The sequence below is a fragment of the Rhizobium fabae genome (assembly GCF_003985135.1).
In the GTDB taxonomy this organism is placed as follows: domain Bacteria; phylum Pseudomonadota; class Alphaproteobacteria; order Rhizobiales; family Rhizobiaceae; genus Rhizobium; species Rhizobium pisi.
Window position 1 is genome coordinate 1 of record NZ_ML133655.1, and the last position, 55705, is coordinate 55705.

The following is a 55705-nucleotide window of genomic DNA, read 5'->3' on the forward strand; positions in this document are numbered from 1 at the left end:
TCCATGAGTTCGCGAAAACCCAAGTAAGGTAGGCCAAACAGCGCAAGGCGTGACTGTCCCAAGATCATCTGCATCTCAGAAATCCGTTCTCTCAATGCTGGGCGCGGCCTCTTTCATGCCACCTCCTCCTGAAAAAGAATGCCGTTATCGGCCGCCGCGATCGAGCACGACGCAATAGCGCGCCGGCGCGTTGCCTGGATTGTGGAAGACGTGGCCCTCGCCGACCGGCATGAAGAGGCAATCGCCCGGGCGCAGCCGGTAGACGGCCTCGCCCGCCGTCATCTCCAGCTCGCCGTCGAACAGCCAGACATGCTGCGTCATGCCGTGGGATGCGGCATGCGGGGGAAAACTGACGCGGGCGCCAGGGGGGAATTCGACCTCGACAATATCGACATCGGAGGCGGTGCCGGGAGCCGAAACCGAGCGCCTGAGATAACCGGTCTCCGGATCACGCCAGACCTGTTGCTCCTGTCGGCGGGCAAGTGGCGAGGCCTGATGCCCCTCCTCCGCGAAGAAGGCCGACAGCGACAGGCCAAGCGCGGCACAGATCCTTGCCAGCAGCGAGGCGGTCGGGCTCGCTTCCGCCCGCTCGATGCGCGAGATCATCGCGCGGCTGACGCCGGAGGCCTCGGCAAGCTCATCCAGCGTCAGGGTCTTTTCCAGCCGCAGCTTGCGGATGCGGATGCCGATCGCCTGTTCGAGTTCCTGTTCCATCTTCCGATCCATAATTCTACTATAAGAGAAATACATTGTCTGATGATGGAATCAAGCCTCGATACGACCGGTATCCTACCTTGCTTTCACCGCGATGCCGTCGCTATATGGCGGCGCACTTCTGGGAGAAGAGGATGGACGGCAAGATGCAGAATACGGACGTGACGGGAAGCTTCACAGCTGCCGCCTGGGACCGGATCGCGCCAATCATGGCCGAGATCGAGCGACTGCCGCTGCTGGAACGGCTTTCGGACGGCACGCTGCCGCCAGAGGTTTTCCGGCACTACATCCTGCAGGATGCGCTCTACCTGAAGCATTACGCCCGATGCCTCGCCATCGTTGCGGCCAAAGCGCCCGACAATGCGCAGGTTCTGCGCTTCCTCGGTTCGGCGCAGAAGGCCATCACCGTGGAGCAGGGCCTGCATGCCGGCTTCCTCACTCAGTTCGGCATCACGTCGGCGGATGTCACGGCTGCAGAGCCCTCGCCTGCCGGCTTCGCCTATACCAACTTCCTGCTGGCCACCGCCTATCACAGCTCCTACGCGGTGGCACTTTCCTCCATCCTCCCCTGCTTCTGGATCTACTGGCACGTCGGCGAAGCGATCAAGAACCGACCTGCTACCGAGGGCAACGCGTTCCAGGCCTGGATCAACACCTATGGCGATCCGCAGTTCGCAGCCGGAGCCCGCGAAGTGATCGCGCTGACCGACATCGCCGCCCGCGCCGCATCGCCGACGGAACGCGCTCAAATGACAGATGCCTTCGTGCGCGCCTCGCAGTATGAATGGATGTTCTGGGATTCGGCCTGGCGGCTGGAGACATGGCCGGTCTGACACGCGTCCGATAAGCTGCAAATAGCGTAAACGGCGGGATAATTACCGCTTTGCGGCAAGGGGCGGCGCTGCTATATGGCGCGCATGAGCACCAATTCGACCACTCCGCTTTCCCATATCCGCAACTTTTCGATCGTGGCCCACATCGACCACGGCAAATCGACGCTGGCCGACCGCCTGATCCAGACAACGGGCGGCCTTGCCGAGCGCGAAATGTCCGAGCAGGTGCTCGACAATATGGATATCGAGCGCGAGCGCGGCATCACCATCAAGGCGCAGACCGTGCGCCTGCATTACCAGGCGAACAATGGCGAGAAATACATTCTCAACCTGATCGACACGCCCGGTCACGTCGACTTCGCCTATGAAGTCTCGCGCTCGCTGTCGGCCTGCGAGGGCTCGCTGCTCGTCGTCGACGCCAGCCAGGGCGTGGAAGCGCAGACACTCGCCAACGTCTACCAGGCGATCGACAACAACCACGAGATCGTCACCGTCCTCAACAAGATCGACCTGCCAGCCGCAGAACCCGACCGCATCAAGGAACAGATCGAGGAAGTGATCGGCATCGACGCTTCGGAGTCCGTGCTGATTTCGGCCAAGACCGGCCTCGGCATTCCCGACGTGCTGGAGGCGATCGTCCACAAGCTGCCGGCGCCGAAGAGCCCGGGCGGCGAGAAAGCGCCGCTGAAGGCGCTGCTCGTCGACAGCTGGTACGACACCTATCTCGGCGTCATGGTTCTCGTGCGCATCATCGACGGCGTGCTGACCAAGGGCCAGACGATCCGGATGATGGGCACGGATGCCAAATACCAGGTCGAGCGCGTCGGCGTGCTGACGCCGAAGATGGTCACCGTCGACAGCCTCGGCCCCGGCGAGATCGGCTTCATCACCGCCTCGATCAAGGAAGTGGCCGATACACGCGTCGGCGACACGATCACCGAGGACAAGCGGCCGACGGCGCAAGCGCTGCCGGGCTTCAAGCCGGCGCAGCCCGTGGTATTCTGCGGTCTCTTCCCGGTCGATGCCGCCGATTTCGAGGATCTGCGCGCCGCCATGGGCAAGCTTCGCCTCAACGACGCCTCGTTCTCCTTCGAAATGGAATCATCGGCGGCACTCGGCTTCGGCTTCCGCTGCGGCTTCCTCGGCCTGCTGCATCTCGAAATCATCCAGGAACGTCTGGAGCGCGAGTTCGACCTCGACCTCATCGCCACCGCACCCTCCGTCGTCTACAAGATGTACATGACCGACGGCACGGAGCGCGAGCTGCACAACCCGGCCGACATGCCCGATGTCGTCAAGATCTCCGAAATCCACGAGCCGTGGATTCGCGCGACGATCCTGACGCCCGACGATTATCTCGGCGGCATCCTGAAGCTCTGCCAGGACCGCCGCGGCATCCAGATCGAGCTCACCTATGTCGGCACGCGCGCGATGCTGACTTACGACCTGCCGCTCAACGAAGTCGTGTTCGATTTCTACGACCGGCTGAAGTCGATCTCGAAGGGCTATGCCTCCTTCGACTACACGCTCACCGACCACCGCGAGGGCAACCTCGTGAAGATGTCGATCCTCGTCAACGGCGAGCCGGTTGACGCGTTGTCGATGATGGTTCACCGGACGGCCGCCGAAAAGCGCGGCCGCGACATGTGCGAAAAGCTCAAGGAGCTGATCCCGAAGCATATGTTCAAGATCCCGATCCAGGCAGCGATCGGCGGCAACGTCATCGCCCGCGAGACGATCTCGGCGCTGCGCAAGGACGTGACCGCGAAATGCTACGGCGGCGACGCCACCCGCAAGCGCAAGCTGCTCGACAAGCAGAAGGCCGGCAAGAAGCGCATGCGCCAGTTCGGCAAGGTGGAGATTCCGCAGGAAGCGTTTATTGCGGCATTGAAGATGGGCGACGAATAACGCTTCTCAATAGCATCTTATGCGCATACGATCTGCGCATAAGATTGCGGAGATCGTTATGGCTCAGCGGCCAAGAAAAGCAGCGAACCTGTCTCTGGATGAAGGTCTCGTGTCCCAGGCACGCGAGCTCCAGATCAATATATCCCGAGCGGCGGAAGATGGAATCGCAAAGGCCATAAAGGCGGAGCGCGAGCGGCTGTGGCGTATCGAGAACGCTGAGGCTATCCGGCTGGAAAACGAATATGTTGAAAAGCACGGCTTGCCGTTCGCCAAGTACCGTCAGTTTTGATGGCGCGCTTTCACGCCTATCGACTTAAGAGCGGAAATCTCCTGGCCATCGATCTTCAAGCCAATCTACTGGACGACCTGCCTTCGCGAATCATGGTTCCGCTGCATCCGGTGCAAGAACTGAGCTGGTCGATCTCACGGCTGAACCCACGCTTTCCCATAGAGGGGGAAACCTATGTCATGGCCACTCAGCGCATGGCGTCGGTCCCGGCCGCTGAAATCGGAGGCGTCGTCGCGGATCTTACCGCCGACAGTGACCGCATCGTCGCTGCCGTCGATTTTCTCTTCCAGGGCTTCTGAACGTTCACCCCCTGCCCATATATTCCTTCACCAGCCCCTCATACGCGTCCATCGCGGGCAGCGCCTCGTAGCTGTGCACCGCGCCGGTCTCGGCGAAGGACAGCTTCTCTCTCGTCCATGTTTCGATGAAGGGCGTGAACCAGCTGGGGTCGTCGAGCATGGTCGTGCGCAGATTGACGAACCAGTCCATGCCTTCCGGCCGGGTGAACATCCAGCTCATGCAATAGGGGCAGAAATAGTGCCTGGTCAGGCCGTGCAGGCCGCCGATCACCGGCTCGCCTTTCGTCACTTCGAAGCCTTCGCTGGGGATGGCGGCGCTCAGCGAATAGGCGCTCCCGGTCATTTTCTGGCACCCCGTGCAATGGCAGGCCATGGTCAGCAGCGGCGGGGCGCTGATCTTCAACCGCACCCGGCCGCAACGGCAACCGCCTTCCATCGGTAAATTCGGCTCGCTCATGATTTTCCTCCCGTTTCGCCTTCTCATCTAGCGGAGCTTTCGTCGCTGTCGAGATGGCAAGGCCACAAGTGAGGCCCTGCCAAGCGCCGTCAGGCGACGGCCTCGCGGCGGGAACCGTCACGGCCGTGCAAGCCCGTCGCCATCACGAGTGCGCCAAGCGCAGCGGCGAGAAGCGGTACCAGAAGTGCGACGCGCAGGGATTCCAGCCGGGCTTCGGGAGAGACTGCGTCACCCAGCATATAGGCGCCAATGGCGCTGACGCCGGAAAGGCCGAGCGCGGCTCCGAACTGGATCGCCGTATTGACCAGTCCGCTGGCAAGCCCGTGCTCGTCCTCGGCAATACCGTCGGTCGCGACGATGGTCAGCGGGCCGTAGCCGAGGGCAAAGGCCAGGCCGAGCAGCAGCATCGACGGGAACATGGCGGCATAAGTCCAGTCGAAGCCCATGCGCAAGAACAGGCCATAGCAGGCAAGCGCCAGCAGGAAGCCTGCGAGGATGACGCGGACATTGCCGAAGCGGTCGACGAGCCGCGGCGTCAGGATCGGCGCGACCACTGCATCAATGCCGATCGCCATCAGCGCCAGGCTCGTCTGCATCGGCGTCCAGCCGAGCAGTTCCTGCAGATAAAGCGAGGCGATGAACTGGAAGCCGAAAAACGAGCCGGCAAACAGCAGGGCGCCGAGATTGGCGCGAATCAAGGCGCCCGAGCGCAGGATGCCGAGCCGCACCAGCGGGGCGGACGAGGCGCGCTCGATCAGGATGAAGGCAAGCCAGAGCACGGCACTTGCCGCAAAGACGGCGATCGTCCATTCTGTGCCCTCGCCCGGATGCTCGAGACGGGTGACGCCAAAGGCGGCCAGCAGCATGGCGCCGGTCAGCGCGATTGCGCCTGATATATCGAACTTTCCGTGGACGGTTCCCGCATTCCTGTCTGTGATGAGCCGAGGGCCGACGGCAAGCAGGATTGCTGCCAGCACCACCGGCGCGAAGAACACCCAGCGCCAGTCGATGGCGGCAAGGAGGCCACCGGCGACGAGGCCGAGCGAGAAGCCGGCCGAGGCCATCGAGGCATAGATCATCACCGCCCGGTTGCGCTGCGGTCCTTCGGGGAAATTGGCGGTGATGAGTGCCAGGCCGGCCGGCGTCATGAAGGCGGAAGCGGCACCCGTGACGAAGCGGGCGAGAAGCAGCATCCAGCCCTCGCTCGCGAAACCGCCGAGGCCGGAGAAGGCGAGGAAGACGGCAAGCGCCGTCAGGAAGACCCGCTTCTTGCCGAAAATATCGGCGGCGCGGCCGCCAAGCAGCATGAAGCCGGCATAACCCAGCACATAGACGCTGACGACGGCGCTGAGCGTCGTTGTCGACAGGCCGAGATCGGCCCTGATCGCCGGCAGCGCGATGTTGAGCATGGCGACATCGATACCTTCGAGGAAGATTGCGCCGCAGAGCACGATCAGCGCCCCGGCTGCGCGGGCGCTCATGCGCCCTTCAACTGCTTTGGTTGGGGAAGATGATGTGGACATGGAATCCGTTCCTTCGGTTGACACGCTGAAACAACGGGCTGAGGCATGGAAGTTACTTTTCATGCCTCAGTTCCCTCTTGTAACCGAAGCCTAGTTAGGACATGATCCGGTGCCATGGAAGAAGGCACTTCAAACTCACCGAGTGACATTTGCAGCACCGGCAAGGACGATAGCGTCCTGCCAGGCAAGGACTATGACGTCCTGCAATGGGATGCGCGCGAGGAGTGCGAGGTCCGGCAGATCCTCGACCGGATTGCCGACAAGTGGTCGCTGCTCGTCATCGCGCTGCTCGAGAAACGCACACTTCGCTTCACGGAATTGAAGAGGAATATCGACGGCATCAGCCAGCGCATGCTGACGACGACGCTCAGACACCTGGAACGCGACGGCATCATCGAGCGTACCGTCTATCCCGTCGTGCCGCCGAAGGTCGACTATGCTCTGACACCGCTCGGCTGCACGCTGCACGAAACGATTCGTTCGCTGGTGCTGTGGACCGAACAGAACCAGGCGGACATCATCGCCGCGCGACAGCGCTACGACGCGCGAGGCGGCAGCAATAATCCGTAGCCGACGAACGAATGCCGCCGCTGACCGACCCAATCAGACAATTCCGGATGACGATTATCGGATGCGGGCCGGGTTGCCGACGACGGTTGCGCCGGCCGGCACATCCTTTGTCACTACGGCGCCGGCACCGACGATCGCGCCCTGCCCGACCGTGACGCCACCGAGGATGATCGCGCCGCCGCCGATCCAGACGTCGCTGCCGATGACAACAGGCCGAGCGATCTCGATGCCGGTACTACGAAGCGCCGGATCTTTGTGATGCTCGGCGCAATAGATCTGCACGCCGGGGCCGAACATGCTGCGATCGCCGATCGTTACCCGACCGGAATCGAGAATGGTGCAGCCGGCATTGAAATAGACGCGCTCGCCGAGAACGATGTTCATGCCATAGGAGCAGTGAAACGGCGCCTCAATGAAGATATCGGAGGCTGCCTGCGCAAAGAGCGCCCTCAGGGCGGGCGCTGCGGCGCCGCGCTCATCCGGCGGCAGCGTATTATGCGCGTGGACCGCCAGACGCGCTTGTTGACGCAGGCGATCGAGTTCGTTGTCGAGGCAGCAATACCATTCACCCGCCGCCATCTTCTCGCGTTCGCTTGCCGGCATCTGATCGCCTCTCACGCGGAAGCCTGAGACAGCAGCCGAACCTCTTCCGGTTCGATGAGGCTCACCCAGGCGCGGGCAATGGCAAGGCCCGCGGCATCGGCAGCACCCGCATATCTTGCCGCCAATTCGGCATGGTTCTCCAGCCAGCCGGGCGCAATGCGCGCGATCGTCTCAGGGAATTCGGCCTTCCATTTTTCGACGACCGCTGCATTAGCCTCGAAATGGAATTGGGTGGCGTAGACGGCGCGGCCGATGCGAAACGCCTGGTTTTCAGCGACGGGGCTGGTGGCGAGACGCACCGCGCCTTCGGGCAAGGAAAACGTGTCGGCATGCCATTCGAAGATAGTGAACTCGCCGCCAAGCGCCGACAGCAGCGGATCGGCCTTGCCCTCGGCGGTGACGCCGATCCCATGCCAGCCGAATTCGCGGGCAACGCCCAGCAGATTGTCGGCGCCATAGGCGCGGGCAAGGATCTGGCTGCCGAGGCAGATGCCGAGCACGGCCTTGCCGGCATCGCCGAAACCGCGCGCCAGCCGTGCGAGGTCCAGTAGATAGGGATGGGAGTCGTCATCCAGCGCACTCTGCTCACCGCCGAGAACGACGAGCGCATCATGGCCGGATATATCCTTCGGCAGGATGCCGTCCTGCCACACCCGGAACCACTCGATCTCCGCTCCTGCCTCGTCGAGTGCCGTGGCAAGCGCACCGAGGCCCGTATTCCTCATGTTTTCGATGACTGCGACGCGCATGAGCTTTCCCTGGTGTGGCCGACGAGGGGAAGAGACCATGCCGAAGGGCGGCGCGCAAGACGCCTGTGCGCGATTGCGTGAGCGCGCCACAGAGCTTAAATCAACGTGACGAAAGGAAATCGCCATGACAGAAAAAGCCCGCGTCTCGATCCTCTACTGCACCCAGTGCAACTGGCTTCTGCGCGCCGCCTGGATGGCGCAGGAGCTGCTGCACACCTTTTCCGACAGCCTCGGCGAAGTGGCGCTGATCCCCGGCACCGGCGGCAATTTCGAGATCCGCGTCAACGGCGATCTCATCTGGGAGCGCAAGCGCGACGGCGGCTTTCCCGGGCCGAAGGAGCTGAAGCAGCGGGTCCGCGACATCGTCGAACCTGGCCGCGATCTCGGCCACGTTGACCGCGCCTCGCTCGAAAGCTAACCGCGCCTCAGCGATAGGGCGAGCGGCAGACCCTGTAGACACCCTCATAGGTGAGGAAGTGATCCGTCCTCGGATTGTAAGAGCGGTATTCGTTGGTGCACCAGGCGATATGCTTGTTCGGATCCTTCGGCTGCACAGGGCGCACCGGCGGCGGATCATAGGTGAGCTGCGGCGGCCCGGCAGCCCCCGGCAGGTAATAGGTCGGCCCCGCACCCCTCGGCCGATAATTCGGCTGGACATAGGCGGGGCGATGCCATTGCTGCGGCCCGAAACCGAAGCAGCCGCGAAAATCGCAGAGCGTCGACCCGGTATTGACCGGCCCAAGCCCCGGTTTACCCAGCTTCAGCGAATCGGCTCCCGCCACGGCAGGCGCCAGAACAGCCAGAAGACCGGCGAGCAGAAGCGTGCGGGGAGCGAACATGATGCATTCCTTTCAGTATTTCCTTTATATAGGGCGTACTGAGCGAAGCGCTATGCCCGCCCTTCGGCCCTCCGCGCATGTGATCGGCTGCTTTTTCGCTAACTGTCAGGAAAACTTCAAAAACCCAGTTGACAGTCAGGGGCCGCCCCCTTACATCGCTCTCCGTCGCCCAGATGGCGGAATTGGTAGACGCGCCAGCTTCAGGTGCTGGTACCCGAAAGGGTGTGGAGGTTCGAGTCCTCTTCTGGGCACCATTCCATTCTTGATCGCTACCAAGATCAAGGAGTTAAGTCTTTTCAATCAGGTTGCGCGGTTGGCACTTTGTAAGAAGGCCTGACGACGCGCTTTGCCTAGATGCGTGGTCCCAGGCCGCCGATGGCGGAAGCCAAATCAGCGCAGGACACCCCGGACCATCGGCCGGCGCATGATGGTCTGGTTCAATGGCCTGTCACGCAGCCATGTGCGGTGTCGTCTTCCCGCTGTCGGAGATCACTGACAAAACCGCAATGCCGGCTTCTCTGGCAGCGCTGAGAAGCAATTCCCTGAGTTCGTCGATCCCGGCCTGCCCCATGATGGCATCGGCGCAAGCCTTGACGGCTGCGACGTACTCCTCTCCATCTTCAGACGGCCAGTCCGTCATCAGAACTTCGGCAGCGTCTCGGAGCGTCCTGACGATTCTATGCTTTCGCCGTTCGCCGAGAAAGAAAACGAGAGGCGCAAAATCCGCCGATGTGTTCCATTGCATGGCATTTTCTCCCCAAGGATTAGAATATTAGTAACAATGCAAGAAGAATGCCAGAGGGAGGCGGGAGGCGTTTTGTCGCCCGATAGAACCGCTCTTTATGAACGGCCTCGGCAACAGCTGCATGACTGATGCGGAAGCGGTTCCATTGTTTCGCGTGGCCCCGCGGAAACGCGGCTGCCGCTTCCGACCCGCCCGCAAGCCTCGCACAAGAACGAAATCGGATACCGGGACAAGGATGACCATACGGCCGTTTTGCCTGTGGAGAGCCCCGCATACCGGACGGCCTCGCCGGGCGCCGGCCGAAAGCCATAACTGTTCTAAACACTCTGGAGTGCGCTTGGGATGAAAGTCGTAATTCTCGCCGGTGGTCTGGGTTCGCGCCTTGCCGAGGAGACCACGGTGCGCCCCAAGCCGCTGGTCGAAATCGGTGAAAAGCCAATCCTCTGGCACATCATGAACATCTATGCCCATCATGGCCTCAGTGATTTCATCATCTGCGCCGGCTACAAGGGCTATATGCTGAAGGAATATTTCGTAAACCTCTTCCTTCATCACAGCGACATCACAGTCGATCTCGCCACCAACACGGTCGAATATCACAAAGGCTCGAAGCCCAGCTGGCGCGTGACCGTGGTCGATACCGGCATGAGCTCCATGACAGGCGGCCGTCTCCGACGCATCCGCGACCATCTGAACCCGGACGAACCCTTCTGCATGACTTACGGCGACGGCGTTGCCGATATCGACATCTCCGAAGAGATTGCATTCCATCGCAGCCACGGACTGAAGGCGACGATGTGTGCGGTGACGCCTCCGGGCCGATTCGGCGCGACGAACATCGAGAACGACGTCGTGACCGCCTTCATCGAAAAGCCGAAAGACAATGGCCAACGCATCAATGGCGGCTTCTTCGTGCTCCACCCTTCGGTGATCGACCTCATAGAAGGTGACGACACGATCTGGGAAGCCGGCCCGATGCAGTGGCTGACAGCCAATAAGCAGCTGGCAGCATTCCGTCATAACGGCTTCTGGCAGCCCATGGATACGCTCCGCGAGCGCCACCAGCTCGAAGAACTCTGGAGTTCAGGAAAGGCGCCGTGGAAGATATGGGCCTGACGGACTTCTGGAATGGCCGGCGCGTATTCCTGACGGGACACACGGGGTTCAAGGGATCCTGGCTTTCATTGTGGCTGGAAAAGCTCGGCGCTGAGGTGACTGCTGTCTCGCTCGAGCCCGAAACCAATCCCTCGCTCTATGCGCGGCTTGCGCCCTGGAACAGGCAGGGCCATCACATCGCCGACATCCGCGATGCGGTCGCATTCAGACAGCATTTCATCGATTTCAAGCCTGAAATCGTCATCCACATGGCAGCACAGGCGCTGGTTCGGCGCTCCTACGAAAACCCGACCGAAACCTTCGCGACCAATGTGATGGGAACGGCGAACGTGCTCGATGCGGTGCGGGAAACATCGTCGGTCAAGACGGTTCTCGTCGTCACCTCCGACAAGGTTTATGCCAATAACGGCAGCGGCGTTCCGTTCGTCGAAACGGATACACTGGGCGGCAAGGATCCCTACTCCAACTCCAAGGCGTGCACCGAACTCGTCGTCCAGAGCTATCGTGACAGCTTCTTCAAGGCGCGCGCTATCAGGCTTGCAACGGTACGTGCCGGCAATGTCATTGGCGGCGGCGACTGGTCGAAAGATCGGCTGATCCCAGACTTCATCCGCGCCTTCGAAAGCGGCCAGCCGATCCTGCTGCGCTATCCCGAAGCGATCCGCCCTTGGCAGCATGTGCTGGAGCCGCTCGGCGGCTATCTCGCCTTCGCCGAAGCGCTAACGCTTCCCGGTGACGAGGACCTGCCCGAGGCTCTCAATTTCGGCCCCGATCCGCAGAGCTTCGCGACGGTTTCCGAGCTTGCCGAAGCGCTCGGCCTTGCTCATGGTGTGAACAACGTCTGGAAGCGGGCGCCGGGAGAACATCTGCCTGAAGCGCCTGCCCTTACCTTGAGTTCCGCTCTGGCGCTCTCCGCCATCGGCTGGCGTCCGCGCCTCAGCCTGCAGCAGACAATCGACTGGACAGCCGCCTGGTACAAGGCCAACCGAGAAGGCGCCGACATGCGCGCCTTCTCGCTCGGCCAGATCGCGGCCTATGAGGAAACAGTATCATGACAGCGCATAATTGCCGGTTCTGCAACGCTCCGCTGAAGCATCGTTTTGTCGACCTGGGCTCGATGCCGCTCGCCAATGCCTATCTGACGGAGGAGCAGCTCAAGCAGCCCGAGCCATCTTATCCGCTGCGCGCCTTCGTCTGCTCGGAATGCTGGCTGGTGCAGGCCGATGCCTTTGTTCCGCCGGAGGATATCTTCAGTCACTATGCCTATTTCTCCTCCTACAGCGATGGCTGGGTGGAGCATGCCCGCCAGTTTACCCTCATGGCCCGGAAGCGCTTCGGCCTCGATGAGGCATCGCAGGTGATCGAGGTGGCAAGCAATGACGGTTACCTCCTTAAGCATTTCGTCGAGGCCGGCGTACCGGTGCTCGGCATAGAGCCGGCTGAGAACGTCGCAGAAGTCGCGCGGCAAATCGGCGTTCCCACGGAAGCGCGCTTCTTCGGCAGGGAAACGGCGGCCGATCTCGTCTCCCGCGGCCTTGCCGCCGACGTTGCCATCGGCAACAACGTGCTGGCACATGTTCCTACTATTAATGATTTCGTCGGCGGTCTTTCGGCCGTGCTGAAGCGCGACGGCGTGGTCAGCGTCGAATTTCCGCATCTGCTGCGGCTGATGGAAAACATCCAGTTCGACACCGTCTATCACGAGCATTTCTATTATTTATCGCTGCTGGCAGTCGAGAAGGTCTTTGCGGCACACGGCCTCAAAGTGTTCGACGTTGAAGAATTGCCAACACATGGCGGCAGCCTGCGTGTGCTCGCCTGCCGGACAACCTCTACCGCACATGCGACCTGCCCAGGCGTTGCCAAGGTGCGCGCCGACGAAGCGGCCGCCGACTTCGAAAAGGTCGAGACCTACGAGGCCTTCCAGAACCGTGTGGCGCCGATCAAGGATGGGCTGCTTGCCTTCCTCAATGAAGCCAAGCGCAACGGCAAGACGGTTGCAGCCTATGGGGCGGCCGCCAAGGGCAATACGCTCCTGAATTTCTGCGGCATAGGCACCGACCTCATCGACTATGTCGTCGACCGCAATCCGCACAAGCAGGGGCATTACCTGCCGGGCAGCAAGCTGCCGATCTATGCGCCGGAGAAGATGGACGAGACGCAGCCGGATTATGTGCTCATCCTGCCCTGGAACATCAAGAACGAGGTCGTTGCGGCCAACAGCAGGGTCGGCGCCTGGGGCGGACGCTTCGCCGTCGCCGTGCCGGAACTGACGGTGATCGGATGAAATTTATTCCGACCGCGGTTTCGGGCGCCTTTGTCGTGGAAATCGACGCGCGCTCCGACAACCGTGGAATGTTCGCCCGAACCTTCGACGCGCAGAGCTTCGCGGCGCAGGGTCTGATACCGGTCTACCCGCAGTGTAATATCTCGCAAAACCACAGGCGCGGGACGTTGCGCGGTATGCATTACCAGGCCGAGCCACGACCGGAGGTGAAGATCGTGCGTGCTACGCGCGGCAAGGTCTTCGACGTGGCGCTCGATCTGAGGCCGGATTCGCCGAGCTATCTCAAATGGGCATCAGTGGAACTCGATGCGGCCCGTCACAATGCCTTCTACATACCTGTCGGATGTGCCCACGGCTTCCTGACGCTCGAGGACGACTGCGAGCTCTTCTATCAGATGTCGCAAGCCTACGTACCGGAACTTGCCCGCGGTGTCCGCTGGGATGATCCCGCCTTTTCCATCGCCTGGCCGTTTACGCCGAGCGTCATCAGCGAGCGCGACGCCGCGCTTGAGAGCTACAGCCAGGAGACAAGTCTTTGAGCGGCATCAAACTCAGCATCTGCATCCCAACCTATAATCGCGAAGCCTACTTGCGAAACGCGCTCGAGCACTGCGAGAAATACAATTTCACCTTTCCCTACGAGATCGTCATTTCGGACAACGCTTCGACTGACAACACGACCCAGCTCGTTGAGGAATTCACCGCCAAAGGACTGCCGATCCACTATCATCGCCGCGCTGTCAACGGTGGCTCAGGGCCGAATCTCGCCTGCGCCTTCCATCATGCGGTCGGTGAATATTCGATCTACCTTGCCGACGACGATTTTCTGGTCCCGAGCGGCGTCGAGGCGGCGATGGCCTACCTGGACGCCAACCCCGAAGTCGCCGCTTGTCACGCGCCTTGGTATTTCTACGACGAGATCGAAGACCGCGACCTCTATCAGTTCTATAAGATCGATGAGAACGTCAAGTTCGAGCAGCGTAATTTCGCGGCGGTATTCCAGTTCATTTGCGAACGCCATATCTTCCCGGAGATCGGCATCTATCGCGCCTCGGCACTGCGGTCCTCCTGGGTCCCGCGCGATTTCTGCTTCTGGGCCTTCTCCTACCTCGCGCATTTCCTCGACCAGGGCGCCGTCGCCTTCCTGAAACAGCCGTTCTATCGCTCGGTCGCCGTCTCCAAGATTGCGCCGAACCGCCAGCAGGCCGGCAATGACGACGTCATGACCTCCTGGGACAAATATCGCGGCGGCCTCGAGTATTTCCTCTATATCGGCTCCAAGCGCGGCAATCTTGCCACGACCCGCGAAGCCCGCATCGTCTTCGAGGATCTCTGTAAGGTCTTCACGCTCAACCGCATGGCGGTCGCATTCCGTTTCTGGGCGCAAAGGAAGGATTTCATCAAGGCCTACGAGCTTTATACCCGCCTGGCGATCGGCGGCATGCCCGACCATCCCGAGGTCATCCATATCCGCAATTCGCTGCCGCTGATGGTGGCGATCCAGACTCTTGCCTATCAGGTCAGCGCAACCGAGGGCATCAGTCGCCTGATGCTCAGCGGCGTCGCTGACCGACGCTCAATCGAGGAAATGCTGCGCGATCTCGGCCTGCCGGCGGAGGTCGATGTAATCGAGGAAACGGCGGGCCACGATTTCGCCCTCACGAAGCACACGGCGGTTTTCATCGCCGACGCTACGCGCCACGACGAATTCGTCACACTCGGCTACAAGCCGAACCTGATCTTCAGCGAGCAGGACCTAATCCAGCACGTGATCATCTGAACGAATGCCGCGCGGAGCCTTGCGGCCAACGCTAAGCCTCGCGCCAGTTTCATGCGTTAGTCAGTTTTAATGTGCCCCCGGCTTTGCGAGTTCCAGGCCCTCATCCCGAGAGAATAAGGCATGACGAACAGAATATTCTACACCAAACCATCGATCACCGAGCTGGAAACCGGTTATGCCGCCGATGCTGCCGCAAACGGTTGGGGCGCGCGCTGCTACGATTACATCAATCGCTTCGAGCGCGAATTCGGCGCCTATCTCGGCAGCGGGTTTGCAATCGCGACATCGAGCTGCACCGGCGCGATGCATATGGGGCTCGCCGCACTTGGCATCGGCCCCGGCGATGAGGTAATCCTTGCCGACACGAACTGGGTGGCGACCGTAGCACCCATCACGCATCTCGGCGCGAGCCCCGTCTTCGTCGATGTTCTGCCCGATACATGGTGCATCGATCCCGCTGCCGTCGAGCGCAGCATCACGCCGCACACCAGGGCGATCATCGCCACGCACATCTACGGCAATCTCTGCGACATGGATGCACTGATCGAAATCGGCAAGCGCACCGGTGTCGCCGTGATTGAAGACGCGGCCGAGGCGGTCGGCTCGGTCTGGCACGGTCGCCGCGCCGGCTCGATCGGCACCTTCGGCACCTTCTCCTTCCATGGCACCAAGACACTGACAACAGGCGAAGGCGGCATGTTCGTCACCAGCGACGCCGATCTTTACGAAAAGGTGCTGACGCTCAGCAACCACGGCCGTGCCCGCAGCCAGAAGAAACAGTTCTGGCCGGACGTGATTGGTTTTAAATACAAGATGTCGAACGTCCAGGCGGCTATCGGCTGTGCCCAGTTGGAGCGCATCGACGAGCTCGTCTCCCGCAAACGGGAAATTCTTGCCGCCTATATGATGCGCCTCTCGACGCTCACCGGCATCAGCATGAACCCGGAATATACCGGCACGATCAACGGTGCGTGGATGCCTACGGCCGTCTTCCACTCTGCCACCGGTATCACTCGCGAAATGCTGCAACAGGCTTTCGAAGCGGCCAATATCGATGCGCGCGTCTTCTTCCACCCGCTTTCCAGCCTTTCGATGTTCGAGGGAAAGCCTGCCAACATCAACGCCTGGAGCATTCCGGAGCGAGCGATCAACCTGCCGAGCTACCATGACATGAGCGAGGCCGATATCAATCGTGTCGCCGAGACGCTGATCTCGGTCGTCCGCAGCCATCAGGACAGCAGCGCCGTTCACCTCCGCCAGTCGGCCTGAGCACAGACTATACAGAAGGTTTCAGAGACTTATGACCATCAAGGACGATCGCCTCGAATTCGAAGCCCGCAAGCGCGAAATGTCGCTTGCGCTCGGCAAGGACGAAGACGCCTTCCAGCAGGCACTGAACACGCTGGTGGCGCTCGACAAGTATGATTACGCCTATCTCTGGTCCTGGATGGGCGTGCCGATCATTCAAATGCCTGCCGACGTGATGGCCACCCAGGAGGTAATCTGGAACACCAAGCCCGACATCATCATAGAAACAGGTGTGGCTCGCGGCGGCTCGATGATCTTCATGGCTTCGCTGCTGAAGGTGATCGGCAAAGGCAAGGTGATCGGAGTCGACATCGACATCCGCGCCCACAACCGCGATTCCATCGAGAAGCATCCGCTCTCGCCGTTGATCACGCTGATCGAAGGACCGTCGACCACGGCCGAGACGCTTGCCAAGGTCAAAGCCGAAATCCCGGCCGGCGCTTCCGTCATGGTCGTTCTCGACAGCGACCACAGCCGCGATCACGTTCTCGATGAGCTGCGCTGTTACGGCCCGCTGGTCACCGAGGGCCAGTATATCGTCGTCGCCGATACCCTGCTCGGCAGGGGGGACATGTCTCAGACGCCGACCAAGCGCTCGAAAATCTGGTATCCCGGTGATGAGCCCTACGCGGCGCTCAACACCTATCTCAAGGAGACAGACCGTTTCGAGACCGACGAGGCGCTGAACGGCAAGCTGGTGCTTTCCAGTTCGCCGGGAGGATATCTTAAATGCATCCGCGGATGACGGAGAGCCATCGCCATGTTCCGCGCCAGGCGCTGGTCAGACTGCGCCCGGTGGCGGATGGCGACCGGCCGCTGCTCTTTTCCCTCCGCCGCGACAACGCGCTCCAGTCACTCCTGCTGACGGTGCCCGATGCAACCGATGATGCGGCGCTCGACGCCTGGATCGAACGGCGGCGTACTGAGACGGGTGGGGCATTTCTCGTCATCGAGGATCAGAACAGCGGTAAGGCTGAGGGCTATGTGCAGATCACCCAGGTCCATCGCCGGAACGCGACCGGCTACGGTGGCATCGTTCTGGCGGAGGGCGCGCGCGGCCTCGGGCTCGGACGCGCGGCCCTTGCCGAGCTTGCACTCCATGCTTCCCGCGTGCTCGGTCTTCGCAAGCTGATGGCTGAAATCGACATCGACAACGCTGCCTCCATAGGTCTGCATCTATCGCTCGGCTATCGCGAGGTGGGTCTTCTCGAAGCGCATTTCGCCGACGCCAATGGCATGACGCGCGACGTGATGCTGTTCGAGCGACGACTGGGGGACGAGTGACATGACTGCCGTCGTCATTACCCAACCGATGCTGTTTCCGTGGCCGGGCTTTTTCGAACAGCTGATGATCGCCGACGGCTATATTTATCTCGACGATACGCAGTTTTCAAAGGGTAGCTTCACCAACCGCATTCAGCTTTTACGCAGCAACGATCGTTGCTGGATGACGATCCCTCTTGCCGGCAAGGGCAGCTTTCAGAAGATTTCCGAACTCACCGCGGCGGGCGAGGACTGGAAAGCAAGCCATCGCGCGCTGCTGCGCCAATCATTGCTCGGCGCGCCCTTCATCGACGATGCGCTTTCGATCTTCGACAGCGTCTATCGCCATTCCTCACTGCTGGAGCTGCTGATCGCCAGCATTGAGGAACCCGCCCGCTATCTCGGCATCGGCAAGAACCGAAAGATCGAGAAGACCAGCGAGATGGGCGTCGAGGGCACTTCCTGGCAGCGCGTGCTGGATATCGTGCTGAAGGCGAGCGGCACTCGCTATCTCACGGGTCACGGTGCGGCGAATTATCTCGACCACACCGCCTTCGAACAAGCCGGCGTGCATGTCGAATACATGAACTACAGCCGCACCCCCTGGCCTCAGCCGGTGGGTACGTTCACCCCCTATGTTTCTGTGCTCGATCTCATCGCCCGAATGGGTCCGGAGGCGCGTAATTGTCTCATCCCGGCCACGGTAGCGTGGCAAGACTTCCTGAAGGAGGAAACGGTCACATCATGACAAACGCAAACGCAAAGATCACCGACAGCCTGCGCGCTGATTTCGGCACCAGGGGCTACCTCGTTATGCGGGGCTTCTACGATCCGGCTGCCGACATCGCGCCGATCCAGGAAGGCATCCGCCAGGTCCTTGAAGTGATCTGCAAGAAGTACGGCGTCGACGCTCCGACCGAAACCACGCATGACGCCATGACGATCGCTTATCCGAAGCTGATCGCCAAGAACCGCTCATGGGGTGGTGAGGTCTATGACGCGATAAAGCAGATCCCCGCCTTCATGCGTCTCGTCACCAATATCACCAACGACGAAGCCTTCAAGGCACTACGTCCAGATAGTGTTCCGGGCATTGCCGCCGGTGGCTACGGGATCCGCATCGACAACCCCGGGGAAGAAAAATTCCGCGCCCAGTGGCATCAGGAATTCCCCGGCCAGCTGCGCAGCGTCGACGGCGTTGTATTCTGGACGCCACTTCTGCCGGTCACCCAGGACATGGGGCCGGTACAGATCGCCGAAGGCTCGCATGCCGAAGGCTTGGTTCCCGTTTACGAGGACGATGCCGGCGCCGGCAAGACGGGCGCTTACGCTCTGCATCTCGACCGCGCCGAAGAGCGCCTCGCCCGCTACAAGCATGTCGCGCCGCTGACCAATCCGGGTGACCTCGTGCTGATGGACTTCCTGACGCTGCACCAGTCGGGTCACAATGTCTCGACCACGCCGCGCTGGAGCATCCAGTTCCGCTACTTCAACTACCTCGAGCCGGTTGGCATCCGCATCGGCTGGAAGGGCTCGTTTGCCGCCGGCGTGAAATTCGCCGATGTGCTTCCGGAGCTTTCCGTTCGGCGCGAGGCGGCGGAATGACGGCTTGCCGTGTCTGCGGTGGGAAGATTGCGGCGCCGGCCTATGAAACACCGGCGCCTGCCCTCACCTCCATCATGACCCTTCTCAACATTCCGACGCGCGTCTATGTCTGCGACGGATGCGGCCACGCGCAGTGCGACGAGATTCCCGATATCGAGACCTTCTACGATACCGGCTATCGCATTTCGCTGAGCAGCGAGGGTCATGACCAGATCTTTGCGGTCAAGCCCGACGGCACCGTCATTTTCCGGACCGACCATCAGGCGGAGATTGCACGCAATCTGCTTGATCTTCCGCAGGGAGCGAGGCTTCTGGACTACGGTGCGGCAAAAGCCGACACGCTGCGCAAGATCATCGCCGCGCGTCCCGATATCGAGCCTCATGTTTTCGATGTTTCCACCGACTACGCTTCAGCCTGGAATGGCTGGATCGCGCCAGACGCGCAGGCCGCCTATGAGGTACCAGAAACGTGGAACGGCCGCTTCGATGCGGCGATGAGCCATTTCGTGATCGAGCATGTGGCCGACCCGGTTGGTTTCATTCGCGGGATACACAAGCTCCTGAAGCCGCGCGGCACACTGCTGCTTTCGATGCCCGACGTTTCGGCCAACCCCGGCGACATGACGGTGGCGGACCATGTCAACCACTTCAGCGAGGCTTCACTTCGGCGGGCGCTTGCCGCCGGCGGCTTCGAAGTATCGATGATCGACGTGACATCGTTCCCAGGAGCCTTCTTTGCCGTTGCGGTACGCAGCGAGACGCCGGCCAGGCCGGAGCAGGATGCCATTCTCGTGCGGCAGGCTGTCGAGCGTGGGCTGGAGATCTGCGATTTCTGGCGGACCTCGGCTGCCAACCTCGAAAAGCGGGCTGCTACCTTCCGCGGGCGCAAAGTAGCGATTTACGGTGCTGGCTTTTATGGAAGCTGGATCTTCAGCCGTATCGGCAATGATGTCGAGCTGACCGCCTTCCTCGACCAGAATCCGGGGCTGCAGAATACGGAGCATTTCGGCTACCCTGTGAGCGCACCGACGGCAATTGCCGAAGATGCGGAGGCGCTGTTTATCGGCCTCAATCCGCTAAAGGCGCGTGCCGCGATCGCTAGCATGCCCTATCTGCATAGGCCGGGTTTGGAACTGCTCTGGCTGGAAGCCTGAAACCGAACAGGCCCGCGGCGGCTTCGCCTCCGGCCCTCACCGCACCGGCTGAAAGTGGCCGCGCAGCGGGACCTTGTCGTCCATTGAGATGAAACCGTCGCGGTCGCAGACATACATGAGCGTCGGCATGCCGCCCGAGCGGAAGATCTCGTCGTGGCGGCGGCGGATGTGGACGGTCTCCGTGTGGCAATTATAGGATTCCTCCTCTTTCTTGTCCGGTTGCGCCTTAACACCGGGAAGACCCTTGTAGGGGTAGAGGGGTTGAACGTCCGATTTGACGGATTTCGTCCAGTCGACGGCCGATGCGGACGCTGGGGCAAGGCCCGACACGGCGACGAGCGATATCAGAAGCATCATCAGAGGCCGCATGGGAACTCTCCTGCCGGCGACAGGCCGCCTTTTCCCGATGTAGGAAAACCGATGGCCGTCATCAAGCGGCCCGGGCGGGTGATCTCTTGAAATAACTTCTGATGACGGGATGGCCGAAGAGACCGGCGAGGATCGCAAAGGCCGCACCGAGGAAGAAACCGGCGAGGGCACCGCCGATGATGCCGGCGATCAGCAGGATCTTTTTTCCCGGGCCATCGGGCTTGACCGGCGGTTCGGCCGGCGAGATGACGCGGATATTGCTTTGGCTGAGGCTCTGCTCCTCGCTCGTCTGGCCGGAGCGCTTCAGCACCGCCTCGTAGATATCGCGCGCGGCGGTCGCCTTGCGCTGCAATTCGTTCAGTTCCACCTGCTTGTCCGAAATACCCGCCTGCAGCGCCTTCTGGACGGAAAGCTCCTTGGCGACGCTATCCTCCGCCGCCTTCGCCTGCTCGTATTCGCCCCTTGCAGAGGTGGCAAGGCGCTGCAATTCGCCCCTGATTTCGCCAGATATGCTCTGCAGCGAGGAGCGGGCCGCCTGCAGGCGCGGATGGCGTGTGCCCATCTGGCTTTCGAGGCTGCCGACCGCGGCCGCCTGGGTGGCATATTGCTGGCGCAGGCTGACGAGCGGCGAGGTGACGCCGCCCTCCGTCTGGTTGCCGGCAACGATGTCTTCGACGCGGAGATTGGCGACGGCATCAGCGCGTGCCTTGGCCTGAATGGTCTTTTCCTGCGCCGTCACCAGCAGCGTGTTCAGCGAGGCGAGCCTTTGATCAGAGATCAGGTTGCCTTCGGTCGCGGCCATATCGTTGTCGGCGCGGAAGGTTTCGACAGCCTGTTCGGCCTCCAGCACTTTCTGGCGCAGATCGTTGAGGCGTCCGTCGAGCGTCGAGGAGGTGTTTTCGTAGATGCCGTTCGAGGCGCTGTTTTCCTCCTCAGTGAAGGAGGTGACGACCTGGTTGGCAAGCCTTGCGGATTTCTCGGGGTCGTTCGTGGTGGCGGCAAGCGAAACGACATAGGTGCTGGCCTGGCGGGTGATAACAAGCGTCTTCTGCAGGGCGCCGATCACGGCGGCGCCATCCGTCCTGCCGCCGGTGAATTCGGGATCCTGGTCGAGCTTCATGGCTTCGACGACACGCCGCAACACATTGCCCGAGGTCAGGATCTGCACCTGGCTGTCGATCAGCGCCGAGATCATTTCCGGCGAGGGGCCGGAGGATTGCGTCCCGGCATCGGCAAGGCCGATCTGGCGCGGATCGAAATAAAGGCTGCTCACGGCGGTGAACTTCTGCGCGATGGTGGGCGCCACCACTCCGCCAGCGGCAGCCCCGAGCAGCGCCAGACCGAGCACGATCAGCCGGCGGCCCCAGATCGCGGCAATACTGGAGCGAAGATCGATCAGTGGCGCGGCCGGTGCGGGTGCAGCGTTCGACGGCGTATTTACGGCAGGCCGTTCGGCAGGCGCCGGCGCCGGGCGCTCGTATCGGCGGGCTTCTGTAACACTTGCGGGTGGTGCAAAGGGGGGCGGGGCAGGTTCGGGCGCCGGACGGGCGAACTCGTCCGGGCGGACGACTGGGCTGCGCATGCGCACGCCTTCCGGCGCAGTCTGAGAGGGCTCATAACTGCGCCAGCCGGGCAGCCGACTTACCCTGTTCCTGTCATACTGGTTCATACGCGCACTCGTATCCCGCCCAGCGTGAAATAGACTGAGGCCGAGGTGATGAGACTTTAGAAATTCTTAGCTAACGGACCGTTAAATTATCGACCGCGACGCTGATGTTGCGATTTGCCGCAATTACAGGGATGGCCATGAAGACGAAACGACAGCTGATCGCGGTGCTGCTTGCGGCCGCCCTCGCCCCGTCGGCGGCTCCTGCAGCCGACGCTCCCTGTTACCGCGGCGTCAATCTCTCCGGCGGTGAATATGGCGATCGCGACGGCACCTACGGTACGAACTACACCTATCCCAGCGAAGATACGATCCGCTATTTCGCCGAAAAGGGCATGACGATCATCCGGCTGCCCTTCCGCTGGGAGCGGCTGCAACCGGCACTCGGCGGTCGGCTCGACGATGACGAGATCAAGCGGCTCAAGGATACCGTCGGCCTGATCCGCAAGCATCACATGGCCGTTCTGCTCGACCCGCATAATTTCGGCTATTACGACAAGACGCAAGTCGGCACGGCGCCGGCGACGAATGCCGCATTCGCCGATTTCTGGGCCAGGCTCGCCGTCGAATTCGCCAATCGGGACGGCGTTCTCTTCGGCCTGATGAACGAGCCGCACGACATCAAGGCGACGGCCTGGCTCAATGCCGCCAATGCAGCGATCCGCAGCATTCGCGCCGTCGGCGCACGCAATCTCGTCCTCGTGCCTGGCACCGCCTGGAGCGGGGCCGCCAGCTGGGAAAAGGATGTGATCGGCGGCGCCAACGGCACTGTCATGCTCGGCGTGCGCGATCCGCTCGACTTCTACGCTTTCGAGGTCCACCAGTATCTCGACGCCGATTCCTCCGGAACCCATCCGACCTGCGAGGGTGCGGGCGCCGCAGTCGAGGCGATCGCCGGGGTTACAGCCTGGCTGAAGCGGAACCACAAACGCGGCTTCCTCGGTGAATTCGGCGCCTCCGCCGACAAGGACTGCCTGAGCGGGCTCGCCGAGATCTACACTACCATGTCAGGCAATAGCGACGCCTGGCTCGGCTGGTCCTATTGGGCCGCGGGTGAATGGTGGCCGGCGAACGAACCTTTCAACGTCCAGCCGCGTGAAGGCGCCGAACGGCCTCAGATGCGGCTTCTCGCCGGAGCGGCGAAAGCGAAAGCCGGCGCATGCACCGCCGTCAAGCCGGTGGAGAACTGAAGATGGCGGTCAGCGACCACAAGACTGCAGCCTTTGCCGTTGCCGGCAACCGGCTCGATGCGGCCGGCGAGGCATCGCGCACCGATTATCCGGTGCTGTGGCTCGGCCTGCTCTCTGTGCTCTATAACGGCATTCTCGCCTTCATCAATCACAATATCATGCCGCTCTCGATGACGCATGTCGCCGCCAGCGAGGGCCTGATCATGGCGAGCGCCATCATCTACATCCTGCACAAGGGGATTTACGAGACCGACCTTCCGGCCTTCCTATTCCTGCTGTTCACGCTCGTCGTGACCATCTATGTCAGCGTGCTCAACCGCATGCTGTTCATCGATCATTTCCGCAACGTGCTGATCATCTTCTGCTTCACCGGGCTCGGGGGCTGGAGCAATGAAAAAACGATGAAGCTCGCCTTTCGCTGGGCGAGTCTTGTCGTCATGATCTTCCTGATCTTCGAGATCGCCAGCGTGCCGTTTTATGTCAGCATCGTCCATCCGTCCGATTATTTCGCCAATACGCGCGGGCTGCTACCGCTGAGCTACAACACGACGGGCCTCTTCCAGAACGCCCTCGGCTTTCCCGAGCGCTTCTCCTTCGGCATCATCGACCACCGTTCCTCTTCGATCTTCCTCGAGCAGGTGTCGCTTGCCAATTTCTGCGGCGTGATCGCGGTCTACCTGATTTCGATGTGGGAAAAGCTTGGGCGCTGGGACAGGCTGCTGATGATCGGCACGGCCGTGTTGATCCTGGTGACCAACGATACACGCACCATGCTGATCTTCTGCTTTGCCTGCATCGTCGGCTATTTCGTCTTTCCGAAGATCCCGAAGAATTTCAACCTGCTGCTGATGCCGCTGATCGTCGCTGCGGGTTTTCTCGTCTACACCTTGAAACCCAATGCGACAGGTGACAATTTTACCGGCCGCATCAACCTGACGATGAAGAAGGTCATGGATCTCGATCCGCTCGCCATCCTTGGGCTTTCGGTCGACCGGGTCGCCGAATTCGCCGACAGCGGCTACGTCTACCTGATCTACGCAGCAACGATCTTCGGCGTCATCGCCTTGTGGCTGTTCGTCTGCCTCTTTCCCGCCGGGCGCACGGCGGCGCAGCGGCGCTGCGCCCATTCACTTTCTCTTTTCATTTTTCTGAATATGATGATCGGGGGAACCGCTGTTTTCTCGATGAAGATTGCCGGTCTCCTGTGGTTTGTCGTCGGGTATATGCGTTTCCACGACAATCCGCGCATCCGGCAGGGTCGTCCGGCAGATGTATTGAGTTGACCGCAGCGGCGCGGCTGAGACCGGCGCCCGCGTGAGCCCTAGAACAGGATGATTTTAGTCCAAATCGGCCTAAAATCTGAATCCTGTTCTAAATCAAAGAAATAGAGCATGATGTCGTCCGAAAACCGCCCACACTTTTCGGCATCATGCTCTAGGGAGCAAGACGCTCGATGCTTGTCCAGCTTCAATATCTGCGCGCCATCGCGGCGCTGATGGTGGTCTATTTCCATGCGATATTGCAGCTTGCCAAGGTCAATCCAGCGGTCGACGCCACGGCCTTCATCTATGGCGAAACCGGTGTCGACATCTTCTTCGTGTTGAGCGGCTTCGTGATGTGGCTGACGACGAGCGGACGATCGATGAGCCCGGTCGAATTCGCCCGCCGGCGCATCAGGAGGATCGTGCCGCTCTATTGGCTGGCGACGCTGTTTTCGGCTGTCGTAGCGATGGTGGCCCCGTCGTTGCTGAAATCGACGGTCTTCGACCTGCCGCACCTCATCGCCTCGCTCTTCTTCCTGCCGTGGAGCAATCCCGCCGATCCCAGCACGATCACTCCGGTCGTCGTTCCAGGCTGGACGCTGAATTACGAAATGTTCTTCTACTTCGTGTTCGCGCTGCTGCTGCCGCTTTCGGAAATCCGCCGCATCCCGGCAATGCTTGCCGTCTTTGCCGTCATCCTGATCGCCTGCCGGCTGTTGCCGGAAACGACGGCCACCCGCTTCTACGGCGAGCCGATCATATTGGAGTTCCTTGCCGGCGTCGTACTCGGCTGGCTCTACGGGCAAAAGGTTCTTCTGCCGAGCCGCTGGGCATGGGCGGCGCTTGCCATGGGCTTTGCATTTCTGTTCATCAACGAGGCGTTGATGCGGCCGGAAAGCCGGTTTTACGCCTGGGGCATACCGGCAATCTTCATTATCTACGGCGCCGTTTCCATCGACTTTTCCAGGCTACCCGTCATCGGCTGGCTGAACTATCTCGGCGACTGCTCATACAGCATCTACATCACGCACGCCTTCACTCTGGCCTTCCTCAGGATCGCCGCCGACCGCCTGCCAATCGGCATCCTGCAGCAACCGGTGCTCTTCGTGATCCTTTCGCTGGTGCTCTCGTCGATCGGCGGCGCCATCATCCATGAAATCACGACGCCCCGCCGGAAAGTCGCGGTGGCGAGCCATCCGCCGGCTTAAACCGCATCGAAGGCGAGAATACGCATCCAAGCGGCGCTGACGGCACAGTTTTTTGCGCAACTTCTCCTAAGCTTCAGACTTGGCAATGAGAGAACTTGCAGACGCGTGATGGTTTCTCTTGCAATTTGTCGCATGAATGAAAGCGCGCCGGCCTGTTCGCGGCCCGGGCTTTGATCTAAGCACGGCGGCGGCCTTGCAGAGGGAAGAGGGAAAGACATGAAAAGCTATGTATTGACGGTATCCTGCCAATCGACGCGCGGCATCGTGGCGGCGATTTCGAGCTATCTGGCCGAGAAGGGCTGCAACATCATCGACAGCTCGCAGTTCGACGATCTCGATACCGGCAAGTTCTTCATGCGTGTCAGCTTCATTTCGGAAGAGGGGCTTTCGGGCGCCGAGATCGGTGCCGATTTTGCCGCCGTCGCCGCGCCCTTCGCGATGGAGTACGAATTCCACGACAGCGAGAAGCGCATGAAGGTGCTGCTGATGGTGTCGCGCTTCGGCCATTGTCTCAACGACCTGCTCTACCGCTGGAAGATCGGCGCCCTGCCGATCGACATCGTCGGCGTCGTCTCCAACCATTTCGATTACCAGAAGGTTGTCGTCAACCACGACATCCCCTTCCACCATATTCCCGTCACTAAGGCCAACAAGGTGCAGGCCGAGGCCCGCATCATGGAAGTCGCCGAGCAGACCGGCACCGAGCTGATCGTGCTGGCCCGCTACATGCAGATCCTGTCGGACGAGATGTGCCAGAAGATGTCGGGCAAAATCATCAACATCCATCATTCCTTCCTGCCGAGCTTCAAGGGCGCCAATCCTTACAAGCAGGCCTACGGCCGCGGCGTGAAGCTGATCGGGGCGACGGCGCATTACGTCACCGCCGATCTCGACGAAGGCCCGATCATCGAGCAGGACACGGCGCGCATCACCCATGCGCAGTCGCCCGACGACTATGTCTCGATCGGCCGCGATGTCGAAAGCCAGGTGTTGGCGCGTGCCATCCACGCCCATATCCACCACCGCACCTTCATCAACGGCAATCGCACCGTGGTCTTCCCGGCAAGCCCGGGAAGCTACGCATCCGAACGCATGGGTTGAGAGCGGCCGAGGGTCTACATCTCTTTTGTTCGCGAGCGACAATCTCCCGTTGCCTGCCGGCGGCAAGTACTTGATTATCTCATTCAATAGGTAATCGAATCATGCTGCGGGGGGTGTCATGACCGACGAGGCGCTTGTTGATCGCATGACGCTGCCGCGTCCCGACGTCACCGTCGCGGACGCGGAAGAGATCCTTCTTGCCCACTACAGCCTGTCCGGCACGCTCACCGAACTCGGCAGCCAGCAGGATCGAAACTATCGCGTCGATACCGATCGCGGCTGCTACGTCCTGAAGATCTGCCACGCCGCTTACGAGACCCGGGAACTCGAAGCGCAGAATGCGGCGATTCATCACCTCAAAGGTAAGCAAGACGCGCCGCGCGTTCCAGATGTGATCGCCACCAATGACGGGCGGGAGATCGTCGTCTTTACAACGCGCGGGCAGGGCTACCAGGTCCGGCTGCTGCAATATCTGGAAGGCCAGGGGCTGACGGAACTGTCCTACGTGGCACCGGCCTCCGTCGCGGCGCTGGGCGCGCTCTGTGCGCGGCTGGCGCGGGCGCTTGCCGATTTCAGCCATCCCGGTCTCGACCGCAGCCTGCAATGGGATCTCCGGCGCGCAGGGCCGGTCGCTGTGCAGCTGCTTTCCGCCATCACCGACAGCGCCGCGCGCGACCGGATCGCCAAGACCATGGTGATGGCCGTTCGCCGCATCCAGCCCTTGGCGCCATCGCTTCGGCTGCAGGCCGTGCATCACGACGTCACCGGCGACAATGTCGTCGGCCATCGCGACGCCCGTGGCCACACAATTCCCGACGGGGTGATCGATTTCGGCGACATCATCCGCGGCTGGCTGGTCGGCGACCTCGCCGTCACTTGCGCATCGCTGCTGCATCAGGCCGACGGCGACCCTTTTCACATCCTGCCTGCCGTCACCGCCTATCAGGCTATCTATCCGCTGAGCGAGGACGAGTTGAAGGCGCTCTGGCCCTTGGTCGTCGCACGCGCGGTCATCCTCGTTGCAAGCAGCGAGCAGCAGATTTCGATCGATCCCGACAATGACTACGTTCGCGGCAATCTCGACGACGAGCGGGCGATCTTCGATACGGCGATGTCCGTTCCCTTCGAACTGATGGAAGCGGCGATCCTCAGGGCTGCCGGCGTCGATATCGCCGCCCCGGAAACGTCGGGATGGCTGCCATTACTGCCCGACATCGATCCCGCTGGGATCGCCTATGTCGATCTGGGGGTGCTGAGCCCGCATTTTTCCGCCGGCAACTGGCTGAACGCCGACATGGACTGGCGGCTGCTTGCCCGTGCCGCAACCGAAAACGGCGCGGCTGCGACGCGCTATGGCGAATATCGGCTTTCCCGCGCCGGCCTCGGAGCCGCGAAGACACAGGCGACCTGCGCGCTGCATATCGACATATGCCTGGCCACAGGAAGCGCGATTGCGGCTCCCTTTGCCGGTCGAATCGGCTGGAAGGACCAGCATCTGACACTTGCCGGCGACAATATGACCCTGCATCTCGACGGGCTCGACGCCGCAGTCGAGGATGGAACCGAGGTTGCTGGCGGCGATCCGCTCGGCGCGGTTGTCGGAGAGGTTTCGTCGCTCGGCGGACTGCGCGTCCAGCTTTGCAGCGTCGCAGGCCTGGAACCGCCGCTGTTTGCCACGCCGCGCGAGGCGGCGGCCTGGTCGGTGCTCTGCCCCTCGCCTTCGCAACTTCTCGGCGGCGACGCGGATGCGACGCAGCCTGAAATTGCCGAGCTGCTCGCCAGGCGGCAGGCGCATCTCGCACGGCCGCAGAAGAACTATTACGCGGCGCCGCCTCAGATCGAGCGCGGCTGGAGGGAGCATTTGTTCGATGTCGAAGGTCGCGCCTATCTCGACATGGTCAACAACGTTACCATCCTCGGCCATGGCCATCCGAGACTCGCAGCGGCGATCAACGCGCAATGGCTGCGGCTCAACACCAATTCGCGTTTTCACTATGCCGCGATCACCGAATTTTCCGAACAGCTCGCAGCTCTTGCGCCGGACGGGCTCGACGCGGTCTTTCTTGTCAACAGCGGCTCGGAGGCGAACGACCTGGCGCTTCGGCTGGCGCAAGCACATAGCGGCGCGCGCAACATGCTCTGCCTGCTCGAAGCCTACCATGGCTGGTCTGTGGCAAGCGATGCCGTCTCCACCTCGATCGCCGACAATCCGCGGGCGCTCGGCACCCGGCCGGACTGGGTGCATGCCGTCCTGTCGCCGAATACCTATCGCGGCACGTTCCGCGGTCCTGATACCGCAGCGAATTATCTCGGCGCGGTAACACCGGTGCTGGAGGCGATCGACGCCGGCGGCGAAGGCCTTGCGGGGTTCATCTGCGAATCCGTCTACGGCAATGCCGGCGGCATTCCGTTGCCGGAGGGTTATCTCAGGGAAATCTACGCGCAGGTGCGCGCCCGCGGCGGCCTCTGCATCGCCGACGAAGTGCAGGTCGGCTATGGCAGGCTCGGGCATTATTTCTGGGGCTTCGAGCAGCAGGGAGTCGCGCCCGACATCATCACCATCGCCAAGAGCATGGGCAACGGACATCCGCTCGGCGCCGTCATTACCACGCGCGAGATCGCCGAATCGCTGGAGAAGGAGGGCGCCTTCTTTTCCTCCACCGGCGGCAGCCCGGTCAGCTGCGTGGCCGGCATGACGGTGCTCGAAATCATGGCCGAGGAGAGGTTGCAGGACAACGCCCGAACGGTCGGCGATCATCTGAAGGCGCGGCTTGCGGCGCTGATCGACCGCTATCCGATCGCCGGCGCCGTGCACGGGATGGGGCTCTATCTCGGCCTCGAATTCGTCCGCGACAGAACGACGCTCACGCCGGCGACGGAAGAGACGGCTGCGATCTGCGATCGGCTTCTCGAACTCGGCGTCATCATGCAGGCGACCGGCGATCACCAAAATGTGCTGAAGATCAAACCGCCGCTTTGCCTCAGCATCGAAAGTGCGGATTTCTTCGCCGACATGCTGGAAAAGGTGCTTGCCGAAGGCTGGTGAACCGGGGATTCCGGCGTTAACCAAATCGGTCATTTTGCGGCATTTCGACTTTTAATGATGAAGCCCATTGCCTGAATCAGGCTGGCTTCCTATCTCTGCTGCGACGATCGATCGATTGCGATTCTGTCATGCGAATTTTACGAAGAGCTGATATGTTTCTTTCTGTAAATTTCGAGTGAGACGGAATGAATTTTTTCGGATCGTCGATATTTTGACACGTTTCGGAATATGTTTCTGACAGGCTATCGGGTAATCTCTACTAAGTTAGTAGATATTGAAGACAGCCATCACCGGCCCCGGACTTCACGGGACCCCTCAAGCGCAACGCCAATGCAAGGAACGAGACATGATAGACATCGATATTCTCGCCACTCTCCTTGGGCGATCCGTGCTTGGCAATGACCGTCCGGGCGCCCTCTCCCGCCCGAACTGTCGAATGTGACGTTCGTCCTCCTTTCAACGGTACCAGACAAGTCAATTCGCCATGGCTGTGCATGTCGCGCGGCAGGAGTTCTATCTATGAAGAAGCAAGTTATCGAATATGCAGGCGTTCCCGTCGGGATCGTCATTCCCGATGAAGATCGGTTGAAATTCATCGCCGTGAAATTCCACGTCCACGACCTCGACGAGCAGCGTTTCCGCTCGCCCGATGAGGTGCGGCTGGCCATCCATGACCTGATGACCCGCCGTCATCCGAAGCCGCTTCATGCCTGACGGCATGAGGCCGGCCCCGACTTTCACGGCTTTTCCGATGTTCGACCGGTCCTGCCACAGGGCCGGTCTTGTTTTTTGAGGGCATTTGCAGTCCTATCGGCCGGCGTGCCGCCATCAGGATCAGCCCTTGCCCGATCTTCTCAATCTGCTCACCGACATCGAAGGCGTTTCCGTTGGCCATGCGACCGACCTCGTGCTCGGATCCGGTGTCACCGCAATCGTCTTCGACGAGCCGGCCGTCGCATCCGGCACGGTACTCGGGGGTGCGCCGGGCGGGCGCGACACGAGCCTGCTCGACCCGTCCATGACCGTCAGTGCCGTCGATGCCTTCGTGCTCTCGGGCGGCTCCGCCTTCGGGCTCGATGCCGCAGGCGGCGTGCAGGCGGGCCTGCGTGAACTCGGCCGCGGTTTTGCGGTCGGGCCGGTCAAGATCCCGATCGTGCCGCAGGCGATCCTGATGGACCTGCTGAACGGCGGCGACAAGGATTGGGGGCTTCACTCCCCCTATCGCGACATGGGCTATGCGGCATTGAAGGCCGCCGCCAAGGGCGCATTCGCGCTCGGCACAGTCGGCGCCGGCACCGGGGCGACAACCGCCACCTTCAAGGGCGGGCTTGGCTCGGCGAGCGCCGTCAGCAGCGCCGGGCATCGCGTCGCGGCTGTTGTCGCGGTCAATGCGCTCGGCTCGGCAACGATCGGGGCGGGACCGCATTTCTGGGCAGCCCCCTTCGAAAAAGATGACGAATTTGGCGGGCTCGGCATGCCTGATTCAACTGACCACAGGATGCGGCTGAAGGGGATGAGCGTTCCTGCGACGACGATCGGCGCTGTCGTGACCGACGCGCAGCTGACGAAGGCCGAAGCGCACCGGCTTTCGCTTGCCGGCCATGACGGCCTCGCCCGGGCGCTGCTGCCGGCGCATCTGCCGCTTGACGGCGACACGGTCTTTGCCGCGTCGACAGCCAAGCATCGAAGAGACGATATGGCGAGCCTGATGGAGCTTTGCCACCTCGCCACCATCGTCACGGCGCGGGCGATCGCCCGCGGGATCTACGAGGCAACCGCCCTGCCGGTCGAGGGCGCGCAAAAGGCTTGGCGCGACCGCTACCCGAACGGCGGCTGATTGAATAAGGTCGGAACCGAAAAGATCGACCATGCCAATGGCGGAGAGACGTGAATGCAGATCCGGGCGCTGATGTATTTCGACGAGCTGGTCAGGACCAACTCGATGCGCCAGGCTGCCGAGAACCTCAATGTCGCGCCGACGGCGATCAGCCGGCAGATCGAGAACCTCGAATATCATTTCGGCGCGCCGCTTGTCGAACGCAGCGCTCGCGGCGTCAAGCTGACGGCGGCAGGAGAGCTGCTCGCCGCCCGCGCCGGCCGGACGCTGCGCGAACTCGACCATGTGCAGCAGCTGATCGAAGACCTGAAGGGCCTGGAGCGCGGCCATGTCAGCATCTATGCCAATGGCGCCACGGTTACCAATCTGCTGGCTCCGGCGCTTGCCGAATTCAGCCTGAAATATCCAAAGCTGCGCTTTACCGTGACGATCGCCAGTGCGCGACAGGCGGTCGATGCCGTCAGCAGCGCCGAGGGGGATATTGCGGTGACGCTGTTTGCGCCTGCTATGTCAGGCACCAAGATAAGGCTGCGTTCCGAGATCGCCTATGATCTCATCGTCACGCCACAGCATCCGGCGGCAGCACTTGCCGAAATCCCACTGCGAAAGCTCGTCGACTATGCACTGGCGCTGCCGGAGCAATCCTTCGGCTTTCGCCAAGCCTTCGACGCACTGATTGCGAAGGAGGGGCTAAGCCTCGATCCCGTCTTCGTCACGAGCTCACTGGAAATGCTGAAGGAACTCGTGCTCAGCGGTGCTGCGGCGACCTTGCTGCCGGCGCTGACCGTCCGGCGCGAAATCGAAGCGGGGCAGCTTAGCGCCATTCCTCTTGCCGGCAAGAAAGGCATCCGCACCCATGTCGATCTCTGCGTCGCCCCGGATCGGCAGCTGTCCTTCGCGGCGACGAAGCTGATCGACTTCATCGAGACGTTCATGCGCGATCGCACGAACCTCCGGGCCGACACGAAAGACTGACACTTCCGGCTTGCATCGGCGACGGATTTGGTGTGTAGCTTTTTCGGCTACACTGCACACACGAAATCGACATTATGTGTGCACTGATGCCGCCGCTTTATCCGCAAAAGGCCTTCGTCATCGAGCGCGGCCGGGCAGAGGACATGATGATCAAGGTTTCACTTGTGCCTTCGGCGCGTTTCGTCCGGCAACTATCCCTTGGAGCAGCGGTTTCGGCCGGCCTCATGATGGCGGCGATGACGCCTGCGGAGGCGGCAAAAACCAACCTCAATCTCGGCATGAGCGTCGAGCCGACCGGCCTCGACCCGACGATCGCAGCGCCCGTCGCGATCGGCCAGGTCACCTGGCAGAACGTCTTCGAGGGACTGGTGACCATCGACCAGACCGGCAAGGTTCAGCCGCAGCTGGCGAAAAGCTGGGAGATTTCACCGGACGGCCTGACCTATACGTTCAAGCTGCGGACCAACGTCAAATTCCACGACGGCGAAGCCTTCGATGCCGCCAGCGCCAAGTTTTCGCTCGATCGCGCCCGCGGCGCGGATTCCATTAATCCGCAGAAGCGCTTCTTTGCCTCGATCGCCTCGATCGATACGCCCGATGCCGAAACGCTGGTGCTGCACCTTTCGGCGCCGACGGGCAGCCTGATCTACTGGCTCGGCTGGCCAGCTTCGGTGATGGTCGCGCCGAACACGGCCGCCAGCGACAAGACGGTGCCAGTCGGCACCGGTCCTTTCAAATTCGCCGGCTGGGCGAAGGGCGACAAGGTCGAACTCGAGAGGAATGCCGATTACTGGAACAAGGATGCAGCCGTCAAGCTCGACAAGGTGACCTTCCGCTTCATTGCCGATCCGCAGGCGCAGGCGGCAGCGCTGAAATCCGGTGATCTCGATGCCTTTCCCGAATTTGCCGCACCCGAGCTGATGAGCTCCTTCGACGACGACGCAAGGCTCGTCACCAGAATCGGCAATACCGAGCTCAAGGTCGTTGCCGGCATGAACAATGCCAAGAAGCCTTTCGACGATAAACGCGTCCGTCAGGCGCTGATGATGGCGATCGACCGCAAGACAGTGATCGACGGTGCATGGTCCGGCCTCGGCACGCCGATTGGCAGCCACTACACGCCGAACGATCCGGGCTACCAGGACATGACCGACGCGCTGCCCTACGACGTCGAAAAGGCGAAGGCGCTGCTTGCCGAAGCCGGCTACCCCAACGGCTTCACCTTCTCGATCAAATCGCCGCAGATGGCTTATGCGCCGCGCAGCGCTGAGGTGATGCAGGCGATGTTTGCCGAAATCGGCGTGACGATGAATATCGAGCCGACGGAATTTCCGGCGAAATGGGTCCAGGACATTATGAAGGACCGCAACTTCGACATGACGATCGTCGCCCACGCCGAACCGCTCGACATCGATATCTATGCGAGGGATCCCTATTATTTCAATTACAAGAATCCCGTTTTCGACGCGCTGATGAAGAAGGTCCAGGAGACGAGCGACCCCGCGCAGCAAAATGCGATCTACGGCGAAGCTCAGAAGATTCTCGCCGACGACGTGCCTGCGCTCTACCTCTTTGTCATGCCGAAGCTCGGCGTCTGGGACAAAAAGCTGAAAGGGCTGTGGGAGAACGAGCCGATCCCCTCGAATGTGCTTTCCGGCGTTTCCTGGGACGAGTGAGCGAACAGCTTCAGGCGAATTGAGAGGTACGGATGAGCGAGGGGAAGCCGCAGAGCAAACCGTTTGATGCCGGTCACAGCCCTCTCCATCCCTCATTCCTGTGCTTGTCACAGGAATCCAGTGCGCCCAAGTCCTTGGGCGCGGGAGACTTCCTTGCTTGGGTGAGAGTCATTCACGGCGCCGAGGCGCCGTGGCTGGATTCCTGTGACAAGCACAGGAATGAGGGCGTGTGGGGAAGCCACCGTACCACATCGAAAGCGTGGCATCCGTGATCACCCTCCTCGCTCGTCGCTTAGCCGGTCTCCTGGTCACACTCGGCATCGTCTCGCTGCTGATCTTCACCGTCATGGATCTTCTGCCCGGCGATCCCGCCTCGATCATGCTCGGGACCTCGGCGGCGCCGGAAACGCTTGAAGCGTTGCGCCATGATCTCGGCCTCGACCAGCCGCTCATCCTCCGTTACGGGCAGTGGCTGGCCGGCGTGTTCTCCGGCGATCTCGGGCAGTCCTATACATATGGCGTGCCGGTCGCGGGGCTGATCGTCGAGCGTCTGGCGGTGACGCTGCCGCTGGCGCTGATGGCGATCGTGCTCTCGGTTGCGATTGCCTTGCCGCTCGGCGTGCTGGCGGCCTCGCGCCGCGGCGGTCTCTTCGATATCATCGCAACGCTGTTTTCGCAGGTCAGCATCGCCGTGCCCGCCTTCTGGGTGGCGCTGCTCCTGATCATCCTGTTTTCGACGATGCTCGGGCTGATGCCGGCCGGCGGCTTTCCGGGCTGGAGCGCCGGCCCGATGCCGGCATTGCAAGCGCTTGTTTTGCCGGCCGTGGCGCTGGCGATGCCGCAGGCGGGCGTATTGACGCGTGTGGCGCGCTCGGCGGTGCTGGAGACAATGCACGAGGATTTTGCCCGCACCGCCGTGGCCAAGGGGCTTTCACGCAGTGCAGTGCTATGGCGGCATATCGTGCCGAATGCACTGATCCCGATCCTGACGATGATCGGGCTGCAATTCACCTTTCTCGTTGCCGGCGCGGTGCTGGTGGAAAATGTCTTCAACCTGCCCGGCCTCGGGCGGCTCGCCCTTCAGGCGCTCTCCCAGCGCGACATCATCGTCATGCAGGATGTCGTCCTGTTCTTCGCTGCCCTCGTCATCGTGATGAATTTCATCGTCGATCTCTCCTATCTCGCGATCGATCCCCGGATGAGAAAGGCGGCATGAAGCATGGCTCCCGTCGTTTCCGCAGCAATCGCCGGCCGACGCCGACGCTTTCAACTGAGCCGGCGAATAAATCTGATTTCGGGCGCAGTCATCATCGGCCTGCTGGTTGCCGTCGCGCTGCTGTCGCTCGTCTGGACGCCGTTGCCGCCGGCAAAAATGCAGATCATCCACAAATTACAGCCGCCCCTTGCCTTCGGCCTGCTCGGCACCGATCAGTTCGGCCGTGACGTGCTTTCAATGCTGATGGCGGGGTGTTGGAATTCGTTGTCGATCGCGATCACTGCGGTTGCGATCGGCGGGACGCTCGGTTCGATAGCCGGCATCTCCGCCGCGGCGATCCGCGGTCCTTTCGAGGCGCTGCTGATGCGCATCTGCGACGTCATCTTCGCCCTGCCGCCGATCCTCTCTGCCATGATGCTCGGCGCATTTCTCGGGCCGGGGCGGTTCACCGCGGTCACGGCGATCGCAGTCTTCATGATCCCGGTCTTCGCCCGTATGACGCTTGCGACCTCACTGCAGGCCTGGAGCCGCGACTATGTGACGGCGGCGCGTGCGATCGGCAATACGCGCCTGGCTATTTCGCTGCGCCATGTCCTGCCCAATATCCTGAGCCAGATCATCGTGCATGGCGCGATCCAGCTTGGGCTCGCGATCCTCACCGAAGCGGGTCTCAGCTTCCTCGGGCTCGGCGTGGCGCCACCCGCCCCGACTTGGGGCCGCATGCTTGCCGAGGCGCAAACCTATCTGGCAGCGGCGCCGTGGCTGGCGGTGCTCCCCGGCCTTGCCATCGCGCTTGCCGTTTTCGGTTTCAACATGCTCGGCGACGGACTGCGCGATCTTCTCGATCCGCGCGAGGCAAGCCGTTAATATTTTCCCGGCCGCCGATCAGATGACCGGTCGACGATAGCCGGTCGGCTGCTCATAGAGCGAGCCAATGCGCCTAACGGCGGCCTCGAAATTCTCGCGTGCTACCGTCATGCTATAGCCATTGGCGTGGAGGATCGTTTCCGGATCCTCGAAGACGGCGACATGCCCCTTCCAGAACACCAGATCGCCGCGGCGGATTTCTGACCGGTCAATCGGCTCGCCGAGACCTGCCGCCTGCATGTCGGTATCGCGCGGTGCCTTTCTGCCCGTCATCAGCATTGAAAGCTGGACGAGGCCGGAGCAATCGATGCCGAGTCCGGAACGCCCGCCCCAGAGATAGGGCGTCTCCAGGAACCGAGCGGCTATTTCGGCGTAATCGGCACCATCCAGCGCGCCGATCGGCTGGACGTGCCGGGAAAAGAGCGCCGTTCCGTCTTCCAGCACGACATAGTGATTGCCGCGCGCTTCCGCTTCGCCCGTGACATGAATACGGCTTCCCATCGACAGGATGGCCTGATGAGGCTTGCGCAGTTCTGGTTCGGGATAGACGAAGCTGCGCTGCACGGTGACGATATGGGTCGGCGCCGGCCGGCCTTCAAACAGTGTTTCCGCCGGGAGGTAGCCGACATAACCGTCGGAGGCGGCCTTCACCCAGCACCAGCCGTCGGCGCGATCGAAGACCGTCACATCCTCGCCGAGGAGCAGCTCCGTATCGATGCCGCGCGCCAGATCTGGTTCGGGGCGCAATCCCACGACCGGAACGGCGACGCGCGCCGAAACACCTTCGACAAAGCGCAAAGCGTCGACCCTGCCTTTGAGTTCCGCTTCCGCGAGATCGGGCCTATAGGCATGCAGGCGGCGGTCGAGCGTCGTCATTCGCATTCCTTTCAGAGCGGCAACCGGCGGCCCTGGTCCCGTACGAGATCGCCGAGCTTTTCCAGGTAAAGCGCGCCGGCGACGGTACGCTTGATGATCACACTGCGCCGGTCGGCATCGTCACGCACGCGATCAACCAGGCCCATCTCGCCCATCGTATCCAAGGCGCGCGTGATGACCGGTTTGGTGACGCCAAGCGTGGCGGCAAGCCCGCGCACCGTGTGTGGCGGCGGCACCAGGTAAATATGCAGCAGGATTGCCATCTGGCGCAACGTCAAATCGCGGTCATCATGGCGGACCTGATCGAGCGCCACGCCATGCCAGAGCCCCAGCGCCTGCGAGGCGGTCAAATCGATCGGCACGGCTCCTCCGGAGATCGTTACGCTAACGTTTCATTTTCCGGCAGTTGCCTTGGACATGCAAGGGCGGCGGGCAATTGCCGCCCGGCAGGGTGAATAAAATTTTAACGATCGCGCGAAACCACCCGCGGATTCAGGCGGCCAACCTGGAGCATGATGCCGACAAACGTGATTCTAGGCCGGCTCGGCCTAAAATCATCCCGTTCTAGCGGACGCTTTCGCGGATATGGTGGAAGAGCGCGCGAATTGCCTGCGCCTCGCCGCCGCCCGGCGAATGCGGCCGTTCGGACTGAGCCCAGCCGTAAATGTCGAAATGCGCCCAGCTCTTCGCCTTGCTGACGAAACGCTTGAGGAAGAGAGCCGCGGTGATCGCCCCCGCCATGCCGCCCGCCGGCGCATTGGTGATGTCGGCAAATTTGGTGCGGATGTCCTTTTCGTAGCCGGCATAGAGCGGCAGGCGCCAGAGCGGATCGTCCGTTTCCAGGCTCGCTTCGGTCAGGTCATGCGCCAGATCGGCGTCGTCGGTGAAGAAGGGCGGGAGATCCGGGCCAAGCGCAACGCGGGCAGCCCCCGTCAGCGTCGCCATGTCGATCAGCAGTTCCGGCTCCTCCTCATCGGCGTAGGCGAGCGCATCGGCAAGGATCAGACGGCCTTCGGCGTCGGTGTTGTCGATCTGGACGGTGAGGCCCTTGCGGCTGCGGTAGATGTCGCCGGGACGGAAGGCATTGGACGAGATCGCATTTTCGACGACGGGCACGACGACTCGCAGATCGACCTTCAGCTTGGCGTCCATGATCATCAGGGCAAGACCCATGACATTCGCCGCGCCGCCCATGTCCTTCTTCATCAGCAGCATGGAGGCGGCCGGCTTGATGTCGAGACCGCCGGTATCGAAGCAGACGCCCTTGCCGACAAGCGTCACCTTGCGATGGCCCTTCTTGCCCCAGCGCATCTCGAGAAGGCGTGGCGCATCGGCACTGGCGCGGCCGACCGTATGGACCAGCGGGAAGTTCTGCTTCAGCAGTTCGTCGCCCGTGATGACCGATACTTCCGCCTTGTAATGCTGGGCCAAGCCCCGGAAAGCCGCTTCGAGCTGTTCCGGTCCCATGTCGTTTGTCGGCGTGTTGATGAGGTCGCGGGCAAGAAAGACGCCGGCAAGCTGGCGCTTGATATCGGCGCCGTCGGCATCGCGGGGGATCATCAGCGTCGCCATTGGCGATTTTTCCGACTTGTAGCGGTCGAAACGATAGCTGCCGAGGCCGTAACCGAGAGCCAGGCGATTTGCCGTCAGCGGCGCGGTCTCGATGTGCCAATCGCCGGCCGGCAGCGTGCGGGCGAGCCTGCCGGTGATGAAAGGCTGCTCGGACGGATTGCTGCCGAGGCCGTAAAGCGCGCCGCCGAGATGACCTTCAGCGGTCGGGATCAGCAGCAACGATCCGCTTTCAGCCTTGTAGCCCGCCTTGCGCGCCCAATCGAGTGCGATCGGATCGATCGTGCCGGTCTCGATATGGGCGGGGGTGACGGCAAAGATCGGCAGCGTCGAGCCGCCCTTCGTGTTGAAGGGGGTCGGTCTCTCAATGAACTGATAGGGGGCCATGATTGTCCTTCGGCGCTCGTCAGGAATCGTTCCTTAACGGTCTGTTAGGGTTAACAGACTATTGCTGGAGCGAAGATTGCGTCAAACCTTTCCCTGTTCCGCGTTCGAGGTCAGGCGCCGATTTTGGAATCCAGGAACGCGTCATGCCGGCCTCGCTCATCACCACATTCACAAATCGTATCTTCCAGGCTGCTGCGGCATCGCTGATCGTGCTTGCACTTGCCGGCTGCTCGACGACAAAGGACCGGATGACGACGGGCTCGGTGCCGAAGATCACCAAGCCGGTCGAAGAGATGGACGCCAGCGAGTTGCGGGTGGCAACGGACCGGCTCGGCCAGGCCTATGAAAAGAACCCGCGCGATCCCGTCAACGGTGTCAATTATGCCAATCTGCTGCGCATGAACGGACGCGACGCGCAAGCGCTCGCCGTCATGCAGCAGGTGGCGATCTCCAATCCCAGCGACCGCAACGTGCTGGCCGCCTACGGTAAGGCCCAGGCAGCGGCCGGCCAGTTCCAGCAGGCGCTCGACACGATCGGCCGCGCCCAGACGCCGGACCGTCCGGACTGGAAGCTGATCTCGGCCGAAGGTGCGATCCTCGACCAGATGGGCAAGGCAAGCGATGCCAGGCAGCGCTATCGCGATGCACTCGACATCCAGCCGAACGAGCCCTCCATCCTTTCCAACCTCGGCATGTCCTACGTGCTGACCGGCGACCTGCGCACGGCCGAAACTTATCTGCGCTCCGCCGCCAGCCAGCCCACCGCCGACAGCCGCGTCAGGCAGAACCTTGCCCTCGTCGTCGGCCTGCAGGGACGCTTCCCGGAAGCCGAGCAGATCGCGCGGCGCGAGCTTTCGCCGCAACAGGCCGATGCCAATGTCGCCTATCTCAGAGGCATGCTCTCGCAGCAGAGTTCCTGGCAGAAACTCGCCGCCAAGGACAAGACGCCGGGAACGGCGGATGGCAGCAACACCAACTGACGGGACCATGCTGCCGAAAGGCTTACGCTTTCGAGCGAAATAGCCTTAGCGAACGCTCAGGCCCGAAAGAATGAGGCGGAGACCAAGGCCGCCCATGACGGCGCCCGCGGCCCGGTCGATCCAGCTCTTGGCATAGAGATAGAGCCGCCTGGGATGGCGCGCCGAAAAAGCCAATGCCACAATCGAATACCATCCTGCCTCGACCGCAAAGACGCCGAGCGGCAGCGCGACGATGAGATCAAGAGGCACGTTCCTCGGCAACAGCGCGGCAAAGAGGCTGGCATAGACGATGATGGTCTTCGGGTTGCTGAGCTGGGTCAGCAACGCCGTCATGAAGCTGCGCATGGGCGCCCGATGGCCGTTGACGGCTTCGGAGACTTCCAGCGGCTGTGCGGCGCCCTTCCAGATATTGACGGCGATATAGACGAGATAGGCGCCGCCTGCGACTTTGAGCAGGACATAGAGCCATTCGAACTCGGACAGCAGCGCCGTCAGCCCGGCAAGGGCCAGCCCGGCGAAAACGACGCCGCCGACGCCCATGCCAACTGCCGCCGCAAGACCATCCAGCCTCGAACGCGAGATGGCAATCCTGGAGACGACCACGAAGCTTGGGCCGGGGCTCATTGCGCCAACGACCAGAGCTGCCATGATGCTGATGAAAATGCCCGTTGAAGACATCCGGAAACCCTCGTTTGACATCGAAGGCTAGCCGTTTTCCAAAACGGCGACAACTGTTAGAACCTGTCTGCCACCTGGATGCCGGCCGGGCCGAGAATGACGGCGATCAGCACCGGGAGGAAGAAAAGGATCATCGGCACCGTCAGTTTCGGCGGCAGGGCGGCCGCCTTCTTTTCCGCTTCGTTCATGCGCTCGTCACGCCCTTCCTGGGCGAGAACGCGCAGCGCCTGCGCGACCGGCGTGCCGTAGCGATCGGCCTGGATCAGCGCCTGGGTTACCGAGCGTACCAGCTCGAGCTGGGTGCGCGTGGCAAGATTTTCGAGCGCCATGCGCCGATCCGGCAGGAAGGAGAGCTCAGCCGTTGTCAGCACCATCTCCTCGGCGAGCGCCGGCGACTGCTCGCCGAGTTCTTCCGACACACGACGCATCGCGGCCTCGATCGAGATGCCGGATTCGACGCAGATCAGCATCAGGTCCAGCGCATCCGGCCAGGCGCGCTTGATCGAGTGCTGGCGCTTGCCGATGCGGTTCGAGATATAGATGTTCGGCGCGTAGAAACCGAGATATCCGATACCGATAACCGCCAAGACGCGCATCGGCATACCCCGAGTGGCAAGCCCCCCGAGGCCGAAGACCCAGAAGGTGGCAAGCGCTAGGAAAAGAAATGGCAGCAGGAAACGCGCTGCAAGGAAGGTATTCAGCGCATTTTCCGAGCGGAAACCCGCAGCCCTAAGCTTGTTGACCGTATTCTCGTCGACGAGCGCCTTGCGCAGGTTGAAGCGCTCGACGATCTGGCGAACCGGACGGTTGTTCTGGGTCCTCAGCGAAGCCTTGCCGGGTTCGGCATTCATGCGGGCGCGCTCGCGGGCGCGGATCTGCTCGCGCTCGGTCGAAACGGCCTTCATGCGCTTGTTGAGATCGCCGCGCTCGAAGAAGGGGATGGCAATCGTATAAAACGTGGCGAAGACGGCGATCGCGACGAAGAGGGCGATCAGCATGCTCGGATTGGTCAGCGCTGCGGCAAGATCCTGCGACATGGTGCTTCCTTCCCGCTAAATGTCAAAATTGACCATATTGCGCATAACGAAGATGCCGATCGACATCCAGATCGCCGAGGCGCCCATGATGAAATGGCCGCGCGGATCGGTGAAAAGAATCATCATGTAACTCGGCGAGGTGAGGTAGACGAGGGTCGCGACAATGAAGGGCAGAGCGCCGATGATGACGGCCGACGCCTTGGCTTCCATCGACAGCGCCGAAACCTTGGCTTTCATCTTCCTGCGGTCGCGCAGGACCTTGGAGAGATTGCCGATCGCTTCCGAAAGATTGCCGCCGGCCTGCGACTGGATGGCGATGACGATGGCGAAGAAATTGACTTCCTGCAGTGGCATATTCAGCGTCATGCGGGCGCAGGCGTCGGGAATGCTGAGGCCCACCTGCTGCGCCTCGATCACGCGGCGGAACTCGCTCTTGACGGGCTCCGTGCCCTCAGTCGCGATGAGGCGGATCGCATCGTTGAGCGGCAGGCCCGATTTGATCGAGCGCGTGATGACGTCGAGCGCATTGGGGAGTTCGTTGAGGAACTTGTTCTGGCGCCGCTTGACCAGGAAGCCGACGACCCAGCGTGGCAGGCCGAGGCCGGCAACAACGGCGATGCCGATCATGACCATCAACGATGCCCCGACGATGAAGGCCATGACAAGCAGCACGCAGGCCAAGATGGCGCTGAAGAGGTAGAATTTCCCCACCGTGATCGACAGGCCGGCCTGCACCAGCTTGGATTTCATCGACAGGGTCTTCTTGGTCTTTTCGTGCTGGCGCTTTTCCAGATCCTTGAGGTTGTCCTGCACCGATTTACGGCGCTTCGACAACTCCTGTACCCGGTCGCGCGCGGCCTTGACCTTGACCCGGTCGCTTTCAGCCGATTTGACGCGGTTGATGCGGCTCGCCGATTTCTTGTCGGCCTCCATCCGGGAAAACATCAGGGCATAGGCGACCGCCGCCGCCGAGACGGCGGCGAGCACGACGATTGCCAGGACTACCGGATCGAACCCGAACATCACCTCTATTCCTTCGTTTTCGCTTCCATCGAGTCGAGGGCGGCGGCAAGGCGCTTTTCCTCGTTGAAGTAACGAGCCCGATCCCAGAAATGCGGCTTGCCGACACCGGTCGACATGTGCCGGCCAATCAGGCGGCCGCTTGCATCCTCGCCTTCGATCTCATAGCGCATCAGGTCCTGAGTGATGATGACGTCGCCTTCCATGCCGATCACCTCGGTGATCTGGGTGATGCGGCGCGAACCGTCGCGAAGGCGCGCTGCCTGGATGATGACGTCGACCGAGGTGGAAATGATCTCGCGCACCGTCTTGGCCGGCAGCGTGAAGCCGCCCATGGCGATCATGGATTCGATACGGCTCAGGCATTCTCGCGGCGTGTTGGCGTGGATCGTGCCCATCGAGCCGTCGTGACCGGTGTTCATCGCCTGCAGAAGGTCGAAAACTTCAGGTCCGCGCACTTCGCCGACGATGATGCGCTCGGGGCGCATACGCAGGCAGTTCTTGACGAGATCGCGCATGGTGATCTCGCCCTCGCCTTCGATATTCGGCGGACGCGTTTCCAAGCGCACGACATGCGGCTGCTGCAGCTGCAGTTCGGCCGTATCCTCGCAGGTGATGACGCGCTCATCCCTGTCGATATAGTTGGTGAGGCAGTTCAGAAGCGTCGTCTTACCGGAGCCCGTGCCGCCTGAAATGATGACATTGCAGCGCACGCGCCCGACGATCTGCAGAACGGTCGCGCCCTCGGGTGTGATCGCGCCGAAACGAACGAGCTGGTCGAGCGTCAGCTTGTCCTTCTTGAATTTTCGGATGGTGAGCGCCGGCCCGTCGATCGACAGCGGCGGCGCGATGACGTTGACGCGCGAACCGTCTGGCAGGCGGGCGTCGCAGATCGGGCTTGATTCGTCGACGCGGCGGCCGACCTGGCTGACGATGCGCTGGCAGATGGAAAGAAGCTGCGCATTGTCGCGGAAACGGATCTCGGATTCGATCGTCTTGCCGCCGACTTCGATGAAGGTCTGGCCGGCGCCGTTGACCATGATGTCGGCGATATCGTCGCGCGCCAGCAACGGCTCCAGCGGGCCGTAGCCGAGCACGTCGTTGCAGATATCCTCGAGCAGCTCTTCCTGCTCGGAGATCGACATCGCAAAATTCTTGATGGTGATGATGTCGTTGACGATGTCGCGGATTTCCTCGCGCGCGCTTTCGCCATCGAGCTTGGAAAGCTGTGAAAGATCGATCGTGTCGATCAGCGCGGAAAAGACCTGCGCCTTGGTATCGTAATATTCGTCGGTACGGACCGGGCGCTTGCGCTGCGGCGCGTGCATTGGCGGCGGCGTTACCTGTTGGCGCGCGGGCTCGCGCGAAGGTTCGACCAGAATGGAGGGGGAAGAGGCCGCGGGGGCGGCGGCCGGGGGCGGCGGCGGGGGAGCAATCGCGCCTCCGGCCTTTCCGAAACCTTCGTTTCCGCGTTTTCCAAACATGCCACTCGATCCAATCTGCTCTATCTTTTTGTTTTCACGCAATTCCGGACGCAAAACCGCTGCACACTTTTGCTGGAATTGCTCATCGTCTACTTACGCTTCAGGAGGCCCAGCAGGCCGCCCTTCTTCGCCTTCCTGATCGCGACACGGCCGGTGACAATGTGCGATATCTGCGAAAAGGTTTCCGCCGTCGGCGACTTCGGATCGACTTCGGAAATCATCCGGCCGCTGTTGGCGGCATTGCCGAAGAGATTGATGTCGAAGGGGATGATCGCGATCGGATCGATCTCCAGCGGTTCGCAGAAATCCGACGGCGAAATCTCTGGACGCTTCGGCATGCCGACCTGATTGAGTATGAGGTGCGGCGGCTTGTCGTTCGGCCGCATCTTGCGCACAGCGTCGAGCATGTTCTTGGCGTTGCGCAGGTTGGCGAGATCGGGAACCGCACACAGAACCACCTCGTCGACGCTCGACAGAACCGAGCGTGTCCATTCCGACCACGCATGCGGGACATCGAGCACAGTGACGGGCGCGCTGCGCTGCAGGACGTCGAGCACCGGCTGGAAGGCCTGGCCGTCGAAGTCATAGGCGCGATCGAGCAGCGAAGGCGCGGCGAGCAGGGAAAGATGCTCCGAGCATTTCGTCAGCAGGCGATCGAGGAAAACCTCATCGAGACGGTCGGGCGCGAAAACCGCCTCAGCGATACCCTGGGCCGGATCCTGGTCGAAATCAATGTTCGCCGTTCCATAAGGCAGATCGAGATCGGCCAGAATCGTCTCGGTGGAGAAGAGATTGGAAATGCCGAAGGCGCAATTGTGAGCGATGGTCGAAGCGCCGGTGCCGCCCTTCGAGCCGATGAAGGCGATGCTGCGGCCAAGCGGCTCGGCGTCCGGATCGACGAATATCGAGGCCATTGCCGTAAGGACATCGGGCATGGCGATGGGCTGAACCATATATTCGGAAATGCCGTTGCGGATGAGCTCGCGATAGAGGCCGATGTCGTTGTAATAACCGACGACGACGACCTTGGTCGTCGGATCGCAGACGGCGGCGAGCGGCGCGAGTTCATTCAGGAGGTTCGCTGCATTCGCCTTGGTCTCAAGGATGATGAGGTTCGGCGTCGGGGCGCTGGCAAACATATTGGCGGCAGCCGCTATGCCGCCGCTGGTAACGCGCATGCTGACCTTCGCCACGCGCCGATCATTGGCGCAGCGTTCCATGACACGCTGCAGAGACTCGCTCTCGCAGAAGGCATGGACGGAGATGCGCGGCAACGGCCGCATGTTTTCCAGATCCGCCATGCGCACCGCCTCCTCGGCGTGGCGAAGCTCGCTGGGATTGTTGATTTCGTATTCGACCGCGCTCATCGTCTCGTTCCGCCTCAGAATCCGCCGCTGCCACCACCGGAGACATCTTCGATATTCGATGTCGTCGTCCGGTATTCCTGGATCGCATTGTTGCGCCGCTGCGCATCGATCGGGGTCATGCCCCGCGGCGCTACCAGATCCTCCGGATTGGCGATCTGGGCGGCAAGGTTGTTTTGCGAGGCGCAGCCGAAATTATAATAGTTCTGGTTGGTCAAATCGTTGGAGATATCCTTCGGCCACTGACCGCATTGCGTGGTGATCGCGGTGGTGCCGGTAAAACTCAGCCGGATCGGCGCCGCATCGCCGGCGCCGGCTGCTGCATAGGACGTGTTGACGATCTTCGAGCTTGCGATGCCCCTCCCCGCCAGTTCGGCGCGAACCTGATTGCGCAACTGATAGGCGGCAGCCGAATTGGGCGATCCTTGCGGCGAAAGAACGTAAACAGGACCCGACGCGCGTGAGATGTAGTTTGCGGCAAAGCCGCGGATGAGGTCGCGCTGGGCGATGGTCAGGCGACGATCGGTCGAGGCGACGGGTATATCCACCGTCTGCTCCGCCTCCGTCACGATGATCGGATGGCGGGCGCGATAGTCGTCCGGGATGCCGCCTGTTGTCAGCTGGTCGTGCGGGCCGGCGCATCCGGCAAGGGCGGCCACCGAAATGACGGCCGTGACAAAAAGCGCCCTGGAGATTCCGGGACGGAGTGTCGTCGCATTCATATGGGCCATCGCCTGATCTCTGTTTTGTGCCATTGCTGCCGATCGCGCCCCGCTCATTTGTAGATGAACCCGATCGAGCCGTGGAACTGCGCGTCGGCGACCGGCGCCTCGCGGCGGCCGTAGACCTTGTTGACACGGTTGAGAAAGAAGGTTGCGCCGTCGTTCTCGGGGCTGAAATTATCGTCCGGACGGTTGAGCTGGTTGCGCGCCACCGGCCGCACCAGATAGGGCGTCGCAATGATGACGAGCTCGGTTTCCTGACGCTCGAAACCCTTCTGGCGGAAGAGCGTACCGAGCAGCGGGATCTTCGAAACACCCGGCGTGCCGCCCATCGTCTGGGAAACGTTATCGCGAATGAGGCCCGCCAGCGCGATCGAACCGCCCGAGGGCAGCTCCACCGAGGTCTCCGCCGAACGGCGCTGATAGGTGGCGTTGCCGGCACCGGCCACCGGTTCGGAGACATTGGTCTTGATCTGCAGGCTGATGCGGCCCGATGACAATACGACCGGCTTGAAGGCGAGGTTGATACCGTAGTTGAACGGCACGACGGTGACGTTGCCGTTATTGTCGGTCGTCGAATAGAGTTGCTGACCGCCGGAATTGAAGGTCGCGGCCTGGCCCGATATCGCCGTCAGCGTCGGCTCGGCGAGCGTCTTGACGACCTTGGCCTGTTCCAGTGCGTTTAGATAGGTCGATATGTCGTATTTGCCGATCGAGCTCTTGAAGAGCGCCGCCAGCCCGCCTCCGACCGTCGATGTAGCGCTGTCGGCGCTCGGAGTGCCGAGCTGGGCGACCGTCATGCCGGAGGAATTGGAGATGAGATTGTCGAAGCCAAGCTGCTTCAGGACCTCGCGGCGGACTTCGGCGATCGTCACCTTGAGGGTGACCTGGTCCTCACCCTGGATCTGCAGGAGGTTGACAACCTGCGAGGTCTGACGGCCTTCGGCAAAGAGTGCCACTGCACTGTCGCCGCCGCTACCGGATGCCGTCTCGGTTCTCGTCGTCGCTTCGCCGCCCTTTAGGAAGACCTGCGCCAAATCGGCTGCCTGCGTGGCATCCTGCGGGGTGCGCACGGTGCCGGTCAGCACGATGTTGTCGGAGACGATTTCGACATTGATATTGGAGTCGGGGATGAAGCGGCGGAGATTGACCTCGAGGCCGGAGACGTCGCGTTCGATCTCGATGTCGAGATTGACGATCTCCTGCCCATCGCCGCCGAAGACGAAGATGTTGGTCTGGCCGACCTTCTTGCCGAACAGGTAGATGCGCCGCGAGGTGCGGGTGACGGCATCGGCCATGGTCGGATCGGATACGAGGATATCATGCGCATCCTCCGGCAGATCGACGACAACGGCCTTGTTGAGCCCGAGCTTCAGGCGGCGGTGGGCATTGGGACCGGTCTGCGAGATGCGGATCAGATTGTCGGAATCAGCACGCGCCTCGCGCGCACCGACGAGCGGCGCGAAAGAGGCCGGCGCAATGCCAGAGGCGCCGGCTGCCAGCGAAAGGCAGCCAGTCAGGAGAAGCCCGGCGCGCCGCGTTGAATTGCTCATTTGCACGTCCTTTTACTCCGCCTTCGGCGTTGCGCCGGCATCCGTGACGATAGCGCCTGACTTGATGACCTGGATGATCGCACTGCCGTTGTCGCCACTCAGAAGATAGTCCGCGGCGCTGGTATCCTGCTCCTGCGCATCGGCGACCGAGCGCAGCGCAAGCGACAACCGGTCGGCCATTTGCTGGGCGACGGCGAGAACCTTGGTTTGATCGGGAGTGAGCTCGAGCGTCGCCGTCGTGCCGACCACCGACTTCGAGCCGTCATCCTTCTCCTGGATCTGCTGGTCAATGGCGAGAACGCGGACATTGCTCAGCACGGTTTCGGTGATGAGTTTGTTGGCTTCGGTGCCCTTGCGGACCATGATGACGTCGACACGGTCGTTCGGCAGGATGAAGCCGCCAGCACCTGTCGCCACCGATATCTCGGTTGCGACGGCGCGCTTGCCGGCCGGCAGCAGCGAGGAGAGGATGCGGCTGTTGGAATCGGCCACCTTCTCCGGCCGGATCGGTTCGCCTTCGAAGATCGGAAGACGCACGACCGCGCCCTGCAGGTCCTTGATCGCATCCGGCTTGTCGGCTTCAGTGATGAAGCCCTGGACGACCCCGCCCTTCGGCCAGGGCATCCATTGCACCGACTTCTCCTCCAGCCTTGCGCCGACCGGCAGGTTGGCGCTCGAGACGAGAATATTGACGGTCGGCTCCTTCTCGATGACCGACTGGACCTGGGTGACGACACCGGGATTGCCCGCCATGCGCATCGCCAGGAGCCCGGCGAGGCCGGCCGCCACCACGGCGACACCTAGAATTATAACGCGGGCCGGTTTCATCGATCATTCCTCAGGGCACGATATGTTCGCCCTGCAGAATGCTCTGCAATTGGTATAATTATGGTTAATGGAACGCTTACATTTTAAGTTAACGGGCAATTAAAATGCCGTTATTTCAGGCCTTCCAGCGCTGCGAGGAAGAGCGGCGAGGACGGAAAGGCCATGAAGCCGCCGATCGCGATGGCGATGCCATAGGGGATCTTCTTGGCGAGCAGGACCGAGTTCGGCACCGGCAGGCCGATCGCGAGAATGGTATCCGACTGCGCTCTCACCAGCAGGATGAGGAGCGTGACGAGACCGCCGATCGCGGCGACATCGGTCATGAGGAAAAGCAGGGATTCGTTCAAACCGAACCAGAGGGCGGTGGCGCTCAACAGTTTGGCGTCTCCGCCGCCCATCACATTAAGGGCAAAGAGCGCGAAGCAGGCGGTAAAGACGATGGCGCCGGCGGCAAGATGCATGCCGACCATCTGCAGGTCAAAGCCTGAGAGCGGCGCGAGAACGAAGAAGGAGACGATGAGGATCAAGGAAATGCGGTTCGGGATCGTCATGGTAAACAGATCCGAGAAGGCCGCCATGGCAAGGCAGAGTGGCAGTATGACGAAGACTGCAGCTGCGATCATGCGTATACCCGATCGTAACGTGATGCGAAAAGGCTCACGGCCGTTCAGCCTGTGAGCCTGCTCGATAGTTCTGCCGAAGCAAATCCGGCCGGCATTATCCGGCCGACGCCTGACTTAGCCGCCACTGGCGGTAACGGCGGTGTTCATCTTGTTGCTCAGGCCGTTGAACGTGTCGCCGATCTTGCCGCCGAGGGTCGTTGCGCCAGCAATGAGCGCTACGGAAATGAGAGCTGCGATCAGGCCGTATTCGATTGCGGTCGCGCCGGATTCGTCCTTCAGAAAACGGCTAAAAAGCTTGGTCATGGTTACTCCTAACTCCAGTTGATGTTCAGCACGTCCGCCAACTGTTTGCCGTTGATCGGATGACTGCAACCTACCGAATGGGCGTTTCCATCGGCTTAAGGAAATGAGTTAACAAGGTGTGAATGGGACAACAGGCCCTTGTAAGGTAAGTATTTTCTTACCCGCTTCCCTCAATGTCGACCGATACTCCGAAGTGGAAGGCTCGGTGAGCGCGACAAGTATCCAGAAATGAAACGCACGCTGTTTCTTCTCATGTCAACTGCTGATTGCGATCGTCTCAAATCGGACCATCGCGGCCCATTGCGGAACATACAGCGGCGACCTTAAGGCTTCGTTCACCATTCTTTTCCATTCTATAGGCATATTGCGCTGTGATCGTGAAAGAGGACCAGATGTCATCGAGCGGCAAAACTATTTTCTTTGCCGGCATGATCGCCGTTTTCGGTGTTTCGGGAATTTCCGCGGCCGCAGACGATGACATGCTGCGCGTCTACATGGATCACGCGCGCGTATTGAAACTCGACCGCCCCGTCAGCAAGGTGATCGTCGGCAATGCCAAGGTCGCCGATGCGACGGTCGCCGACGCCAAGACCATCGTACTAACAGGACGCAGCTTCGGCACCACCAATCTGGTTCTTCTCGATGCCGACGGCAATGCGATTCTCGACGAGCGCATCCTGGTATCGATCGACGAGGGCAATACGGTGCGCGTCTACCGTCAGACCGAGCGCTCCGTGCTGTCCTGCACGCCAAACTGCGAGCAACATGCGCAGCAGGCGACAGCCACCACCTCGCCCTGATCGGCGCAGCGTCAGCTTCTTCGGCCATTCGTTAAAATCGTCGTATCAAGCTGAAACGGAAAATCAACGAACGGTCCCTAGTGTGGCGGCATGAAAATGTCGCTCGGGTCCAGGCAATGACGGTAATTGATCAGAAGACGGATAAGGCGCACTCCCTAGCGTCGTTCCGTTTCTCACGGTTTCGCGCGCTGGCCCGCTCGCGCGACGGTGCTGCCGCGATCGAATTCGCGATGCTCGCCATCCCCTATTTCATGGTGATCTTCGCAATCCTCGAAACCTTCGTCGCCTTCGCCGCCGAGGAACTCGTCTCCAACGCCGTCGATACGATAAGCCGCCGAATGCGAACCGGGCAGATCACCTACAATCTCGGCCGCACGACCGATATGAACCAGACCCAATTTCGCCAGGCCTTCTGCGACGAGATCTCGATCCTGATCAGTTGCTCGGCAACCGAAGTCACCACACCGAGCAAGCTCTACCTCGATGTGCAGACGTTCGCTACGTTCTCGGCGATTCCGACGACGATCCCCAAGGTTTCCACCGACCGATATGCTGATCTCAACACGGCGGCCTTCAAATATACGCCGGGCGGCGCCGGCACCATCAACATGCTGCGCGCCTACTACCGCTGGGAAATCATCACCGATCTGATCCGGCCTTACATCACGACGATACGGCCCTCCGGCAGCTCGATGCCGACGCAATATCTGATCGTCGCGACCACTGCCTTCCAGAACGAGCAGTATCCATAATGACGTTGCGCAACCCGTTCACAAGGCTGGCATTGACAGCACGGCGGCTGGCGCGAGAGCGCAAGGGTGCCGGAGCGATTGAATTCGCGATCCTCTTTCCCGTGCTCATCATGCTCTATATCGGCGCTTTCGAGATCACTATCGGCCTCAGCGTCAGCAAGCGCGTAACGCGCGCTGCAGGGTCAATTGCCGACATCGTCACCCAGCAGCAATCCGTCACCAAGACTGTGCTTGCACAGATGCCTTCGGTCGCAACCTCAATCTTCGTGCCCTACAACTCGACGTCGGTGACGCTGAAGATCACCGGGATCATCGTCGACGCCGGCGCCAATGCGAAAGTGCTCTGGTCATGGGCGCAGGACGGGACGGCGCCTTACGCCAAGAACACCGCCGTGAACAACGTGCCGGCTGATATGAAGACGGCAAACAGCTTCCTTGTGCGCACCGAACTCAGCATTCCCTATGCGATGTTCATGTTCGCGCCGAACTTCATGCCGGACGGCATGCGCACGATCACCATCAGCCGCAGTTATTTTTACCGCCAACGGCAAGGGGACTCGATCCCCTGCGGCGACTGCTGAGGCTCCTTCCACTTCTCCTCGAATTTGCCAAGCCGGCCGCAGCATTATATGCCTGAGGCCGTGCCGCCTTCGATGTTACCGGGGCCGGCGATCGACTGTTTCGGGTGTAAAATGGCACGTGCCTTTCTTTTCGTTCTGGATTCCTTCGGCGTTGGCGGCGCGCCGGATGCTGCCGCCTATGGAGACGAAGGCGCCGATACGCTCGGCCATATCGCCGAATTCTGCGCGGCCGGGGCCGGAGACCGCGCCGGATTGCGCAGTGGGCCGCTTTCCCTGCCGAACATGTCGGAACTCGGGCTGATGCAGATCGCGCGGTCCGCCTCCGGCCAGTTTCCGGCCGGCATGCCTGTCCCGGAAAAAATCTACGGCATTTATGGCGCCGCCACCGAAATCTCCCGCGGCAAGGATACGCCGTCGGGCCATTGGGAGATTGCGGGAACACCTGTCAGTTTCGATTGGGGTTATTTCCCGATAGAGGGCGACGCCTTTCCTGCGGAATTCATTGACGCATTGTGCAAGGAGGCCGGCGTACCCGGCATTCTCGGAAACTGCCATGCATCGGGAACGGAGATCATCGCCCGGCTCGGCGAGGAGCATATCCGCACCGGCATGCCGATCTGCTACACCTCTTCGGATTCGGTCTTCCAGGTCGCGGCGCATGAGCTGCATTTCGGCCTCGACCGTCTGCTCGCCTTCTGCCAGATCGCCCGGAGATTGCTCGATCGCTACAATATCGGCCGTGTCATCGCCCGGCCCTTCATCGGTCAGTCCGCCTCTACCTTCCAGCGCACCGGAAACCGCCGCGACTTCTCCGTGCTGCCGCCGGAGCCGACCCTGCTCGACCGGCTCGTCGAACATGGCCGGCGTGTGCATGCCGTGGGAAAGATCGGCGATATCTTCGCGCATCAGGGCATTTCCAGGGTCATCAAGGCGAACGGCAACGACGCACTGATGGATGCGTCGCTTTCAGCCATCGACGAGGCCGAGGACGGCGATCTCGTCTTCACCAATTTCGTCGACTTCGATATGTCTTTTGGCCATCGCCGAGACGTGCCGGGTTATGCCGCAGCACTCGAAGCCTTCGATGCACGCCTGCCCGAAGTCCACAAGAAGCTTAAGCCCGGCGACCTCGTCGTGCTCACCGCCGACCATGGCTGCGATCCGACCTGGCGCGGCACGGACCATACGCGCGAACGCGTTCCCGTCATCGCCTATGGCCCCGGCATCCGGTCGCGTTCGATCGGCGTACGCCGCAGCTATGCCGATATCGGCGAGAGCATTGCGCGGCATCTCGGCATTCCGGCCGGGCCGCACGGAAGGAGTTTTCTGTGACATCGCATCTGAAGAAGGTCGAACTGCATTGCCATCTGGAAGGTGCGGCGCCGCCTGCGCTGACCGAGGCGCAGGCGCGCAAATACGGCATCGACATCAGTGCTCAGCTTCGCGACGGCGCCTATGTCTGGCATGATTTCGCAAGCTTCCTCGAATGTTACGACAAGGTTTCCGAGGTCTACAAGACCGAGGAGGACTATGCGCTTCTGACCGAAACCTATCTCGATGAACTCGCCGGCATCAATACGATCTACAGCGAGCTCATCGTCTCACCCGATCACGGCAAGCGCATCGGTCTCGGCGCCGACGCCTATATATCAGGTGTCTGCGAAGGCATCCGGCGCGCTAAAGAAAAGAGCGGCATCGAGGCCCGGCTGATCGTCACCGGCGAACGGCATTTCGGCCCGGAAAGTGTGATTGGCGCTGCCGAATATGCAGCAAAGGCCGGCAATCCTCTAATCACCGGCTTCAACCTTGCCGGCGAGGAGCGCATGGGTCGCGTGGCCGATTACGCCCGCGCCTTCGATATCGCCCGCGATGCCGGCCTGGGGATCACCATCCATGCCGGCGAGGTCTGCGGCGCCTTCAGCGTCGCCGATGCACTTGATGCGGTGCGTCCTTCGCGCGTCGGTCATGGCGTGCGCGCCATCGAGGATCTCGATCTGGTAAGGCGGCTTGCCGATCTCGGCACCGTGCTCGAAGTCTGCCCGGGCTCCAATATCGCGCTTGGGGTCTTTCCCGATTTCGCTTCCCATCCGCTGCGCCGGCTGAAAGAGGCCGGCGTTCGCGTGACGATCAGCTCGGACGATCCGCCGTTCTTCCACACGTCGCTCAAGCGGGAATACGAACTTGCCGCCGGGACTTTCGGCTTCGGCGACGCGGAGATCGACGCCATGACGCGCACCGCTGTCGAGGCGGCCTTCGTCGATGATAAGACACGGAAGACCCTGCTCGCCTTGATTTAAAGGCGAGAGGCTGGGGATGATCGGCGCAAATTTGCCGTCACTCTTGCGGTCGGGCCGATTTCCGTGAAAGAAACATTCGATAGAAAGAATGAAAGGCTTCCCCATGGACGGCGTCACGGTCATCGATCATCCGCTTGTACAACACAAGCTCACCATCATGCGGCGCAAGGAGACATCGACGGGAAGTTTCCGGCGCCTGCTGCGCGAAATCTCCACGCTGCTCTGCTACGAGGTGACCCGCGATCTCGAGCTGACGATGTCAACGATCGAGACGCCGCTGCAGACCATGGAGTCGCCGATCCTGGAAGGCAAGAAGCTGGTCTTCGCTTCGATTCTGCGCGCCGGCAACGGGTTGCTCGAAGGCATGCTCGATCTCGTACCATCAGCCCGCGTTTCGCATATCGGCGTCTACCGCGACCACGAAACGTTGCAGCCGGTCGAATATTACTTCAAGGCGCCGGAGGATGTGGCCGAGCGCCTGATCATCGTCGTCGATCCGATGCTTGCAACCGGAAACTCCTCGATTGCGGCAATCGACAAGCTCAAGGAGCGAGGCGCCCACAATATCCGCTTCCTCTGCCTGCTTGCCGCTCCGGAAGGCATCCGCAATTTCCGTGCGGCGCATCCCGATGTCCCCGTCTTCACCGCGGCGATCGACAGCCATCTCAACGAGAAGGGCTACATCATGCCCGGCCTCGGCGATGCCGGCGACCGCATGTACGGCACCAAATAATTTCAGCTTTCTTTACCAAATCGAAAGACTTGAAGGCCCGGAAGTTCGATCCGGGCCCTTTCTCTGCCGCTATTAGCAACTTGTCAGCACTTGCGGCTTAGCAAGCTTGAGCATGAGGCCCTGCATGAAGCGGGGTTTATACAGGAAGGATTTCTGTTTCATGCTCGTGCGTACCGTCATATTCGCCAGCATCGCCGCGGTGCTGGCCACACAGGTGCCTTCATTCCTCGGAGGCGCCAGCCCGCAGCCTGCTGACGCTCTCTCCGCCAATTACGTCTCGACCGACAGCGACAAGCCCGCAGCGGCCGCACCCGTCTATGGCAGCAATACGATCCGCCTGCAGGCGGACGCCCAGGGCCACTACACCGGCAGCTTCAAGATCAACGGCAAGCCGGTGCAGGGCCTGATCGATACCGGCGCCACCTATGTCGCGCTCAACGAGACGCTCGCCCGCCGGCTCGGCTACACGGCCAACCAGCTCGATTTCCGCTACGGGGTGAATACCGCGAACGGTCAGACGAAGGCCGCGCATGTGATGCTCGACCGGGTGGAAATCGGCGGCATCCGCGTGCGGGATGTCGAAGCCTTCGTCCTCAAGGATGAAGCACTGACGACGACGCTTGTTGGTATGAGCTTCCTGCAGAAGCTCGCCTCCTATTCCGT

General features: G+C 61.5%; 58 protein-coding genes and 1 tRNA gene (1 of these 59 cut by a window edge). 37 read left to right on the top strand and 22 right to left on the bottom strand.

Features of this window, described 5'->3' with window-relative positions:
• Positions 1 to 144: 144 nt before the first annotated feature.
• The gene (locus tag EFB14_RS21920) at positions 145 to 714 is read right to left on the bottom strand and encodes a helix-turn-helix domain-containing protein (RefSeq protein WP_126828878.1); all 570 of its coding nucleotides are present in this window, start codon (positions 712 to 714) and stop codon (positions 145 to 147) included.
• A 134-nt stretch (positions 715 to 848) separates the two neighbouring features.
• Between EFB14_RS21920 and tenA the strand changes: the two genes are divergently transcribed.
• The 4 genes from tenA (at position 849) to EFB14_RS21940 (ending at position 4043) form a co-directional block, all read left to right on the top strand.
• The gene (tenA, locus tag EFB14_RS21925) at positions 849 to 1547 is read left to right on the top strand and encodes a thiaminase II (RefSeq protein ID WP_125846592.1); all 699 of its coding nucleotides are present in this window, start codon (positions 849 to 851) and stop codon (positions 1545 to 1547) included.
• A gap of 75 nt (positions 1548 to 1622) precedes the next feature.
• Complete coding sequence (lepA, locus tag EFB14_RS21930) at positions 1623 to 3455, top strand: translation elongation factor 4 (protein ID WP_126828879.1); 1833 nt, start codon at positions 1623 to 1625, stop codon at positions 3453 to 3455.
• A 58-nt stretch (positions 3456 to 3513) separates the two neighbouring features.
• A complete protein-coding gene (locus EFB14_RS21935) occupies positions 3514 to 3744 on the top strand; it encodes a type II toxin-antitoxin system CcdA family antitoxin (protein WP_026238711.1) in 231 nt (76 codons plus the stop codon).
• A complete protein-coding gene (locus EFB14_RS21940) occupies positions 3744 to 4043 on the top strand; it encodes a CcdB family protein (protein ID WP_126828880.1) in 300 nt (99 codons plus the stop codon). The genes EFB14_RS21935 and EFB14_RS21940 overlap by 1 nt, the downstream gene beginning before the upstream one ends.
• 4 nt (positions 4044 to 4047) lie before the next feature.
• Here the strand turns inward: EFB14_RS21940 and EFB14_RS21945 are convergent, their stop codons facing one another.
• Together EFB14_RS21945 and EFB14_RS21950 are read right to left on the bottom strand one after the other, a co-directional pair.
• Positions 4048 to 4500: a GFA family protein gene (locus EFB14_RS21945; RefSeq protein WP_126828881.1), complete on the bottom strand. Its 453-nt coding sequence runs from the start codon at positions 4498 to 4500 to the stop codon at positions 4048 to 4050.
• 89 nt (positions 4501 to 4589) lie between these two features.
• Entirely contained in the window at positions 4590 to 5981 is a 1392-nt protein-coding gene (locus EFB14_RS21950; protein WP_126828882.1) for an MFS transporter, read from the bottom strand.
• A 156-nt stretch (positions 5982 to 6137) separates the two neighbouring features.
• On the opposite strand from EFB14_RS21950, the gene EFB14_RS21955 reads away from it, so the two are divergent.
• A complete protein-coding gene (locus EFB14_RS21955) occupies positions 6138 to 6593 on the top strand; it encodes a winged helix-turn-helix transcriptional regulator (protein WP_126828883.1) in 456 nt (151 codons plus the stop codon).
• A gap of 54 nt (positions 6594 to 6647) precedes the next feature.
• Here EFB14_RS21955 and EFB14_RS21960 read toward each other — a convergent pair whose 3' ends face one another.
• Together EFB14_RS21960 and EFB14_RS21965 are read right to left on the bottom strand one after the other, a co-directional pair.
• Complete coding sequence (locus tag EFB14_RS21960) at positions 6648 to 7196, bottom strand: sugar O-acetyltransferase (protein ID WP_125846599.1); 549 nt, start codon at positions 7194 to 7196, stop codon at positions 6648 to 6650.
• Positions 7197 to 7207: 11 nt separating this feature from the next.
• Complete coding sequence (locus tag EFB14_RS21965; protein WP_126828884.1) at positions 7208 to 7945, bottom strand: type 1 glutamine amidotransferase; 738 nt, start codon at positions 7943 to 7945, stop codon at positions 7208 to 7210.
• Positions 7946 to 8069: 124 nt separating this feature from the next.
• Here EFB14_RS21965 and EFB14_RS21970 point away from each other — a divergent pair, with 124 nt between their 5' ends.
• Positions 8070 to 8363: an Rdx family protein gene (locus EFB14_RS21970; protein ID WP_071084390.1), complete on the top strand. Its 294-nt coding sequence runs from the start codon at positions 8070 to 8072 to the stop codon at positions 8361 to 8363.
• 7 nt (positions 8364 to 8370) lie between these two features.
• Here the strand turns inward: EFB14_RS21970 and EFB14_RS21975 are convergent, their stop codons facing one another.
• On the bottom strand, positions 8371 to 8784 hold the full coding sequence (locus EFB14_RS21975; RefSeq protein WP_125846601.1) for a BA14K family protein: 414 nt from the start codon (positions 8782 to 8784) through the stop codon (positions 8371 to 8373).
• A 167-nt stretch (positions 8785 to 8951) separates the two neighbouring features.
• Here EFB14_RS21975 and EFB14_RS21980 point away from each other — a divergent pair.
• Positions 8952 to 9038: transfer RNA gene (locus tag EFB14_RS21980), tRNA-Leu, on the top strand.
• A gap of 194 nt (positions 9039 to 9232) precedes the next feature.
• Here EFB14_RS21980 and EFB14_RS21985 read toward each other — a convergent pair.
• On the bottom strand, positions 9233 to 9529 hold the full coding sequence (locus EFB14_RS21985; RefSeq protein WP_126828885.1) for a DUF982 domain-containing protein: 297 nt from the start codon (positions 9527 to 9529) through the stop codon (positions 9233 to 9235).
• A gap of 342 nt (positions 9530 to 9871) precedes the next feature.
• On the opposite strand from EFB14_RS21985, the gene rfbF reads away from it, so the two are divergent.
• From rfbF to EFB14_RS22040, 11 genes are all read left to right on the top strand, one after another.
• Positions 9872 to 10645 carry a glucose-1-phosphate cytidylyltransferase gene (gene rfbF / locus EFB14_RS21990; protein WP_125846603.1) on the top strand — a complete coding sequence of 258 codons (774 nt, stop codon included), beginning with the start codon at positions 9872 to 9874 and terminating at the stop codon, positions 10643 to 10645.
• Positions 10636 to 11700 (top strand): CDP-glucose 4,6-dehydratase, encoded by a 1065-nt coding sequence (gene rfbG / locus EFB14_RS21995; RefSeq protein WP_125846768.1) that lies wholly within the window; start codon positions 10636 to 10638, stop codon positions 11698 to 11700. The genes rfbF and rfbG overlap by 10 nt, the downstream gene beginning before the upstream one ends.
• Positions 11697 to 12932 carry a class I SAM-dependent methyltransferase gene (locus EFB14_RS22000; protein ID WP_126828886.1) on the top strand — a complete coding sequence of 412 codons (1236 nt, stop codon included), beginning with the start codon at positions 11697 to 11699 and terminating at the stop codon, positions 12930 to 12932. The genes rfbG and EFB14_RS22000 overlap by 4 nt, the downstream gene beginning before the upstream one ends.
• Positions 12929 to 13471, top strand: a complete 543-nt coding sequence (gene rfbC / locus EFB14_RS22005) for a dTDP-4-dehydrorhamnose 3,5-epimerase (RefSeq protein WP_126828887.1) — start codon at positions 12929 to 12931, stop codon at positions 13469 to 13471. Before EFB14_RS22000 ends, rfbC begins: the two co-directional genes overlap by 4 nt.
• On the top strand, positions 13468 to 14712 hold the full coding sequence (locus tag EFB14_RS22010) for a glycosyltransferase family 2 protein (protein ID WP_125846606.1): 1245 nt from the start codon (positions 13468 to 13470) through the stop codon (positions 14710 to 14712). The genes rfbC and EFB14_RS22010 overlap by 4 nt, the downstream gene beginning before the upstream one ends.
• A 120-nt stretch (positions 14713 to 14832) precedes the next feature.
• Positions 14833 to 15981 carry a DegT/DnrJ/EryC1/StrS family aminotransferase gene (locus EFB14_RS22015; protein ID WP_125846607.1) on the top strand — a complete coding sequence of 383 codons (1149 nt, stop codon included), beginning with the start codon at positions 14833 to 14835 and terminating at the stop codon, positions 15979 to 15981.
• 31 nt (positions 15982 to 16012) lie between these two features.
• Complete coding sequence (locus EFB14_RS22020; protein WP_126828888.1) at positions 16013 to 16765, top strand: cephalosporin hydroxylase family protein; 753 nt, start codon at positions 16013 to 16015, stop codon at positions 16763 to 16765.
• Positions 16750 to 17304, top strand: a complete 555-nt coding sequence (locus tag EFB14_RS22025; protein ID WP_245438280.1) for a GNAT family N-acetyltransferase — start codon at positions 16750 to 16752, stop codon at positions 17302 to 17304. The genes EFB14_RS22020 and EFB14_RS22025 overlap by 16 nt, the downstream gene beginning before the upstream one ends.
• 1 nt (position 17305) lies before the next feature.
• Complete coding sequence (locus EFB14_RS22030; protein WP_125846609.1) at positions 17306 to 18031, top strand: WbqC family protein; 726 nt, start codon at positions 17306 to 17308, stop codon at positions 18029 to 18031.
• Complete coding sequence (locus tag EFB14_RS22035) at positions 18028 to 18888, top strand: phytanoyl-CoA dioxygenase family protein (RefSeq protein WP_126828889.1); 861 nt, start codon at positions 18028 to 18030, stop codon at positions 18886 to 18888. The genes EFB14_RS22030 and EFB14_RS22035 overlap by 4 nt, the downstream gene beginning before the upstream one ends.
• Entirely contained in the window at positions 18885 to 20042 is a 1158-nt protein-coding gene (locus EFB14_RS22040) for a methyltransferase domain-containing protein (RefSeq protein ID WP_126828890.1), read from the top strand. Before EFB14_RS22035 ends, EFB14_RS22040 begins: the two co-directional genes overlap by 4 nt.
• Before the next feature lie 36 nt (positions 20043 to 20078).
• Here the strand turns inward: EFB14_RS22040 and EFB14_RS22045 are convergent, their stop codons facing one another.
• Both EFB14_RS22045 and EFB14_RS22050 read right to left on the bottom strand, forming a co-directional pair.
• Positions 20079 to 20411 (bottom strand): hypothetical protein, encoded by a 333-nt coding sequence (locus EFB14_RS22045; RefSeq protein WP_125846612.1) that lies wholly within the window; start codon positions 20409 to 20411, stop codon positions 20079 to 20081.
• 61 nt (positions 20412 to 20472) lie between these two features.
• Complete coding sequence (locus EFB14_RS22050) at positions 20473 to 22080, bottom strand: GumC family protein (protein WP_125846613.1); 1608 nt, start codon at positions 22078 to 22080, stop codon at positions 20473 to 20475.
• 137 nt (positions 22081 to 22217) lie between these two features.
• Between EFB14_RS22050 and EFB14_RS22055 the strand changes: the two genes are divergently transcribed.
• The 11 genes from EFB14_RS22055 (at position 22218) to EFB14_RS22110 (ending at position 36455) form a co-directional block, all read left to right on the top strand.
• A complete protein-coding gene (locus EFB14_RS22055; RefSeq protein ID WP_125846614.1) occupies positions 22218 to 23267 on the top strand; it encodes a glycoside hydrolase family 5 protein in 1050 nt (349 codons plus the stop codon).
• Between the two features lie 2 nt (positions 23268 to 23269).
• Positions 23270 to 24550 carry a hypothetical protein gene (locus EFB14_RS22060; RefSeq protein WP_125846615.1) on the top strand — a complete coding sequence of 427 codons (1281 nt, stop codon included), beginning with the start codon at positions 23270 to 23272 and terminating at the stop codon, positions 24548 to 24550.
• A gap of 170 nt (positions 24551 to 24720) precedes the next feature.
• A complete protein-coding gene (locus tag EFB14_RS22065) occupies positions 24721 to 25737 on the top strand; it encodes an acyltransferase family protein (protein ID WP_126828891.1) in 1017 nt (338 codons plus the stop codon).
• Positions 25738 to 25953: 216 nt separating this feature from the next.
• Positions 25954 to 26838 (top strand): formyltetrahydrofolate deformylase, encoded by an 885-nt coding sequence (gene purU, locus EFB14_RS22070; protein ID WP_125846617.1) that lies wholly within the window; start codon positions 25954 to 25956, stop codon positions 26836 to 26838.
• A 118-nt stretch (positions 26839 to 26956) separates the two neighbouring features.
• Positions 26957 to 29884 carry an aminotransferase gene (locus EFB14_RS22075; RefSeq protein ID WP_126828892.1) on the top strand — a complete coding sequence of 976 codons (2928 nt, stop codon included), beginning with the start codon at positions 26957 to 26959 and terminating at the stop codon, positions 29882 to 29884.
• A 519-nt stretch (positions 29885 to 30403) separates the two neighbouring features.
• Complete coding sequence (locus EFB14_RS22080; RefSeq protein ID WP_008525170.1) at positions 30404 to 30598, top strand: hypothetical protein; 195 nt, start codon at positions 30404 to 30406, stop codon at positions 30596 to 30598.
• A 127-nt stretch (positions 30599 to 30725) separates the two neighbouring features.
• Positions 30726 to 31721: a P1 family peptidase gene (locus EFB14_RS22085; protein WP_126828893.1), complete on the top strand. Its 996-nt coding sequence runs from the start codon at positions 30726 to 30728 to the stop codon at positions 31719 to 31721.
• A 54-nt stretch (positions 31722 to 31775) separates the two neighbouring features.
• Positions 31776 to 32696, top strand: coding sequence for a LysR family transcriptional regulator (locus EFB14_RS22090; RefSeq protein WP_126828894.1), 921 nt, complete (start codon positions 31776 to 31778; stop codon positions 32694 to 32696).
• Between the two features lie 146 nt (positions 32697 to 32842).
• A complete protein-coding gene (locus EFB14_RS22095; RefSeq protein ID WP_183604902.1) occupies positions 32843 to 34372 on the top strand; it encodes an ABC transporter substrate-binding protein in 1530 nt (509 codons plus the stop codon).
• Between the two features lie 268 nt (positions 34373 to 34640).
• Complete coding sequence (locus EFB14_RS22105) at positions 34641 to 35588, top strand: ABC transporter permease (protein ID WP_126829036.1); 948 nt, start codon at positions 34641 to 34643, stop codon at positions 35586 to 35588.
• 3 nt (positions 35589 to 35591) lie between these two features.
• Positions 35592 to 36455: an ABC transporter permease gene (locus EFB14_RS22110; protein WP_126828895.1), complete on the top strand. Its 864-nt coding sequence runs from the start codon at positions 35592 to 35594 to the stop codon at positions 36453 to 36455.
• An 18-nt stretch (positions 36456 to 36473) separates the two neighbouring features.
• On the opposite strand, the gene EFB14_RS22115 is transcribed toward EFB14_RS22110, so the two are convergent.
• The 3 genes from EFB14_RS22115 to EFB14_RS22125 all read right to left on the bottom strand — a co-directional run bounded on the left by EFB14_RS22115 (position 36474) and on the right by EFB14_RS22125 (position 39287).
• Entirely contained in the window at positions 36474 to 37331 is an 858-nt protein-coding gene (locus EFB14_RS22115) for a C40 family peptidase (protein ID WP_125846623.1), read from the bottom strand.
• 11 nt (positions 37332 to 37342) lie between these two features.
• Positions 37343 to 37693 carry a MarR family transcriptional regulator gene (locus tag EFB14_RS22120; RefSeq protein ID WP_125846624.1) on the bottom strand — a complete coding sequence of 117 codons (351 nt, stop codon included), beginning with the start codon at positions 37691 to 37693 and terminating at the stop codon, positions 37343 to 37345.
• A 202-nt stretch (positions 37694 to 37895) separates the two neighbouring features.
• Positions 37896 to 39287 (bottom strand): leucyl aminopeptidase family protein, encoded by a 1392-nt coding sequence (locus EFB14_RS22125; RefSeq protein WP_125846625.1) that lies wholly within the window; start codon positions 39285 to 39287, stop codon positions 37896 to 37898.
• A gap of 143 nt (positions 39288 to 39430) precedes the next feature.
• Here EFB14_RS22125 and EFB14_RS22130 point away from each other — a divergent pair, with 143 nt between their 5' ends.
• A complete protein-coding gene (locus EFB14_RS22130) occupies positions 39431 to 40267 on the top strand; it encodes a tetratricopeptide repeat protein (RefSeq protein WP_126828896.1) in 837 nt (278 codons plus the stop codon).
• Positions 40268 to 40312: 45 nt separating this feature from the next.
• Here EFB14_RS22130 and EFB14_RS22135 read toward each other — a convergent pair whose 3' ends face one another.
• From EFB14_RS22135 to EFB14_RS22180, 10 genes are all read right to left on the bottom strand, one after another.
• The gene (locus EFB14_RS22135; protein ID WP_126828897.1) at positions 40313 to 40945 is read right to left on the bottom strand and encodes a LysE family translocator; all 633 of its coding nucleotides are present in this window, start codon (positions 40943 to 40945) and stop codon (positions 40313 to 40315) included.
• Positions 40946 to 41001: 56 nt separating this feature from the next.
• Positions 41002 to 41982: a type II secretion system F family protein gene (locus EFB14_RS22140; RefSeq protein ID WP_125846628.1), complete on the bottom strand. Its 981-nt coding sequence runs from the start codon at positions 41980 to 41982 to the stop codon at positions 41002 to 41004.
• Between the two features lie 15 nt (positions 41983 to 41997).
• On the bottom strand, positions 41998 to 43005 hold the full coding sequence (locus EFB14_RS22145; RefSeq protein WP_125846629.1) for a type II secretion system F family protein: 1008 nt from the start codon (positions 43003 to 43005) through the stop codon (positions 41998 to 42000).
• A 5-nt stretch (positions 43006 to 43010) separates the two neighbouring features.
• On the bottom strand, positions 43011 to 44486 hold the full coding sequence (locus EFB14_RS22150) for a TadA family conjugal transfer-associated ATPase (protein ID WP_126828898.1): 1476 nt from the start codon (positions 44484 to 44486) through the stop codon (positions 43011 to 43013).
• Positions 44487 to 44575: 89 nt separating this feature from the next.
• Positions 44576 to 45853, bottom strand: coding sequence for a CpaE/TadZ family protein (locus EFB14_RS22155; RefSeq protein WP_125846631.1), 1278 nt, complete (start codon positions 45851 to 45853; stop codon positions 44576 to 44578).
• Between the two features lie 14 nt (positions 45854 to 45867).
• Complete coding sequence (locus EFB14_RS22160; protein ID WP_125846632.1) at positions 45868 to 46629, bottom strand: CpaD family pilus assembly protein; 762 nt, start codon at positions 46627 to 46629, stop codon at positions 45868 to 45870.
• Complete coding sequence (locus tag EFB14_RS22165; RefSeq protein WP_125846633.1) at positions 46626 to 48125, bottom strand: type II and III secretion system protein family protein; 1500 nt, start codon at positions 48123 to 48125, stop codon at positions 46626 to 46628. Before EFB14_RS22165 ends, EFB14_RS22160 begins: the two co-directional genes overlap by 4 nt.
• A gap of 12 nt (positions 48126 to 48137) precedes the next feature.
• The gene (cpaB, locus tag EFB14_RS22170; RefSeq protein WP_125846634.1) at positions 48138 to 48953 is read right to left on the bottom strand and encodes a Flp pilus assembly protein CpaB; all 816 of its coding nucleotides are present in this window, start codon (positions 48951 to 48953) and stop codon (positions 48138 to 48140) included.
• 110 nt (positions 48954 to 49063) lie between these two features.
• Complete coding sequence (locus EFB14_RS22175) at positions 49064 to 49576, bottom strand: A24 family peptidase (protein WP_126828899.1); 513 nt, start codon at positions 49574 to 49576, stop codon at positions 49064 to 49066.
• A 114-nt stretch (positions 49577 to 49690) separates the two neighbouring features.
• Positions 49691 to 49879: a Flp family type IVb pilin gene (locus tag EFB14_RS22180; protein ID WP_008525217.1), complete on the bottom strand. Its 189-nt coding sequence runs from the start codon at positions 49877 to 49879 to the stop codon at positions 49691 to 49693.
• 392 nt (positions 49880 to 50271) lie between these two features.
• On the opposite strand from EFB14_RS22180, the gene EFB14_RS22185 reads away from it, so the two are divergent.
• From EFB14_RS22185 to EFB14_RS22215, 7 genes are all read left to right on the top strand, one after another.
• Positions 50272 to 50679: a pilus assembly protein N-terminal domain-containing protein gene (locus EFB14_RS22185; RefSeq protein ID WP_125846636.1), complete on the top strand. Its 408-nt coding sequence runs from the start codon at positions 50272 to 50274 to the stop codon at positions 50677 to 50679.
• Positions 50680 to 50795: 116 nt separating this feature from the next.
• On the top strand, positions 50796 to 51431 hold the full coding sequence (locus EFB14_RS22190; protein WP_126828900.1) for a TadE/TadG family type IV pilus assembly protein: 636 nt from the start codon (positions 50796 to 50798) through the stop codon (positions 51429 to 51431).
• Positions 51431 to 52012, top strand: coding sequence for a TadE/TadG family type IV pilus assembly protein (locus EFB14_RS22195; protein WP_126828901.1), 582 nt, complete (start codon positions 51431 to 51433; stop codon positions 52010 to 52012). Before EFB14_RS22190 ends, EFB14_RS22195 begins: the two co-directional genes overlap by 1 nt.
• Before the next feature lie 111 nt (positions 52013 to 52123).
• Complete coding sequence (locus EFB14_RS22200; RefSeq protein ID WP_126828902.1) at positions 52124 to 53344, top strand: phosphopentomutase; 1221 nt, start codon at positions 52124 to 52126, stop codon at positions 53342 to 53344.
• Complete coding sequence (locus EFB14_RS22205; RefSeq protein ID WP_126828903.1) at positions 53341 to 54309, top strand: adenosine deaminase; 969 nt, start codon at positions 53341 to 53343, stop codon at positions 54307 to 54309. Before EFB14_RS22200 ends, EFB14_RS22205 begins: the two co-directional genes overlap by 4 nt.
• A 103-nt stretch (positions 54310 to 54412) precedes the next feature.
• The gene (upp, locus tag EFB14_RS22210) at positions 54413 to 55042 is read left to right on the top strand and encodes a uracil phosphoribosyltransferase (protein WP_125846771.1); all 630 of its coding nucleotides are present in this window, start codon (positions 54413 to 54415) and stop codon (positions 55040 to 55042) included.
• 124 nt (positions 55043 to 55166) lie between these two features.
• Positions 55167 to 55705, top strand: partial view of a TIGR02281 family clan AA aspartic protease gene (locus EFB14_RS22215; RefSeq protein WP_125846641.1) — the 5' portion only. Its footprint extends 31 nt past the window's final position; only the first 539 of its 570 coding nucleotides appear in the window; the start codon lies at positions 55167 to 55169; the stop codon falls past the right edge of the window.

Coding starts and splice junctions, on each gene's coding strand:
- EFB14_RS21920 (WP_126828878.1), bottom strand. CDS start 714: ATGGAACAGGAACTCGAACAGGCGATCGGCATCCGCATCCGCAAGCTG.
- tenA (WP_125846592.1), top strand. CDS start 849: ATGGACGGCAAGATGCAGAATACGGACGTGACGGGAAGCTTCACAGCT.
- lepA (WP_126828879.1), top strand. CDS start 1,623: ATGGCGCGCATGAGCACCAATTCGACCACTCCGCTTTCCCATATCCGC.
- EFB14_RS21935 (WP_026238711.1), top strand. CDS start 3,514: ATGGCTCAGCGGCCAAGAAAAGCAGCGAACCTGTCTCTGGATGAAGGT.
- EFB14_RS21940 (WP_126828880.1), top strand. CDS start 3,744: ATGGCGCGCTTTCACGCCTATCGACTTAAGAGCGGAAATCTCCTGGCC.
- EFB14_RS21945 (WP_126828881.1), bottom strand. CDS start 4,500: ATGAGCGAGCCGAATTTACCGATGGAAGGCGGTTGCCGTTGCGGCCGG.
- EFB14_RS21950 (WP_126828882.1), bottom strand. CDS start 5,981: ATGAGCGCCCGCGCAGCCGGGGCGCTGATCGTGCTCTGCGGCGCAATC.
- EFB14_RS21955 (WP_126828883.1), top strand. CDS start 6,138: ATGGAAGAAGGCACTTCAAACTCACCGAGTGACATTTGCAGCACCGGC.
- EFB14_RS21960 (WP_125846599.1), bottom strand. CDS start 7,196: ATGCCGGCAAGCGAACGCGAGAAGATGGCGGCGGGTGAATGGTATTGC.
- EFB14_RS21965 (WP_126828884.1), bottom strand. CDS start 7,945: ATGCGCGTCGCAGTCATCGAAAACATGAGGAATACGGGCCTCGGTGCG.
- EFB14_RS21970 (WP_071084390.1), top strand. CDS start 8,070: ATGACAGAAAAAGCCCGCGTCTCGATCCTCTACTGCACCCAGTGCAAC.
- EFB14_RS21975 (WP_125846601.1), bottom strand. CDS start 8,784: ATGTTCGCTCCCCGCACGCTTCTGCTCGCCGGTCTTCTGGCTGTTCTG.
- EFB14_RS21985 (WP_126828885.1), bottom strand. CDS start 9,529: ATGCAATGGAACACATCGGCGGATTTTGCGCCTCTCGTTTTCTTTCTC.
- rfbF (WP_125846603.1), top strand. CDS start 9,872: ATGAAAGTCGTAATTCTCGCCGGTGGTCTGGGTTCGCGCCTTGCCGAG.
- rfbG (WP_125846768.1), top strand. CDS start 10,636: ATGGGCCTGACGGACTTCTGGAATGGCCGGCGCGTATTCCTGACGGGA.
- EFB14_RS22000 (WP_126828886.1), top strand. CDS start 11,697: ATGACAGCGCATAATTGCCGGTTCTGCAACGCTCCGCTGAAGCATCGT.
- rfbC (WP_126828887.1), top strand. CDS start 12,929: ATGAAATTTATTCCGACCGCGGTTTCGGGCGCCTTTGTCGTGGAAATC.
- EFB14_RS22015 (WP_125846607.1), top strand. CDS start 14,833: ATGACGAACAGAATATTCTACACCAAACCATCGATCACCGAGCTGGAA.
- EFB14_RS22020 (WP_126828888.1), top strand. CDS start 16,013: ATGACCATCAAGGACGATCGCCTCGAATTCGAAGCCCGCAAGCGCGAA.
- EFB14_RS22025 (WP_245438280.1), top strand. CDS start 16,750: ATGCATCCGCGGATGACGGAGAGCCATCGCCATGTTCCGCGCCAGGCG.
- EFB14_RS22030 (WP_125846609.1), top strand. CDS start 17,306: ATGACTGCCGTCGTCATTACCCAACCGATGCTGTTTCCGTGGCCGGGC.
- EFB14_RS22035 (WP_126828889.1), top strand. CDS start 18,028: ATGACAAACGCAAACGCAAAGATCACCGACAGCCTGCGCGCTGATTTC.
- EFB14_RS22040 (WP_126828890.1), top strand. CDS start 18,885: ATGACGGCTTGCCGTGTCTGCGGTGGGAAGATTGCGGCGCCGGCCTAT.
- EFB14_RS22045 (WP_125846612.1), bottom strand. CDS start 20,411: ATGCGGCCTCTGATGATGCTTCTGATATCGCTCGTCGCCGTGTCGGGC.
- EFB14_RS22050 (WP_125846613.1), bottom strand. CDS start 22,080: ATGAACCAGTATGACAGGAACAGGGTAAGTCGGCTGCCCGGCTGGCGC.
- EFB14_RS22055 (WP_125846614.1), top strand. CDS start 22,218: ATGAAGACGAAACGACAGCTGATCGCGGTGCTGCTTGCGGCCGCCCTC.
- EFB14_RS22060 (WP_125846615.1), top strand. CDS start 23,270: ATGGCGGTCAGCGACCACAAGACTGCAGCCTTTGCCGTTGCCGGCAAC.
- EFB14_RS22065 (WP_126828891.1), top strand. CDS start 24,721: ATGCTTGTCCAGCTTCAATATCTGCGCGCCATCGCGGCGCTGATGGTG.
- purU (WP_125846617.1), top strand. CDS start 25,954: ATGAAAAGCTATGTATTGACGGTATCCTGCCAATCGACGCGCGGCATC.
- EFB14_RS22075 (WP_126828892.1), top strand. CDS start 26,957: ATGACCGACGAGGCGCTTGTTGATCGCATGACGCTGCCGCGTCCCGAC.
- EFB14_RS22080 (WP_008525170.1), top strand. CDS start 30,404: ATGAAGAAGCAAGTTATCGAATATGCAGGCGTTCCCGTCGGGATCGTC.
- EFB14_RS22090 (WP_126828894.1), top strand. CDS start 31,776: ATGCAGATCCGGGCGCTGATGTATTTCGACGAGCTGGTCAGGACCAAC.
- EFB14_RS22095 (WP_183604902.1), top strand. CDS start 32,843: ATGATCAAGGTTTCACTTGTGCCTTCGGCGCGTTTCGTCCGGCAACTA.
- EFB14_RS22110 (WP_126828895.1), top strand. CDS start 35,592: ATGGCTCCCGTCGTTTCCGCAGCAATCGCCGGCCGACGCCGACGCTTT.
- EFB14_RS22115 (WP_125846623.1), bottom strand. CDS start 37,331: ATGACGACGCTCGACCGCCGCCTGCATGCCTATAGGCCCGATCTCGCG.
- EFB14_RS22125 (WP_125846625.1), bottom strand. CDS start 39,287: ATGGCCCCCTATCAGTTCATTGAGAGACCGACCCCCTTCAACACGAAG.
- EFB14_RS22130 (WP_126828896.1), top strand. CDS start 39,431: ATGCCGGCCTCGCTCATCACCACATTCACAAATCGTATCTTCCAGGCT.
- EFB14_RS22135 (WP_126828897.1), bottom strand. CDS start 40,945: ATGTCTTCAACGGGCATTTTCATCAGCATCATGGCAGCTCTGGTCGTT.
- EFB14_RS22140 (WP_125846628.1), bottom strand. CDS start 41,982: ATGTCGCAGGATCTTGCCGCAGCGCTGACCAATCCGAGCATGCTGATC.
- EFB14_RS22145 (WP_125846629.1), bottom strand. CDS start 43,005: ATGTTCGGGTTCGATCCGGTAGTCCTGGCAATCGTCGTGCTCGCCGCC.
- EFB14_RS22150 (WP_126828898.1), bottom strand. CDS start 44,486: ATGTTTGGAAAACGCGGAAACGAAGGTTTCGGAAAGGCCGGAGGCGCG.
- EFB14_RS22155 (WP_125846631.1), bottom strand. CDS start 45,853: ATGAGCGCGGTCGAATACGAAATCAACAATCCCAGCGAGCTTCGCCAC.
- EFB14_RS22160 (WP_125846632.1), bottom strand. CDS start 46,629: ATGAGCGGGGCGCGATCGGCAGCAATGGCACAAAACAGAGATCAGGCG.
- EFB14_RS22165 (WP_125846633.1), bottom strand. CDS start 48,125: ATGAGCAATTCAACGCGGCGCGCCGGGCTTCTCCTGACTGGCTGCCTT.
- cpaB (WP_125846634.1), bottom strand. CDS start 48,953: ATGAAACCGGCCCGCGTTATAATTCTAGGTGTCGCCGTGGTGGCGGCC.
- EFB14_RS22175 (WP_126828899.1), bottom strand. CDS start 49,576: ATGATCGCAGCTGCAGTCTTCGTCATACTGCCACTCTGCCTTGCCATG.
- EFB14_RS22180 (WP_008525217.1), bottom strand. CDS start 49,879: ATGACCAAGCTTTTTAGCCGTTTTCTGAAGGACGAATCCGGCGCGACC.
- EFB14_RS22185 (WP_125846636.1), top strand. CDS start 50,272: ATGTCATCGAGCGGCAAAACTATTTTCTTTGCCGGCATGATCGCCGTT.
- EFB14_RS22190 (WP_126828900.1), top strand. CDS start 50,796: ATGACGGTAATTGATCAGAAGACGGATAAGGCGCACTCCCTAGCGTCG.
- EFB14_RS22195 (WP_126828901.1), top strand. CDS start 51,431: ATGACGTTGCGCAACCCGTTCACAAGGCTGGCATTGACAGCACGGCGG.
- EFB14_RS22200 (WP_126828902.1), top strand. CDS start 52,124: ATGGCACGTGCCTTTCTTTTCGTTCTGGATTCCTTCGGCGTTGGCGGC.
- upp (WP_125846771.1), top strand. CDS start 54,413: ATGGACGGCGTCACGGTCATCGATCATCCGCTTGTACAACACAAGCTC.